Source organism: Nocardia sp. NPDC051463 (assembly GCF_040681975.1).
Lineage (GTDB): Bacteria > Actinomycetota > Actinomycetes > Mycobacteriales > Mycobacteriaceae > Nocardia.
On the sequence record NZ_JBFBAB010000030.1, the window covers coordinates 1 to 57671 of the forward strand.

At 67.4% G+C, this 57671-nt stretch carries 50 protein-coding genes, 1 pseudogene and 1 riboswitch (1 of these 52 running past the window's edge); of the genes and pseudogenes, 28 read left to right on the forward strand and 23 right to left on the reverse strand.

What is annotated here, in order from left to right; genetic code table 11:
* A pseudogene (locus AB0M74_RS29035) lies at positions 1-876 on the forward strand (cytochrome b); the annotation flags it as partial.
* Between the two features lie 66 nt (positions 877-942).
* On the opposite strand, the gene AB0M74_RS29040 reads toward AB0M74_RS29035, so the two are convergent.
* Complete coding sequence (locus AB0M74_RS29040) at positions 943-1443, reverse strand: polyadenylate-specific 3'-exoribonuclease AS (protein WP_366529539.1); 501 nt, start codon at positions 1441-1443, stop codon at positions 943-945.
* 183 nt (positions 1444-1626) lie between these two features.
* On the opposite strand from AB0M74_RS29040, the gene AB0M74_RS29045 reads away from it, so the two are divergent.
* Positions 1627-3012 carry a class II 3-deoxy-7-phosphoheptulonate synthase gene (locus tag AB0M74_RS29045; protein ID WP_366529475.1) on the forward strand — a complete coding sequence of 462 codons (1386 nt, stop codon included), beginning with the start codon at positions 1627-1629 and terminating at the stop codon, positions 3010-3012.
* Positions 3013-3069: 57 nt separating this feature from the next.
* Here the strand turns inward: AB0M74_RS29045 and pknB are convergent, their stop codons facing one another.
* Complete coding sequence (pknB, locus tag AB0M74_RS29050; RefSeq protein WP_366529540.1) at positions 3070-5082, reverse strand: Stk1 family PASTA domain-containing Ser/Thr kinase; 2013 nt, start codon at positions 5080-5082, stop codon at positions 3070-3072.
* An 89-nt stretch (positions 5083-5171) separates the two neighbouring features.
* On the opposite strand from pknB, the gene AB0M74_RS29055 reads away from it, so the two are divergent.
* Positions 5172-5540 carry an Rv2175c family DNA-binding protein gene (locus AB0M74_RS29055; RefSeq protein WP_366529476.1) on the forward strand — a complete coding sequence of 123 codons (369 nt, stop codon included), beginning with the start codon at positions 5172-5174 and terminating at the stop codon, positions 5538-5540.
* Positions 5541-5754: 214 nt separating this feature from the next.
* On the opposite strand, the gene AB0M74_RS29060 is transcribed toward AB0M74_RS29055, so the two are convergent.
* From AB0M74_RS29060 to AB0M74_RS29075, 4 genes are all read right to left on the reverse strand, one after another.
* Positions 5755-6732, reverse strand: a complete 978-nt coding sequence (locus AB0M74_RS29060; protein ID WP_366529477.1) for a phytoene/squalene synthase family protein — start codon at positions 6730-6732, stop codon at positions 5755-5757.
* 29 nt (positions 6733-6761) lie between these two features.
* Positions 6762-8513: an alpha-(1->6)-mannopyranosyltransferase A gene (locus AB0M74_RS29065; protein WP_366529478.1), complete on the reverse strand. Its 1752-nt coding sequence runs from the start codon at positions 8511-8513 to the stop codon at positions 6762-6764.
* A 64-nt stretch (positions 8514-8577) separates the two neighbouring features.
* Positions 8578-10161 carry a phytoene desaturase family protein gene (crtI, locus tag AB0M74_RS29070; protein WP_366529479.1) on the reverse strand — a complete coding sequence of 528 codons (1584 nt, stop codon included), beginning with the start codon at positions 10159-10161 and terminating at the stop codon, positions 8578-8580.
* The gene (locus AB0M74_RS29075; RefSeq protein WP_366529480.1) at positions 10158-11456 is read right to left on the reverse strand and encodes a polyprenyl synthetase family protein; all 1299 of its coding nucleotides are present in this window, start codon (positions 11454-11456) and stop codon (positions 10158-10160) included. The genes crtI and AB0M74_RS29075 overlap by 4 nt, the downstream gene beginning before the upstream one ends.
* Positions 11457-11544: 88 nt before the next feature.
* On the opposite strand from AB0M74_RS29075, the gene AB0M74_RS29080 reads away from it, so the two are divergent.
* On the forward strand, positions 11545-12546 hold the full coding sequence (locus tag AB0M74_RS29080; RefSeq protein ID WP_366529481.1) for a methylenetetrahydrofolate reductase: 1002 nt from the start codon (positions 11545-11547) through the stop codon (positions 12544-12546).
* 197 nt (positions 12547-12743) lie between these two features.
* On the opposite strand, the gene AB0M74_RS29085 is transcribed toward AB0M74_RS29080, so the two are convergent.
* Together AB0M74_RS29085 and AB0M74_RS29090 are read right to left on the reverse strand one after the other, a co-directional pair.
* A complete protein-coding gene (locus tag AB0M74_RS29085) occupies positions 12744-13895 on the reverse strand; it encodes an LLM class flavin-dependent oxidoreductase (RefSeq protein ID WP_366529482.1) in 1152 nt (383 codons plus the stop codon).
* Positions 13892-14698 (reverse strand): DUF1684 domain-containing protein, encoded by an 807-nt coding sequence (locus tag AB0M74_RS29090; RefSeq protein WP_366529483.1) that lies wholly within the window; start codon positions 14696-14698, stop codon positions 13892-13894. The genes AB0M74_RS29085 and AB0M74_RS29090 overlap by 4 nt, the downstream gene beginning before the upstream one ends.
* 104 nt (positions 14699-14802) lie before the next feature.
* Here AB0M74_RS29090 and AB0M74_RS29095 point away from each other — a divergent pair, with 104 nt between their 5' ends.
* Positions 14803-15960 carry a transposase gene (locus AB0M74_RS29095; RefSeq protein ID WP_366529541.1) on the forward strand — a complete coding sequence of 386 codons (1158 nt, stop codon included), beginning with the start codon at positions 14803-14805 and terminating at the stop codon, positions 15958-15960.
* A 34-nt stretch (positions 15961-15994) separates the two neighbouring features.
* On the opposite strand, the gene AB0M74_RS29100 is transcribed toward AB0M74_RS29095, so the two are convergent.
* The 10 genes from AB0M74_RS29100 to AB0M74_RS29145 form a co-directional block, all read right to left on the reverse strand.
* The gene (locus AB0M74_RS29100) at positions 15995-17371 is read right to left on the reverse strand and encodes an NtaA/DmoA family FMN-dependent monooxygenase (protein WP_366529484.1); all 1377 of its coding nucleotides are present in this window, start codon (positions 17369-17371) and stop codon (positions 15995-15997) included.
* Positions 17371-18579: an LLM class flavin-dependent oxidoreductase gene (locus tag AB0M74_RS29105; protein WP_366529485.1), complete on the reverse strand. Its 1209-nt coding sequence runs from the start codon at positions 18577-18579 to the stop codon at positions 17371-17373. Before AB0M74_RS29105 ends, AB0M74_RS29100 begins: the two co-directional genes overlap by 1 nt.
* A gap of 93 nt (positions 18580-18672) precedes the next feature.
* A complete protein-coding gene (locus AB0M74_RS29110) occupies positions 18673-20460 on the reverse strand; it encodes an ABC transporter ATP-binding protein (RefSeq protein ID WP_366529486.1) in 1788 nt (595 codons plus the stop codon).
* On the reverse strand, positions 20457-21329 hold the full coding sequence (locus AB0M74_RS29115; protein ID WP_366529487.1) for an ABC transporter permease: 873 nt from the start codon (positions 21327-21329) through the stop codon (positions 20457-20459). The genes AB0M74_RS29110 and AB0M74_RS29115 overlap by 4 nt, the downstream gene beginning before the upstream one ends.
* Positions 21322-21573, reverse strand: a complete 252-nt coding sequence (locus AB0M74_RS29120) for a hypothetical protein (RefSeq protein WP_366529488.1) — start codon at positions 21571-21573, stop codon at positions 21322-21324. The genes AB0M74_RS29115 and AB0M74_RS29120 overlap by 8 nt, the downstream gene beginning before the upstream one ends.
* Complete coding sequence (locus tag AB0M74_RS29125) at positions 21566-22567, reverse strand: ABC transporter permease (protein ID WP_366529489.1); 1002 nt, start codon at positions 22565-22567, stop codon at positions 21566-21568. Before AB0M74_RS29125 ends, AB0M74_RS29120 begins: the two co-directional genes overlap by 8 nt.
* A gap of 2 nt (positions 22568-22569) precedes the next feature.
* The gene (locus tag AB0M74_RS29130; protein ID WP_366529490.1) at positions 22570-24189 is read right to left on the reverse strand and encodes an ABC transporter substrate-binding protein; all 1620 of its coding nucleotides are present in this window, start codon (positions 24187-24189) and stop codon (positions 22570-22572) included.
* On the reverse strand, positions 24186-25325 hold the full coding sequence (locus AB0M74_RS29135) for an LLM class flavin-dependent oxidoreductase (RefSeq protein WP_366529491.1): 1140 nt from the start codon (positions 25323-25325) through the stop codon (positions 24186-24188). Before AB0M74_RS29135 ends, AB0M74_RS29130 begins: the two co-directional genes overlap by 4 nt.
* On the reverse strand, positions 25322-25885 hold the full coding sequence (locus AB0M74_RS29140) for a GNAT family N-acetyltransferase (protein ID WP_366529492.1): 564 nt from the start codon (positions 25883-25885) through the stop codon (positions 25322-25324). The genes AB0M74_RS29135 and AB0M74_RS29140 overlap by 4 nt, the downstream gene beginning before the upstream one ends.
* A 51-nt stretch (positions 25886-25936) precedes the next feature.
* Entirely contained in the window at positions 25937-26230 is a 294-nt protein-coding gene (locus AB0M74_RS29145) for a hypothetical protein (protein ID WP_366529493.1), read from the reverse strand.
* Positions 26231-26574: 344 nt separating this feature from the next.
* A riboswitch (SAM riboswitch) is annotated at positions 26575-26668 on the reverse strand.
* A gap of 285 nt (positions 26669-26953) precedes the next feature.
* Here AB0M74_RS29145 and AB0M74_RS29150 point away from each other — a divergent pair.
* Positions 26954-27670: a hypothetical protein gene (locus AB0M74_RS29150; protein ID WP_366529494.1), complete on the forward strand. Its 717-nt coding sequence runs from the start codon at positions 26954-26956 to the stop codon at positions 27668-27670.
* A gap of 205 nt (positions 27671-27875) precedes the next feature.
* On the opposite strand, the gene AB0M74_RS29155 is transcribed toward AB0M74_RS29150, so the two are convergent.
* The 5 genes from AB0M74_RS29155 to AB0M74_RS29175 all read right to left on the reverse strand — a co-directional run bounded on the left by AB0M74_RS29155 (position 27876) and on the right by AB0M74_RS29175 (position 33022).
* On the reverse strand, positions 27876-29048 hold the full coding sequence (locus AB0M74_RS29155; RefSeq protein WP_366529495.1) for a glycosyltransferase family A protein: 1173 nt from the start codon (positions 29046-29048) through the stop codon (positions 27876-27878).
* 18 nt (positions 29049-29066) lie between these two features.
* Positions 29067-29741 (reverse strand): DUF3153 domain-containing protein, encoded by a 675-nt coding sequence (locus AB0M74_RS29160; protein WP_366529542.1) that lies wholly within the window; start codon positions 29739-29741, stop codon positions 29067-29069.
* 119 nt (positions 29742-29860) lie between these two features.
* Entirely contained in the window at positions 29861-30634 is a 774-nt protein-coding gene (locus AB0M74_RS29165; protein WP_366529543.1) for a carotenoid biosynthesis protein, read from the reverse strand.
* 170 nt (positions 30635-30804) lie between these two features.
* Positions 30805-32373, reverse strand: coding sequence for an NAD(P)/FAD-dependent oxidoreductase (locus AB0M74_RS29170; protein ID WP_366529496.1), 1569 nt, complete (start codon positions 32371-32373; stop codon positions 30805-30807).
* Between the two features lie 37 nt (positions 32374-32410).
* Positions 32411-33022 (reverse strand): GNAT family N-acetyltransferase, encoded by a 612-nt coding sequence (locus AB0M74_RS29175; protein WP_366529497.1) that lies wholly within the window; start codon positions 33020-33022, stop codon positions 32411-32413.
* A gap of 158 nt (positions 33023-33180) precedes the next feature.
* Here AB0M74_RS29175 and AB0M74_RS29180 point away from each other — a divergent pair, with 158 nt between their 5' ends.
* From AB0M74_RS29180 to ileS, 22 genes are all read left to right on the forward strand, one after another.
* Positions 33181-33621 carry an SAV_6107 family HEPN domain-containing protein gene (locus AB0M74_RS29180; RefSeq protein WP_366529498.1) on the forward strand — a complete coding sequence of 147 codons (441 nt, stop codon included), beginning with the start codon at positions 33181-33183 and terminating at the stop codon, positions 33619-33621.
* Positions 33622-33814: 193 nt separating this feature from the next.
* Positions 33815-34237, forward strand: a complete 423-nt coding sequence (locus AB0M74_RS29185) for a DUF3040 domain-containing protein (RefSeq protein WP_366529499.1) — start codon at positions 33815-33817, stop codon at positions 34235-34237.
* A 437-nt stretch (positions 34238-34674) separates the two neighbouring features.
* A complete protein-coding gene (mraZ, locus tag AB0M74_RS29190; protein ID WP_328411392.1) occupies positions 34675-35106 on the forward strand; it encodes a division/cell wall cluster transcriptional repressor MraZ in 432 nt (143 codons plus the stop codon).
* A gap of 210 nt (positions 35107-35316) precedes the next feature.
* Positions 35317-36294: a 16S rRNA (cytosine(1402)-N(4))-methyltransferase RsmH gene (rsmH, locus tag AB0M74_RS29195; protein WP_366529500.1), complete on the forward strand. Its 978-nt coding sequence runs from the start codon at positions 35317-35319 to the stop codon at positions 36292-36294.
* Positions 36291-37187 (forward strand): hypothetical protein, encoded by an 897-nt coding sequence (locus AB0M74_RS29200; protein WP_366529501.1) that lies wholly within the window; start codon positions 36291-36293, stop codon positions 37185-37187. Before rsmH ends, AB0M74_RS29200 begins: the two co-directional genes overlap by 4 nt.
* A gap of 80 nt (positions 37188-37267) precedes the next feature.
* A complete protein-coding gene (locus AB0M74_RS29205) occupies positions 37268-39076 on the forward strand; it encodes a penicillin-binding protein 2 (RefSeq protein ID WP_366529502.1) in 1809 nt (602 codons plus the stop codon).
* A 1295-nt stretch (positions 39077-40371) separates the two neighbouring features.
* On the forward strand, positions 40372-41928 hold the full coding sequence (locus AB0M74_RS29210; protein WP_366529503.1) for a UDP-N-acetylmuramoyl-L-alanyl-D-glutamate--2,6-diaminopimelate ligase: 1557 nt from the start codon (positions 40372-40374) through the stop codon (positions 41926-41928).
* A gap of 207 nt (positions 41929-42135) precedes the next feature.
* Positions 42136-43737: a UDP-N-acetylmuramoyl-tripeptide--D-alanyl-D-alanine ligase gene (gene murF / locus AB0M74_RS29215; RefSeq protein WP_366529504.1), complete on the forward strand. Its 1602-nt coding sequence runs from the start codon at positions 42136-42138 to the stop codon at positions 43735-43737.
* Positions 43734-44810 (forward strand): phospho-N-acetylmuramoyl-pentapeptide-transferase, encoded by a 1077-nt coding sequence (mraY, locus tag AB0M74_RS29220; protein ID WP_366529505.1) that lies wholly within the window; start codon positions 43734-43736, stop codon positions 44808-44810. Before murF ends, mraY begins: the two co-directional genes overlap by 4 nt.
* Before the next feature lie 49 nt (positions 44811-44859).
* Positions 44860-46305, forward strand: coding sequence for a UDP-N-acetylmuramoyl-L-alanine--D-glutamate ligase (murD, locus tag AB0M74_RS29225; protein ID WP_366529544.1), 1446 nt, complete (start codon positions 44860-44862; stop codon positions 46303-46305).
* 25 nt (positions 46306-46330) lie between these two features.
* Entirely contained in the window at positions 46331-47842 is a 1512-nt protein-coding gene (gene ftsW, locus AB0M74_RS29230; RefSeq protein ID WP_366529506.1) for a putative lipid II flippase FtsW, read from the forward strand.
* Positions 47839-48969 carry an undecaprenyldiphospho-muramoylpentapeptide beta-N-acetylglucosaminyltransferase gene (gene murG / locus AB0M74_RS29235; RefSeq protein WP_366529507.1) on the forward strand — a complete coding sequence of 377 codons (1131 nt, stop codon included), beginning with the start codon at positions 47839-47841 and terminating at the stop codon, positions 48967-48969. The genes ftsW and murG overlap by 4 nt, the downstream gene beginning before the upstream one ends.
* Positions 48966-50489 carry a UDP-N-acetylmuramate--L-alanine ligase gene (gene murC / locus AB0M74_RS29240; RefSeq protein ID WP_366529508.1) on the forward strand — a complete coding sequence of 508 codons (1524 nt, stop codon included), beginning with the start codon at positions 48966-48968 and terminating at the stop codon, positions 50487-50489. Before murG ends, murC begins: the two co-directional genes overlap by 4 nt.
* 6 nt (positions 50490-50495) lie before the next feature.
* Positions 50496-51158: an FtsQ-type POTRA domain-containing protein gene (locus AB0M74_RS29245; protein ID WP_366529509.1), complete on the forward strand. Its 663-nt coding sequence runs from the start codon at positions 50496-50498 to the stop codon at positions 51156-51158.
* Between the two features lie 310 nt (positions 51159-51468).
* Positions 51469-52710: a cell division protein FtsZ gene (gene ftsZ / locus AB0M74_RS29250; protein WP_366529510.1), complete on the forward strand. Its 1242-nt coding sequence runs from the start codon at positions 51469-51471 to the stop codon at positions 52708-52710.
* A 120-nt stretch (positions 52711-52830) separates the two neighbouring features.
* A complete protein-coding gene (gene pgeF / locus AB0M74_RS29255; protein WP_366529511.1) occupies positions 52831-53559 on the forward strand; it encodes a peptidoglycan editing factor PgeF in 729 nt (242 codons plus the stop codon).
* Between the two features lie 67 nt (positions 53560-53626).
* A complete protein-coding gene (locus AB0M74_RS29260) occupies positions 53627-54388 on the forward strand; it encodes a YggS family pyridoxal phosphate-dependent enzyme (protein WP_366529512.1) in 762 nt (253 codons plus the stop codon).
* Positions 54389-54575: 187 nt separating this feature from the next.
* Positions 54576-55361 carry a cell division protein SepF gene (locus AB0M74_RS29265; RefSeq protein WP_366529513.1) on the forward strand — a complete coding sequence of 262 codons (786 nt, stop codon included), beginning with the start codon at positions 54576-54578 and terminating at the stop codon, positions 55359-55361.
* An 89-nt stretch (positions 55362-55450) separates the two neighbouring features.
* Complete coding sequence (locus tag AB0M74_RS29270) at positions 55451-55753, forward strand: YggT family protein (protein WP_228000883.1); 303 nt, start codon at positions 55451-55453, stop codon at positions 55751-55753.
* 69 nt (positions 55754-55822) lie between these two features.
* The gene (locus tag AB0M74_RS29275; protein ID WP_366529514.1) at positions 55823-56680 is read left to right on the forward strand and encodes a DivIVA domain-containing protein; all 858 of its coding nucleotides are present in this window, start codon (positions 55823-55825) and stop codon (positions 56678-56680) included.
* 65 nt (positions 56681-56745) lie between these two features.
* Complete coding sequence (locus AB0M74_RS29280; protein WP_366529515.1) at positions 56746-56946, forward strand: hypothetical protein; 201 nt, start codon at positions 56746-56748, stop codon at positions 56944-56946.
* A gap of 290 nt (positions 56947-57236) precedes the next feature.
* Positions 57237-57671, forward strand: partial view of an isoleucine--tRNA ligase gene (gene ileS, locus AB0M74_RS29285; protein ID WP_366529516.1) — the 5' end (the start) only. The gene runs 2766 nt beyond the window's last position; the window shows 435 of its 3201 coding nt (coding positions 1-435); it begins with the start codon at positions 57237-57239; its stop codon lies off the right edge, out of view.

A 57671-nucleotide genomic window follows, 5' to 3' on the forward strand; every position in this document is an offset into this window, starting at 1 on the left:
CCGGTGTTCGCCGCGGACCAGGGTGCGTTCTTCGCCTTCACCCTCGGCATCGTCGGCATCATGGGCGGCCTGCTCCAGATCAACCCGATCTGGAACCTGGGGCCCTACAACCCGTCTCAGGTCTCCGCGGGTTCGCAGCCGGACTTCTACATGATGTGGACCGACGGCCTCGCCCGTCTCATGCCGCCGTGGGAGCTCTACCTGGGTCGATACACGGTCCCGGCGGTGTTCTGGGTCGCGCTGATCATGGGTCTGGTGTTCACGGTGCTGATCGTCTACCCGTGGATCGAGAAGCGCCTCACCGGCGACACCGTCGGCCACAACCTGCTGCAGCGACCGCGGGACGTGCCCGTCCGCACCGCCATCGGTGCGATGTCGATCGCGTTCTATGTCGTGCTGACGCTGTCGTGCGTCAACGACATCCTGGCGCTGAAGTTCGACATCTCGCTGAACGCGACCACCTGGATGGGTCGCATCGGTCTGCTGGTCGCGCCGCCGGTCGCGTACTTCGTCGCCTACCGGTTCTGCCTCGGCCTGCAGCGCAGCGACCGGGCAGTGCTGGAGCACGGCATCGAGACCGGCGTGATCAAGCGGCTGCCGCACGGTGAGTACATCGAGGTGCACCAGCCGCTCGGCCCGGTGGACGACCACGGCCACCCGATCCCGCTGGAGTACCAGGGCGCCCACGTGCCCAAGAAGATGAACAAGCTGGGTTCGGCGGGCAAGCCGGGCACCGGCAGCTTCCTGCGGGCCGACCCGTGGCACGAGAGCGAGCAGGCCTTCGAGATCGAGCACGCGGAGGAGCACAAGCAGCTCGCCGTGCTGCAGAAGGCACAGGAGAAGGACAACGGTCACGGCGGCAACAACAGCCACTGATCGCTGACGTCAACGAAGGCCCCGAGTCGAATCCGACTCGGGGCCTTCGTGTTTCGTAGACGGGGATTACGAGCGAGCGGCGGCGCGGCGGGCGACTTCGATCGCCTCGAACTTCGCGAGATTGTGGCGGGCGTCGGCCAGCGCGTCGTGGGCGTCCGCGGGCACCGGGGGCAGTTCGGGGCGGCCGTGCGCGTCCCAATGCTGGCGTAGTTCATTGGTGTAGCGGGGCAGGGTACTCGGTAGGTCGACCATCGAGCCCCACAGCTGGCACAGTGCCACGTGATCGTAGGCGCTGACCCAGGCCCACAGTTCGGGCTGCACCGTGGCGCGGGGAATCAGGAACTTGTAGAGGTCGTCGCGGATCTGCTGGCGGCTGCGCCAGCGCGGCGAGGACGGTGCCGGCAACTGTGGTAGCACATATTTGCGCACCCACGGGCCCGCCCGGTCGGGATCGAACTCGGTGGAGACCGCGTAATATTCGCGGCCGTCCTCGCAGACGACGCCGATGGAAACCAGGTCGATCGTCGAGCCGTCCTCGATGAATTCGCAATCGTAGAAATATCGCAGAGAGATCGGTCTTCTCCTCGGTAGTCGGAGCGGTTGTGCAGGTACCGGACCCAGCAACCCTATGCCGGTAGCCCGCCGATCACTCCAGGGGTTCTCGGGTGGGAATTCTCGCCACCTTCGGTATGTAGGCTCCACCCCTACCTCCGGGTACCTGTGCGACCACATGGTCCGTATTCTGAACTGGTGAACTGGACCGTCGACGTACCCATCGATCGCCTGCCGGAACTGCCGCCGTTGCCCGCAGAATTGCGGCGACGGCTGGACGGCGCGCTCGCCAGACCTGCGCTGCAGCAGCCGTCGTGGGACCCGGAGCAGGCCGCCAACATGCGTACGGTGCTGGAGAGCGTGCCGCCGATCTGCGTGCCCGCCGAGGTCGAGGAACTGCGCGCGCAGCTCGCCGAGGTCGCGCGCGGTGAGGCGTTCCTGCTGCAGGGCGGTGACTGCGCGGAAACCTTCGCCGACAACACCGAGCCGCACATTCGCGGCAACATTCGCACCCTGCTGCAGATGGCGGTCGTGCTCACCTACGGCGCGAGCCTGCCGGTGGTCAAGGTCGCGCGCATCGCGGGCCAATACGCGAAACCGCGTTCCTCCGATACGGATTCGCTCGGCCTCAAGTCCTACCGCGGCGACATGGTGAACGCGCTCGCCCCCGAAGCGGCGGTGCGTGAGCACGACCCGTCGCGGCTGGTCCGTGCCTACGCCAATGCGAGCGCGGCGATGAACCTGGTGCGCGCGCTGACCGGCGCGGGCATGGCAGACCTGCACAAGGTGCACGATTGGAACCGCGACTTCGTGGCCCAGTCGCCCGCAGGCGCGCGTTACGAGGCGCTGGCCGAGGAGATCGACCGCGGTCTCGCGTTCATGACCGCATGCCGGGTGAAGGACCCGAGCCTGCAGTCGGCTCGGATCTACGCCAGCCACGAGGCTCTTGTGCTCGACTACGAGCGCGCGATGCTGCGCCTCGGCGAGAATCCGGCGGGCGAGCCGGTGCTCTACGACCTGTCGGCGCATTTCCTGTGGATCGGTGAGCGCACCCGTCAGCTCGACGGCGCACACATCGCCCTCGCGGAACTGATCGCCAACCCGATCGGCCTGAAGATCGGTCCGACCACCACGCCGGACCAGGCCGTGGAGTACGTCGAGCGGCTCGACCCGAACAACGAGCCCGGCCGGCTCACTATCGTCTCGCGCATGGGCAACGGCAAGGTTCGCGATGTGCTGCCGCCGATCATCGAGAAGGTGCAGGCGACCGGCCATCAGGTCATCTGGCAGTGCGATCCCATGCATGGCAACACCCATGAGGCGTCCACCGGCTACAAGACCCGCCACTTCGACCGGATCATCGACGAGGTGCAGGGCTTCTTCGAGGTGCATCACGCACTGGGCACCCATCCGGGTGGCCTGCATATCGAACTCACCGGCGAGGACGTCACCGAATGCCTCGGGGGCGCCCAGGACATTTCCGATCTGGATCTGTCCGGACGCTACGAAACCGCGTGCGATCCGCGCCTGAACACCCAGCAGTCGCTGGAGCTGGCGTTCCTGGTCGCGGAAATGCTGCGCTGATCTTCTCGGCGCTACCGAACGTCACATCGAGCGCGCCCGATGTGACGTTCGGTGCGGTCAGGGCAGCGCGACCAGCGTGACCGTGGTGCCCGGCTCGACCTTCGACAGCCCGCCGGGGTTCTGCGAGATCACCAGCGACGAGTCCGAGGGCGTCAGCTGGCGCACCGTCACCTGCAGGCCCAAGCCCTGGAGCTTGGCGCGCGCGTCGGCGACGCTCTGCCCGACGACCATGGGCATCTTCACGGCATTCGAGACGAGCAGTGTGACACTGTCGCCGGACTGGACTGTGGTGCCCGCGGCGGGGTCGGTGCCGATCACCTTGTCCCCCTCGACGTTCTTGTCGTACTGCATGCGGGTCTCCCGCACCGTGATCCCGGCGTCGGTGAGCATTTTGGTGGCCTCCGCGGTGGCGCGACCGCGCACGTCGGGCACTTTGACCGGCTGCGACCCGTTGCTGCGGTACACCTTCACCTGGGCGTTCATCGGAAGCACGGTGCCGGGCGCCGGATCGATCTTCGCGAGCGAGCCCTTCGGTGCGGAACTTCCGGTCTCGCCGGAGTCCACCGGTTGCAGCCCGGCGTCGCGGATGAGTTGATTGACCTTGGAGACGACATCGCCGGGCTTCACCTCGGGCACCCGGGGTTTGCCGCTGGACACCAGCACCGCGACCGTCGTGCTCTTGGTGATCTTGGACCCGGCCGGCGGGTCGCTGCCGACCACACCGCCGACCGGGATGGTGTCCGAGGCCTTCTGCCGTATCTCGGTGGAGAAGCCCGCGCTCTGCAGCGTGGCGACGGCGCGTTCCTGGTCGAGCCCGGCGATCGGCGGGACCGCGGAGAAGCGCCCGACACCGAGCCACCAGCCGCCGACACCGACGATCAACGTCAGGATCGCCACCACGGCCACCCACAACAGCGTCGTGCGGCGCGAGCGGGAGCGTTCGGCGTCGAATTCCTGATACGGCGAGGGCTGCGGCAGGTGTGCGGGCTGCGGCTCGTAGTCGTCCGGCGGGCCGTAATCGGCGTACCTGGGCCGTGGCGCGGTGACGACCTTGGTGTGCTGCGGCGCATGCGGATCCTGCTGCCCGGCAGCGGGTTGTCCCGCGTGCTGGTCCGGCGCGGCCATGCGGTAGCTGGCGCTGAGGTGCTCGGCAGATTCCTGCGGCGCCGGCACTCGATACGGAGGCAGGTTCAGCGCGACCGCGATCTGATGCAGGGCGGCGACCATCTCGTTCGCATCGGCGAAGCGGTGCGCGGGTTCACGGGCGGTCGCGCGCGCGATCAGGTCGTCGAATTCCGGGGGCACCCCGGCGATGAGCTGGCTCGGGCTCGGCACGTCGTTCTCGATCCGCTGATACGCCACCGACAGCGAGGTGTCACCGGTGAACGGGACCCGGCCGGTCAGCAATTCGAAGATCAGCACGCCGAAGGAGTAGACGTCGCTGCGAGAATCGGCGGTGCCGCTGGTGACTTGTTCTGGCGACAGGTAGGCCGCAGTGCCGAGAATCACGCTCGCCGAGGTCGTGTTGGCCGCGGCCACTGCGCGGACCAGACCGAAATCGGCGATCTTCACTTCGCCCGCATCCGAGATCAGCACGTTCTCCGGCTTGATATCGCGATGTACCAGACCTGCCGTATGCGCGACGCCGATCGCGGCGAGCACCGGCTCGGCGACCGCACGCGCCGCATGCGGCGGCATCGGGCCGCGTTCGCGCAGCAGCTCGCGCAGCGTGCCGCCCTCCACCAATTCCATGATGAGGAACGGATATTCGCCGTCGACGCCCTGGTCGTACACCGCCACGAGCGAAGGATGCTTGAGCTTGGCGACTGCGCGCGCCTCGAATTCGAACCGGGAAAGGAACTGGGGATCGGCGGCGAACTTCGGGTCCATCACCTTGATGGCGACCGGGCGGTCCAGGCGAGTGTCCACACCCCGAAAGACCATCGACATCCCGCCGCGAGCAATCGGCGCGTCGATACGGTAGCGCCCTTCCAGTATTTGCCCGATCAAGTGATGTCCTCCGGCTTTCACAAAGTTCTCACCCCTCGCTGTTAGCGCGACAAGCGACATGCCGCCCGGTGCGGCCTCCACGATGGTATCGGCGAATGCCCCCCGGGTGTCTCACGACGTGCGGCGGCGGACCGTCTACCGTTGTCCGGGTGAGTGCATTTCCCTGCAGCGATGATGTCCTTCCCGAGTCCGTGGCCGTGCTGCCGCTGCCCGAGGTAGCCGACAAGCTCGGGCTCGTGGTGACCCGGGTGCATCAGATGCTGCGCGACCATCAACTTCTCGCGGTGCGCCGCGACGGTGTCGCGGGCGTCCCCGAACGGTTCTTCGACGATACGGGTGCGGTGGTCAAACCACTGCCCGGCCTGATCACCGTGATGAAGGACGCCAAGTACACCGACGAAGAGATCCTGGAGTGGATCTTCACCGAGGACGAGACCCTGCCGGGCAGACCGATCGATGCCCTACACGGCCCATTGGCCCGAGAAGTCATCCGCCGCGCCGCTGCCGATCCTTTCTGAAGCTGATGTGCCGCTCCTGCGGCGCTGTGTCTTCGCGGCCCCCAAGGCCCGCGTCCGAGCGGCCGAGACTCGCGACTTCGTCGCATGCGCTTCGGCCGCTCGGACCCGAGCCGGCCGCGGACGGTCGTTCGTAAGACTCGCTCCGTGGAGGGTGCTTCTGGGGGTGGTACGTGCAACGGTGCCGTGGGCCCCGTGCTGCGGTGGGCGCCGTCGGTCAGGGGCGGGGAGCGCGGCGGAGGGCACCGGCGAATTCTGCCGCTGCGACGCGGATGCGGCGACGGCGGGGAACTACCATGCGGTGGGCGAAGATGGCGTAGTCGAAGTGCTCGATCTCATCGAGAATTCCCGCATACAGTGTGCTCGCGGCGCGGATAGCCGGTCGGACGCGCGGTTCCAGCAGGTCGATGCCTCGATCGGCGACACGATAGATGTCGCGGTTGATCGCGATCAGGTTGGCCAGGGCCCTGCGCATCCGCTGATCGGTGCGCCTGGTGCGGTGACAGTGGACGAGCAGATCGTGGTCGACCCCGAACGCCGCGAGTTCGTCGGCGGGCAGGTACACGCGCCCGCGATCGAGATCCTCGGCGACATCGCGCAGGAAATTGGTGAGCTGGAACGCCTCGCCCAGTGCGGCAGCGGCGGGTTCGGCCTCGGCCACCGGTACGACAGTGCCGAGTACCGGCAGCAGTTGCAGTCCGATCGCTGCCGCCGACCCACACATGTATTCGCGCAACTCGGCCATCGTCGCGTAGCGGTCGCGGTACTGCTTCGTGCCGACGATGTCCATCCGCATCGCGTCCATGAACGTCCAGAAGTGCTGGTGGGCAATGTCGTAGCGTTCGATGGTATCGGTGAGGGCGAGCAGGATCCGGTCCCGCTTTTCGCCGATCTGCTCCGGCAGCGGGTTGCCCTCCAGGCGACTGCGCAGCTGCTTCTCGATCCGATCGAGCAGTCCGGCACAGTCCTCGACGCGATGGTCGATTGCCGCCGGATCGAGAGTTCCTTCGATGACGTCCGCGCGGTCGACGATGTCGTCGACTGTCCGTGCGAAGGCGTAGAGCGCGTGCACTGCCGGTCGTCGCTCGGCCGACAGCAGACGGGTCGCCAGGAAGTAGGTGCGGCCGTGCGCCGCGGCGATCTGCCGGCATTCGCGGTATGCCACGGGGAGCTGGGCGGCGCCGGGATCTCTCACGCAACCCGGTACGGACGCGGCGAAACCGGTCACGGCAGGGAGGGCGCCGACGAATCCACCGACGGGGTAGCCCGCAAGCGCAGCGGGTCCACCTTCCGCAGCGACAGTGCCGCCACCACCGCGACGAAGGTCGCCGCGGCCACGTGCCGGAAGTCGTAGAGCCCGATCGAACCGTCGGGCTGGAACACCAGCATGAGCCAGGTGCAGAGCCCGACCAGCACCATCAGGGTGGTGGTCGACAGCGCGAAGCCCGCGGCGAGGGCGAGTGGCCAGGAGTAGTACCAGGGCAGCGCGGCGGGGGAGAGGATGACGATCCCGACGAACGCGATGAGGATGCCGAGCACGGCCTCGCGTTCGCTGTGGCGGAACCGCCACCATGTCCACACCAACACCGCGACCAAGGCCACCGCACAGATTGTCCTGGTCACGCCGAGCACCGACTCCATCCGCCACGGGGTGACCCAGGTGGTGGCGTGCGCCATGATCGTCGGAAGTGACAGCCAGTTGATGATCTTCTTCGAGCCCGACAGCGCGGTCAGCCAGCCGATGCCGACACCGGCGGCTACCGACGCCACCGCGAAGACCACCGCGAACACGCTGAGCCCGAGTCCGGCGATTTTGGCGAACATCAGTGCGGGGTGTGGCATTTCCTCGCTGGGCTTGGCCGCATCCGGCTCGCCTTCCAGCGGCGCTGTGGCGCCGGGGGAATTCGCGGCTCGTTCCAGCGCCCGGCGTTCCTTCTCGTGCAGCATCCAGATCCACACCAGGAACGGCAGCGCGATCCCGGCGGTCGCCTTGATGGCCACACCGATCGCCACCACCACGATGCCTGCCACATGGTGGCGCTCCAGCACCAGCGCGATGCCCGCGCACATGAGGCCGACCATCAGCATCTCGTTGTGCACACCGCCGATGAGGTGGATGAGCACCAGCGGATTGAGCACGGCCAGCCACAGCGCCACCGTCGGCTTACCGCCGAGATGTTTGGTCAAGTACGGCACCGCCCACATCATCAGCGCCAGGCCGGGCAGCATGACCAGCCGCAGCGCGATTGTTCCCGCCACCACGTTGTCGTTGGTGATGGCGGTGATCGCACGGCCGAGTAGCAGGAAGACCGGACCGTAGGGCGCGGTCGTGGTGGTCCACACCGGGCTGACGTTGTCCAGCAGCACGCCGGGATTGGCGACCGGGCCCACCTGATAGGGGTCGAACCCGTCACGCAGCAGCGCGCCCTGGGCCAAATAGGAGTAGGCGTCGCGACTGAACATCGGTGCGGCGAACAGCAGCGGGAAGATCCAGATGCCGACGATCGCGCGTAGCTCGTTGAGCGTGACGCCTGCCTCCGACCGGTCCCCGAAGCCGATGGTGGTGCGGCCGAGCCGAACCCACGCGGTGATCATCAGCAGCACGCCGACCCAGATGACCATGGTGGACAGCGCGTAGCCGTGGCCGAATCGCAGCCAGGACAGGTGCATTGCCTCGAGTAGCGGATCGCGTTTGCGGACGCTGCCCGCGCCCAACCCACCGAAGGTGATCATCACCGCGCCGAAGAAACCGAGCAGCGCCGAGTGCCCTTCGGGGCTGCGGAGGAAATCGGCCGAGGTCCGCACCCACCACCGGAGTCCGTGCACGGACGTCACGGTGGGCGCGGCGGTCCTGGACGCGCCACGTCGACTCGGCCGGGCGTCCGGTGTGCTCGAGGTGCGGTCCGCGAGGCTCGTATTGGTGTTGATGATCGAGTCCTCGGTGTCGGCTGCGGCGCTGGTTTCGGGGGGTGGCATACGGTGTCGGTTCCCCCGGAGTGGTCGGCGGTCGCAACCGCGAGCGAATAGGTCGGCGTTGAGTTTAGAGGTTCGCCGGGAACACTATCCCGGTGGTGCGTGGGGTTTCATCCCGAGCGGGGCTCGGAGCGCCGGTAATACGGGTTGCTGCCAGTTTTCCAGATAGTAGTGTTGTGGGCACGCCCACACCCGGCGTGGTGCCGCATCCAGCGATAACTACATTGTCGCTGGTGCGTGGAAAATTGCGTGGCCGAAATGGTCCGGTCTGTCGGAACAGGTGTGCCGCGGAGAACGGGGTGCCTGCCAGCATGCCTTGTGCGCGCCAAGTGCTCGGGGTGTCGAGATGATCGACGGTGAAATGTTCGGCAATGCCGCGGTAGCCGCGTGATTCCAGGGTGTTCAGCAGCTCGCGCAGATAGAACGGGCCGAGCCGGTCCCAGTCCAGCGGCGCCGATTCGAGATTCGGGCACGGCGCCAGCAGTGAGAACGGCTCATGGCGGCCGTCGGTCCTGTCGATGTAGAGGGCGGGGTCGGTGAGCGCGGGCCGCGTCAGCAGCAGCGACGGATCGCTCATCACCCTGCCCTTCCCCCGTCCCGCCGCGATCTCGGTGAATGTCTGATCCCACGCCGCGCCGAAGTCGATTGTGTGGTGTGCCTGCACCGGCCAGCCTGCGGCGACCTGCGCGGGCACGGTGCCGTGCGCGACGACGGCCGACGGCGCGGCGCGCAGCGGTCGGCGGCGGCGCACCCCGAATTGTTCGATGGCGCCGAGATCGGTGGTGAGCACCACGGCGTCGCAGTCGAAGGTTCGGCCGTCGGCGGTGCGGACCCGCCGTGCGCGCCTGCCTGCGTAGTCGATCGTGGTGACCTCGGTGCCCAGTGCCAGGGTGCCGCCCGCGGCGGTGAAGGCGTCCGCCATCGCGGCGGCGATGGCGCGCATGCCGCCCTCGGGGAAGTAGACGCCCAATGACGTGTCCATGTGGGGGATCGCGCCGTACACGGCCAGCGCCTCGGCAGGCGGCATACCCGCGTAGAGCGCCTGGAAGGTGAACAGGCGGGCCAGCCGCTGATCACGCACGAACCGGCCGACACGCGGTCCGAGCCTGCCGAACCCGCCGAGCCGCACCAGCGCGGCGAGCGCCCGTCGCTTCTCGGGTTCGCGGACCATATCCAACGGCGAATCGAAGTTTGTGTCCATGAATTCGCCGAACTCGGCCTCATAGATCTTCGCCAGCCAGGCCCGCAGTCGCCGATAGCCGCGCGCCTCTTCCGGCCCGCAGACCCGGGTCACTTCCTCGGCCATCGCCTCCGGGTCGGCGAACACTCGAATGGTGGCGCCGTCAGCGAACCGGGCGTGATAACTCGGCGCGAGCCGGTGGATGCGCAGTGGCGGCGTGCAGGATTGCGGGGTTCGACCCACGGCGGCGAGGGCATCGGTAATCAGCTCGGGCAGCGTCAGCACGGTCGCGCCGGAGTCGATCTCGTAGTCCGGTCCGTGATACCGCCCGACGCGACCGCCCGGATGGTCGGCGCGCTCCAGCAGCGTCACGGTCCGGCCCGCGCCGGTCAGATACAGCGCCGCGGCGAGCCCGGAAAGGCCCGCGCCCACAATGACGACCCGATCTGTCGGCCCTGCAACGACTTTCACGCCGCGCGCCTCGTCGCCGCCAGCGCCATCGTGCGCAGCTGCTGCTTGGTCGCCTGGGTGGCGGAGCTGGATTCGATGGCGGCCAGGCCCTGTTCGGTGAGGTCGGTGATGCGGCGTTCCACCGCGTCGACGGCGCCGAGCCCGGTGAGTACGGCCCGCAGGTGTTCCACCTCGTCGGCGGTGAGATCGGTGCCGATGCTCGCGCGCAGCAGGGCAGCGGCATCCGGGTCGGTGCTGTCGGCGCGCTGTAGCGCCTCGGCGATCAGAACGGTGCGTTTGCCTTCGCGCAGGTCGTCACCGGAGGGCTTGCCGGTGACGGCGGGGTCGCCGAAGACGCCGAGCAGATCGTCGCGCAGCTGGAAGGCGATGCCGATGTCGGTGCCGAAGGTGCGATAGTCCTCGACCAGCCGCGGCTCGGCGTCGGCGATGGCCGCGCCGAGATGCAGCGGGCGTTCGACGGTGTAGGCGGCCGTCTTGTACCGGTTGATTCGCAGGGCGGCGGCCACGGACTCGTCGCCGCCCGCCTCGCCGTTGATATCGAGTAGTTGCCCGCCGAGCACCTCGGTGCGCATCAGGGCCCAGACCGGCGCGAACCTGGCGATGGCGGCCGGCTCCAAGCCGGAGGCGTGCACCATATCGTCGGCCCAGGCCAGCGCCAGGTCACCGATCAGAATGGCGACGCTGGCGCCGAAGTGTTCGGAATCACCCGCCCAGCCGCGGTCGCGGTGGCGCTGCTCGAAGTCGACGTGCACGGTGGGGAAGCGGCGGCGGGTGCGCGAGGAATCGATGATGTCGTCGTGGATCAGCGCGCATGCTTGCACCAATTCCAGTGCGGCACAAGCGTTCAGCACGGCGGCCGCGTCGGGTCCGGCGGGGTCGCCGCCCGCGCCGAGCCACCCTGTCCACGCGAAGGCCGGTCTGGTTCGCTTACCGCCGCGCAGTACGAACAGCACGAGTGCCTCGGCGGCCTGCACGAATACCGGTCCCAGTGGTTCGACCACGGCTCGGCGGGTGCGGAAGAAGTCGGTGAGCGCTGCTTCGACGGTATGGACGAAAGCGGGTGTACCGGCCTTCAGTGCGGCGTAGTCGGTCGTCGATGCGGTGTCGCTGGACGCCGTCGATGTGCCTGCATCGGTCGACGGCGTGCCCCGAGGCGTCTGGATACCGGTTCCGGCGGACAGGGGAGCCTCCAAGGTCGGGCGGGTCGTGGACTGCGTCGGCGCGCTGCCCCGGACGCGGTAAGTTTTCGTGAGCCGGGCGGGCAGTCGCGCGTAGTGCTCGGCGGTGGCGGCCATGCCGCCTGGTCGCAGAATACGCGGCCGCGGGGAACAGCACTCGTGGCGACCCGGCGGGCTCGAGAAGCATCACCACTACACTGGACCGGTGACTTTCGACAACGTACGGGGACGCTCGACCCCTGGCCGGCCGTACCCGACGCCACCGAACGTCTCTGGAACACCTTCGGTTGTGCAGAGCTTGCGGACGCACTCGAGTAGCGCGGTGCCGTTCTCCGTGGAATTCAACCCACCGCGAGATGCCACGGCCGAAGCCAGGCTGTGGCGTGCGGTGCGGCAGTTCGAACGGATGCACCCGGCCTTCGTCTCGATGACTTACGGGGCGGGCGGGTCCACCCGCGATCGCACCGTGCGGGTGACCGGTGCGCTGGCCCAGGAGACGACGCTGCTGCCGGTGGCGCACCTCACTGCCGTCGAACACAGCCTCGCCGAACTGCGCTCACTCGTCGGCGCGTACGCCGACTCCGGCATTCGCAACATTCTCGTGCTGCGCGGCGATCCGCCCGGCGATCCGCTCGGCGAATGGATCAAACATCCCCAAGGTGTCGCTTACGCCGAGGAATTGGTGCGCATCGTGCGTGACCTCGGCGACTTCCACGTGGGCGTCGCTTCGTTCCCGCAGGGCCATCACCGATCGCCCGACCTGGACACCGACACCCGGTATCTGGCCGCGAAACTGCGTGCAGGCGCGGAGTATTCGATCACCCAGATGTTCTTCGACGTCGAGCACTATCTGCGCCTGCGCGATCGGATGGCCGCTTGCGACCCGATCGAAGCCGCCAAGCCGATCATCCCCGAGCTGATGCCGATCACCTCTTTGCGCACTGTCGCGCGCGCCGAGGAGCTCTGTGGCCGTCCGCTGCCCACTGCGGTCGTGGAGCGGCTGCACCGGGCCGCGGGCGACAACCCGGAAGCAAATCAGGCCGCGGTGCGCGCGGTCGGCATCGAGATCGCCACCGAAATGGGCCAACGCCTCATCAACGAAGGCGCCCCCTGCCTGCACTTCATCACGCTCAATTTCGCGAAGGCGACCAGTGAGGTCCTCACCAACCTCGGCTATGGCGTGTCGGCCGCGCCGATCAGCGCCTGATCGGTCGAGCCGGGATCAGCCGGTCAGGCCCGGTAGCGGCCGCGGCCGTCGCATCGAGGCGTCCGGTGCGGTGCGGCCGCGGCGCGACAGCTCCAAAGACAGCCGGCGACGGTCACCGGGAGCTTCGCGCCCGACGTAGTAGAGGCAGGTGATCCGGCGGCCTCCTCGGTGGAGCCCGCCGGATCGGGCACTGCGGTTCAGGCGGCGCGGGCTGCGCGCAGCCCCCATGCCTCGGCGAGCAGGCGATGGGATTCGAGCCGGTCCTCGTGGTCGTAGGTGATGCTGGTGACCAGGAGTTCGTCGGCGCCGGTGACGCGTTGCAGTGCGGCGAGCCGCTCGGTGACAGTGGCAGGTGCGCCGACGAACTGGGTGGCCAGGCGGTCCTCGACCAGGCGCTGCTGCTGCGGTGTCAGTGGGGTGGCCCGGTCCGGGTCGAGGTAGTCGGCGGCGCCTGCTCCGCTGCGGATGCTGTGCACCCAGTGACCGTAGGTGGAGGCCCTGCGTCGTGCGGTGGCATCATCCGGCGCGACGACCACATCCGCCGAAATCACCACATAGGGTTCGGTCAGCTGGGCCGACGGCCGGAAGGCCGCTCGATAGGCATCGACCGCGTCCAGCGCGGTGCCCGGTGCGACGTGGTAGGCCGCGGCGAACGGCACACCGAGTTGCCCCGCGAGTTCGGCGCTTTCGCCCGCCGAGCTGCCGAACAGCCACAGCTGCACCTGTGCTCCCTCGCCGGGAACCGCGTGCAACGCATCACCATCGGCACTGGTGTAGGTGCCGTCGAGCAGTGCGCGGATCTCGTCGATCTGATCGGCGAACTCCAGTGGCTGTGCGCCTTCCTGTTGCAGCGCGGCGATCGAAGCGATGAACTTCGACCGGTCGGTGATCCTGCCGGGATCGAACGGCGGCGGAACCACCACACCGTCCCTGATTTCGGTGCGCCCGGTCACGGTGTCGAGCACCGGATGACTCTTCTTCGGATGCTCTGGCTGCGCACCGAACTGGGCGCGGCGGTGCCCGGACCGGCCGAGGCCGAGATCGAGGCGACCCGGATGCAGGGCATCGATGGTGCCGAACGCCTCCACGATCGACGCGGAGGTGTGGTGGCCCACCTGTACTGCGCCCGAGCCGACCCGGATACGCGAGGTGGCCGCCGCGACCAGGCCGATCAGTGTGATCGGTGCGGAACTGGCCACCGAAACGAAATGGTGCTCGGCCAGCCAATACCGGTGGTAGCCCCAGTCTTCGGCGTGCTGCGCGAGATCGATGGTGTTGCGGATGGCCTGCCGCGCGGTCGATCCGGTGCTGATCGGCGCGAGGTCGAGGATGGACAGCGGGACACTCATGCCGACCGACCGAGCCGCGGATGCTGTTCTCCCGCTTCGATGGCCACCCGCAGCCGGTTCTGCGCGGGTGCCAGCGGGCACGTTGCGAAATCGGTGAAGGCGCAGGGCAGGTTCGCCGCCCGGTTGAAGTCGAGCCGGACGGTGCCGTCGGAGTCGGGTGTGTCCACGGCCAGCGAGCGCGCCGCGGGGTAGGTGGTGACACCGCTGGTGGCGTCGGTGAACAGCACCCGCAGGTTCGCGGGCTCACCGAAGGCGATGACCCGTTCGGCCACCTCGCCGATGCGGAATTCGATAGTGCCCACGGCAGTGTGGTGATGTTCGAGACCGTCGACGACCGCACCGGTGGTCACCGTCCGCGGTGCGTCGAACGGCACGAACCGGCCCTCGACCACCCAGCGCGGATCGGGTGCGTAGGCCGGGATGCGGTCGAACGTCAGCAGCGTCGGTGCGGCCGGATCGTGGACTCGTACCGCGTACTGTCCGGTGCGGCGAATCACTTCCAGCACTCGATCCTCGTGCAGCACAGTGAGTCCAGGTGCGCCTTCGGCGGGGGTGAGGATCTGCACGCCCGCGATGCCGGTGCCATCGAACTCCAGTCGATCAGCGGGCTGCGCGGTGATGAACACCTTGTTGTCGGTCACCCACCAGGTTCCGGGCACCCCGGGCAGGCGCTCGGGTCGGTCGGTGAGCCAATGCAATGCAGTCAGGCTCAGGAAGCCGAGCGGGTCGCGCAGCTGATCCTCTCTGGCGTGCTGCCAGGACGCCCACTCGGTCTCGAAAAGTGTTGTGGTGCTTGTGGTCATCGGGTGTTTGGCGCGGATACTCCCTCGTTCACGAGGGAGAGGAAGCGCCATCCTCCTTATCGTGGTCGGGTCACCAGGAGTTGTCGGTGCTGTCGGTTACATTGCTGGGCATGACCGAGGTGGTGCGCTTCAACTACCGACTGCGCCCTGGCGTGCAGGCGGAGCGGGCGCTGCTCTCGGAGTGGCATCGGTGCCGGTTTCTGTGGAACGAGGCTGTGCACCAAAAGAAGTCGGGTGGACGTCTGAGCTTCGGTAAGCTCGGAAAGTTGCTCACCGAAGCGCGGGGCCGCAACGGTTGGTTGCGCGACGGGTCGCAGGTCGCCCAGCAGCAGACGCTGCGTACCTACGCGCAAGCCCTCGACCATTCGTTCAAGGTCAAAGGACTCGGCCGCCCGAGGTTCAAACCACGCAAGAAGACGTTGCCGTCGCTGGAATACACCGTGCGCGGGTTCAGCATCCGCGCGGGCAGGTTGCTTCTCCCGAAGGGGGTGAGTATCCCGGTCGTGTGGTCGCGGGAACTGCCATCGGAGCCGACGTCTGTCCGTATCACCCAAGACTGCCTGGGGCATTGGTATGCCTCGTTCGTGGTGCGGCGTGAGGTGGAAACCGTCCCGGCAGTAGAGGGTGGTGTCGGTATCGACTGGGGTGTGAGCGTCACAGCCACGACCACCGACACCCGGTTCGATCTGCCCGTTCTGAGGCACCGGAAACGGTGCGCGGCGGAACTCGCCAAAGCGCAACGCCGTATGGCTCGCCGCCGTCGCGGTACGCGCGGCCCACAGTCCGGTGGTTACCAGCGGGCCGCCCGCGAGGTCGCGAAGCTCCACAAGAAAGCAGCGCGGCAAACCCAACATGATTCGCGGGTGTGGGCGAAAAGTGTTGTCGCCAACCATGCGTTGATCGCGGTGGAGGACTTCCGGCCGAAATTCCTGGCGAAGTCCACGATGGCTCGGAAAGCGGCAGATGCGGCGATCGGCGGGGCGAAGCGGGCGTTGATCGAGCGGGGTGTGCGGGCTGGCCGGAGGGTGGTGTTGGTTCAGCCCGCCTATACGACGATGACGTGCAGTGACTGTTTCGCGAGAGCCAAGCGACTCGACCTGTGCGAGAGAACTTTCCGATGCCTGGACTGCGGTTACACCGCAGGGCGGGACCGGAACGCGGCCAGGGTGATTCTGGTTGTGGCAGAACGCGGCCACAGCAGTGTTGAGGATGTGAGACAAGCGGGTCACCTCCCTCAGGTGGATGGTTCGGTTGCGGTCTGAGCTGTGAATCTCCTGCCTTCAGGCAGGAGAAGCGTTAAGACGCTCGGGCTCCTTCGTGTGCGGTGCTGCGGTGGTTCCGGTGCGGGTGGGGCAGGCCCAGATGGTCGCGCAGGGTGGCGCCGGCGTACTCGGTGCGGAAGCTGCCGCGTTCCTGTAATTCCGGTACAACGCGCTCGACGAATTCGTCGAGTCCCGCGGGAGTGAGATGCGGGACGAGGATGAAGCCGTCCGCGGCGTCGGCCTGCACATAGGCGTCGATCTGTTCGGCGACCGCGGCAGGCGTGCCGACGAACTGCTGACGCGCGGTGACCTCGATGATCAGCTCACGGATGCTGAGCTGCTCCGCTTCGGCCTTCGCCCGCCAGCTCTCGGCCACAGCCCGCGGGTCCTTCGCGTGGCGCACCCGGCCGCGGGTGATGGTGGCGTCGCCGGACGGTTCGACATCGGGCAGCGGCCCGTCCGGGTCGTAGCCGGAAAGCTCACGGCCCCAGACCTGTTCGAGGAAAGCGATGGCGGTCTGTGGGCCGACCTGCTGGAGTCGGATGTGCCTGGCCCGCTCCTGCGCGTCCGCGGCGGTATCGCCGAGCACGAATGTCGCGGCGGGCAGAATCTTCAGCTCGTCGGGCGTACGACCGTATTTCGCCAAGCGGCCCTTCACGTCCGCATAGAACTTCTGCCCGGCTTCCACTGAGCCGTGTCCGGTGAAGATGGCGTCGGCACTGGCCGCGCCGAACTCCCGGCCCTCGTCGGAATCACCTGCCTGCAGCAACACCGGGTGTCCCTGCGGACTCGGTGGCAGCACGAAACGGCCGGAGATATCGAATTGTGTATTGCGATAGCTGATTTCGGGAGTATCGCGAGCGAAAACGCCCGCCTCGCGATCCACCACCAAGGCGTCGCTGGGCCAACTGTCCCACAATGCTCGGCTGACTTCGACGACCTCCGCGGCCCGCTGGTAGCGCTGACTGTGCTCGAGATAGCCGCCGCGCCGAAAGTTTTCGCCGGTGAACGCATCCGACGAGGTAACGACATTCCATGCCGCCCGACCACCCGAGAGATGATCCAACGACGCGAACTGCTTGGCCAACTCGAAGGGCTCGTTGTAGGTGCTGTTGATAGTCCCCGCCAGCCCGAGCTTGTCGGTGACCGCGGCCAGTGCGTTCAGCACGGTGAATGTATCCGGTCTGCCCACGACATCGAGATCATGGATCAGTCCGAGATGTTCGCGCAGCCGCAGCCCCTCGGCAAGAAAGAAGAAGTCGAACAGCCCGCGTTCGGCGGTCTGGGCCAGATGCACGAACGACTCGACATCGATCTGACTCTTCGATGCCGGATCACTCCACACGGTGGTGTTGTTCACCCCCGGAAAGTGCGCGGCAAGATGAACCGGCTTGCGAGGTTTCCCACTCATCACAGCGTCCCTTCCGAAGTAGCGGTGGAGGTTTGCGCGTAGCGGCTGGCAGGCCGTGGCAACCCGAGGCGTGACCGCAGCGTTCCCCGGTTTCTGCTGTCCGCACCCGTTGTCGGGATTCGCACGCCTGCTGGGTGCCCCGAACGGGTGTGGACCCCGAGCAGCGGTGCTGCGGCGAGGAGACGGAGGGCGGCGGGTGCGGCGAGGGGGCGCAGCACGACGCCGTCGGGCGCCCCAGCGCGGAGGGTGGTGATGAGTTCGCGCAGTGTGTCCGGAGTGCCGAGGTGGCGCAGCGTGTTCGGTGCGTTGGTGTCCGCTGTGGCGATCGGGTCGACCCAGCGGTCCAGCTGAGCCACCTCGTCGTGCGCCGCGGCCTCCGTGTCGGCCAGGTGGATGTCGATATCCAGCAGTACTCGGACCGTGTCCGGATCGCGGCCTGCCGCCGCGAGCGCGGCCCGCAGCGCCGTGCGTCGTGCGGCTGCCGCGTCGAGATCGGTGGCGGCGACGCGGATCAGGTCGGCACGGTGGACCGCCACCGACGTGCTCGGTGCGTCGGCGGCGCGGACCGCGATGATCGGCAGACCCTGCGGAGAACGCGGGGTGATCGACGGGCCCTTGACCGAGAAGTTCGCGCCGACGAAGTCGATGTAGTGCAGCTTCTCCCGGTCGATGAAGCGGCCGGTCGACTTGTCACGGATCTCCGCGTCGTCCTCCCAGCTGTCCCACAGCCGCGTGACCACATCGATCGCCTCGTCCGCCTCGTGCCACAGCGCCGCATCCGTCTGGGCGTCCTTGCGGCCGAATGCCCGTGCCTGCTCGGTGCCCTCGGAAACGGTGACCTCCCAGCCCGCGCGGCCGAGCGAGGCGAAATCGAGGCTCGCGATCGCCTTGGACAGATGGAACGGTTCGGTGTGGGTTACCGCAGCCTGCGCGATCAGTCCGATGCGGTGGGTGCGTGCGGCGACCCTGGCGGTGATCGCGACCGCATCGAGCACGCCTCTGGTGACCCCGGCCCCGCCCTGCTGTAGGCCGAAGGAGTCGGGTACGAAAACCGCGTCCACTCCGGCGCTTTCGGCGGCGGCGACCGTATCCACCCAGTAGCCGCCGGTGAACAGATCCTCGGCACGCGAATCGTCGCGCCGCCACGACGCCGGATGCACACCGGTCCCGGTGAGTTCCACGCCGAGGAAGAAATCCGAATCAGACATCAGCACGATCCTTTCCAGTCGATTCGAGGGGTGGGTGGTTCGCCACGGCGGCGATTTGTGCGCCGTGGCGGCATGGGCCGGTGCGGATGCGCATCAGTACTGTCCTTTCGTGACGGCGGAGTGCGCGGGGATGGCCGACAACAGTTCCCGCGTGTACTCGTGCTGGGGGTTGTCGAAAATGTCTGCGGTGTAGCCGGTTTCGACGATGCGTCCGTTGCGCATCACCGCGACCCGGTCGCTGATCCGGCGGACGACTGCGAGGTCGTGGGAGATGAACAGGTAGCTCAATCGCAGTTCGGCCTGGAGGCGGTCGAGCAGTTCCAGGATCTGGGCCTGCACCGAGGCGTCGAGCGCAGAGACCGGTTCGTCGAGTACGAGCAGGTCGGGGTGTAGCGCGAGCGCTCGCGCGATGGCGACCCGTTGCCGCTGCCCGCCGGACAGTTCGGCGGGTCGCCGCCGGCTGAATTGCTCCGGCAACGCGACCTGTCCGAGCAGTTCCCGCACCCGCGCCTGCCGGGCCTTGCGGTCGCCGACTCCATACGCGCGCAACGGTTCTTCGATGATCGACCCGACGCGCCAGCGTGGGTCGAGGGAGGCGTAGGGGTTCTGGTACACCACCTGGAACCGCCTGCGCAGCGCCCGCAGCTCGGGTCCTCTGACCTTGGTCAGCTCGTGTCCATCGAAGGTGACCACACCGCTGTCGGGTTCGGACAGCTGCAGGGCGATCCGCGCGGTGGTGGACTTGCCGGATCCGGATTCGCCGACGAGCGACAGCGTTTCGCCCCGTCCGAGGTCGAAGGCGACACCGGCGGCCGCGGTCACCCACCCGCCGGACTGCGCACGGAAGCGCTTGTGCACCTCGCGAACCGAGAGCAGCGGCTCGACTCGGGTGTTGCGGCGCGGCCGGAACCCGCCGAACGGCGCCAAGCTCGGCGATGCCGCCAGCAGGCGCTTGGTGTAGGGGTGCCGAGGTTCGGCGAGCACCGCTGCGGTGCGGCCGGTTTCGACGACCTCGCCGCCGTTGAGCACCACCAGACGATCGGCCCGCTCGGCGGCCACCGCGAGATCGTGCGTGATCAACAGGACGGCCGTGCCGCGGGCGGCGATCTGCCCGGCAAGCCCATCGAGCACTCGGCGTGCCACCGTCGCATCCAGTGCACTGGTCGGCTCGTCGGCGATCACCAGCTCCGGCCCGCAGATCAGCGCTGCCGCGATCAGCACCCGCTGCCGCTGTCCGCCGGATAATTCGTGCGGATACTGCGTGGCCCGCAGTTCCGGCCGATCGAGCCCCGCCTCGGTGAGCAACTCCACGGCCCGCCGCTCGGCGCCGCGCCGGTCGGCGAGACCGTGCACGATCAACGCCTCGGCGACCTGATCGCCCACCCGCTGCACCGGATTCAACGACAGCCCGGGATCCTGCGGAACGAATCCGATCCGAGCGCCGCGCAGTCGCCGCAAACCCCGCTCGGAACCGGTGTTCACGATCTCCCCATCGAAAGTGATCGTTCCGCCGGTGATCTCGCCATTCGGCCCGAGCAACCCGATCACTGCCTGCGCGAGCGTCGACTTGCCGGAACCGGATTCACCGACCAAGGCGACAACCTCACCACGTGCCACAGTGAGCGAGACACCTGCCAACGCCGAGACGGGACCGGAGCCGGACCGATAGCCGACATGGAGACCGTCGATGTGAAGGAGTGCGGCATCGGGTGCCGATGCTTCGAGCCCGATCGCGCCGGGTGCGACCGGGTCGGCGCTGGTCGGAACCGGCGCTTCGGCGACCGCCACCAGCGGCCTGTCGATGGCGGGCAGGCCACCTTCGCTCGAAGGTACAGCGCCGGTATCGGTCGGGTGGACGCCGCAAAGATCGGTGTCGCTCATGCGTGCTCACTTCCGCTGACGGCGCGTCCGAGGCGCTGAGCGGCCAGGACGACCGCGATGATCACCAGGCCGGGCAGTGTGGTCATCCACCAGGCGGTGGCAAGGTAGTTGCGGCCCTCGGAGATCAGTGAGCCCCATTCGGGAGTGGGCGGTTTCGCACCGTAGCCCAGGAAGCTCAACGCCGAGACCGAGAGCACCGCCATGCCGAACTCGACTGCGGCAAGGGCGAGCACCGGTTGGTAGGCGTTGGGCAGCACGTGCCGAGCGAGCACGCCGTACCAGCGAACGCCACAGGCGTGCGCCGCCTCCACGAACGGTGACTGGCGAATCCGCAGCACTTCCGAGCGCATCACGCGTGCGAAGTTGGCGACCAGCGAAACACCCACGGCGATAGCCACATTGCGGGTGCCGAAGCCGAGAGCGGTGACCAGTGCCAGCGAAAGCAGCAGCGCGGGAATCGACAGCAGCACGTCGACGAATCGCATGATGAGGGTATCGACGACACCGCCGACCGACCCGGACAGCAAGCCGAGCACCGACCCGGCGACCAGTGCGATCGCCACCGCCGAGAGCGTCGCGGTCAGTGAAAGTCCCGCACCGTGCACCATCCGGGTGTAGAGGTCGCGGCCGAGGTTGTCGGTGCCGAACCAGTGCGCAGCGCTCGGCCCACGGAACTTCTCGGCGGGCACACCGGTCAGCGGATCGCCACTGGCGAACACCGAGGGCAATAATGCCCACCCCAGCGCGATCAGCACGACCAGGATGGCGATGATCTGCGCCGTATTGCCGCGCAAGGCTTTCCCTCGCAGTACCGGCCGCCGCAACCACGGCACTGCCACACCACGCCGCTCGTCGAGCACGTCAACCATGGACGTTCACCTCCGCGATGTCGTCGATGAGCTGCCACGGCGCGAAGGCGAAGCCGAGGGAAGGCCAGTGCGGCAGCAGGGTCAGCACGGTGCTGTCATGCACAACGAGGCCATCGCGCCGCTGCGCCGATGCACGGTCGGCCACGAATGTGCCTGCGGCAGGTGTCGGTGGGGTGGTGCGGCACAACGACCGCCACGAGAGCCCCGGTCGTTTCGGCAACGGTGCCGCGGGTAGATCAGACACGGGCAGCTACCTCCTCACCAGTGGTGATGTCGTCGGTGGTCTTGTTCGGCGCGCGACGGGCGCGCCCCGCGATACGCGGATCCAGCAGCGGATAGAGCAGGTCCACCGCGAGATTGACCGCGACGAAGACCGCCGAGGTCAGCAGCACGATGCCTTGCACGACCGGAATGTCCTGGGCGAGTACGGACGTCTGTGTGAGACGTCCGACGCCGGTGCGGGCGAATACGGTCTCCACCACCACCGATCCGGCCAGCATGTTGCCCACCAGCACGCCTGCGATGGTGAAGGTGGGCAGCGCCGCCGAGCGCAACACATGTTTGCGCTGCACCCACCAGCGCGAACCGCCCTTGGCTACGGCCACCTCGACGAACGGCTGGCGCCACGTCGATTCCAGTCCGGTCGCGAGCACCTGGGCGAGTACCGCGCCGATCGGGATGGCGAGGGTGATGGCGGGCAGGAGAGTTCCTGCGAAGCCGTGGCCGCCGAATGCGGGGACAAGCCGGAGCTGGAACGAGAACAGTTGCAGCAGTAGCAGTCCGGTCCAGAACGTCGGCACCGAAACGCCGAGCGAGGGCAGCGAACGCAGCGCGTTGCGCAGCCACGGGCGGCGCGAGTACGTCGCGGCGACGGCCACCGAAACACCACCGGCGGTCGCGAAAAGCACTGCCAGCGAAGCCAATCCGAGCGTGGAGGGCAGTGCGTCACCGATCGCGTCGGTGACCGGTTGGCCGGTCGAGATGGAACGGCCGAGGTCGCCTCGCACCGCGTGCGTCAGTGCCGTCCAATACTGCTCCCACAGTGGACGGTCCAGCCCATACCTGGCCTGTAGCTCGGCGACCGCGGCCTTGTCCACTGCGGTACCCGAACCGCCCGCGTCGGCGGCGATGGACACCGGGTCGGCGGGCAGCAGGTAGAGCACCACGAACGAGATGGTGAAGGCCGCCCACAGCACTCCCACCGCCTGCAGTGCTCGTAGCGTCACGTAGCGCGCCATCGCTACCGCCCGCTCAGCCAGGTGTCGAAGAATTGCAATCGCGCGGAGGCCTCGAACTTCAGGTCCTGCACGCCGGCGCCCACACCGATGGCCTGCGACAGTTCGACCGTCGGAATCCACAGGCCCGAATCCAGCACCGCCTGCTGCGCGGTGCGGATGAGGGCTGTGCGTGCGGCGGCGTCGCCGGTGCTCAACTGTCCGTCCAGCGCGTCATCGAGCGTTGGGATGCGTTCGCGCACATTGAGATTGCGACTGTCCACGCTGAATGCGGTGCGCAGGATGTCGCCGTCGGCGCGGGTGCTGTTGTAGTAGACACTGTCGTAGTCCTTGGCGTTCTGCCGCGCGGTGTACTCCGCGACCGCAACCAGATCCAGCCGCAGCTCGACGCCGATCTGGCGCAGCTGCTGCTGCACCAGTTCGAGGATCGCCTGGTTGCCCGCGAAAACCTGGCTGAACAAGACCGAGAAGGCCAGCCGCTCACCGTTCTTCACGCGGATGCCGTCGCCGCCTGGTGTCCAGCCCGCCTGATCGAGAATGTTGCGTGCCTTGGCTTGATCGAAGGGCAGTGTGGTCGACAGATCCTGATAACCCGGAGTGGTGCTGGCCAGCGAGCTCGTCGCGATCTTGAATTGCGGGCCGAGCACGGTGTCGATGAGCTGCTTGCGGTCGATCGCGGGCAGCAGCGCCTGGCGGACCGCGGGATCGCGCAGGGGCCCGCGGGTGACATTGGGCTGGAAGCCGAACGGCACGCCCGGGTTCGCGGTGCTCAGCACCCGCCCGCCGGTCGCCTCGATCTGGGGCGCGTCTTGCGGCAGCGCGTCGCTGATGGCATCGAGCTGTCGGGAGCCGAGACTGCCGGTGCGGACTCCGGACTCGGGGACGACGGTGAACTCGATCTTGTCGAGGTAGGCCTCGCCGTGGTGCGCGAACACCGCCGAACCCCAGTGGTATCCGGCGCGTTTGGCCAGCGTCGCCGAGGCATCCTGCCGGTAGTTCGCATAGGTGAACGGGCCGCTGCCGATGTTGTCGCCCGCGCAGCGTTGTTCGGCGGGTTTCGCGGTGGTGACCTCGGCGAGGATGCCGAGCTGCGCGGTCGAGGTGGCCTGCAGGAATTGGGCATTCGGCTTGCTGAACTCCACACGGGCGGTGAGCTTGTCCACCGCAGTGGTCGTGACGTAGTTGGTGAGGTAGCTCGCGCCGAGCGGCGCCTTCGCCGCGCCCAGCTCGACGACCGAATCGAAGGTTCGCTGTACCGATTCCGCGGTCAGCGGCGTGCCATCGCTGAAGGTGACGCCGTCGACGAGATGGAAGGTGAAGACCTTCGCGTCGGGGGTGACCTCCCAGCTCTGCGCGAGCCAGGGCTTCAGTTCACCGGTCTCGGGATCCTGATCGGTCAGCGAATCCACGATCTGACGGCTGACATACAGCGTCTGGTTGGTGCCCGACTGCGCGGGGTCCGAGCAGGTCGGTGCCACCGACAGGCCGTAGCGCAGCGTGCCGCCCGGCTTGGGCGGGCCCGCGTCGGTGCCGGTCCCTGCCGAATCACTGCCGCAGGCGGCGAGGCTCGCGGCCGCGGTGACGGCTGCGGCCACGGCCGCGATTCGATGGCGGAGTCGGATCACTGTGGTACTCCAGATGTTTCGGTGCGGACGAGGTCGCCCTGGGAATCGAGGTCGTAGTCGGTGGTGGATCGGACCTGATGGTCGATGTCGGTGTGCACGGCCAGTGGCCTGCTCCGAATCCGTCTGCGCAGTTCCGGGGCAACCGCGGACTGGAAAAGCTCGAGGCTGTCGCGGTGCTGGGTCGCGGTGCGCCCGTCGCGATCCGCGGCCAGGTGGGTCACCTCGTGGCCGAAGTGTTCGTGCTGACGGCCGACCTTGTCGATGACCTGCTCCGGGCTGCCGACCAATGCCGAGCTGCGGGTGAGGAAGTCCTCGAGGGTCTCGAACACCACCGGCAACCCGAGCTTGCGGGCCAGCGCGAGTCGTGCCTCGAAGATCGGCCGGAACACCGCCGCGGCCTCCTGCGAGGTCCTGGCCACGTGGAATCCGGCGGTACCCGCGCCGACCATGGCATCGGCAGGGTCGTGCCCGTAGAACTCCCACCGCTCCCGGTAGTGGCGCACGAGCTCGGCATACGGCTCGATGGGATTGGTGACATTCGCCGAGAACAGCGGATCACCGTGGCGCGCGGCCAGTTCCACCGAGTCGCGACTCGTCGCGCTGCCGTGCCAGATGCGGATGCGTGGCTGCCACGGCCGCGGCAGCGCCTTGGCCGCGCGGAGTTCGGGCCGGAACCGACCGGACCAGGTCACGCTGTCGCTGGCCCAGAGTTCCCGGAACAGCTCGTAGCCTTCCCGATTGCGGTCCCACTGATCGTCGGTGGTGACGTGGAACAACTCGGCTTGTGCGCTGCCGTTGCCCTTGCCGATGATCAGTTCCAGCCTGCCGCCGGAGAGATTGTCCAGCGTCGAGTAGTCCTCGAAGGCGCGCACCGGATCCAGCAGGCTCAGAGTGGTGACCGCGGTGAACAACGAGATGCGCGAGGTGACCGCGGCGATGTGGCTGAGGATCACCGGCGGTGCGGCCGACAGGAACGGATCCTCGTGCCGCTCGCCGACGGCGAACCCGTCGTAGCCGAGCTCTTCGGCGCTGCTCGCCTGCTCGATGACAGTGCGCAGCCGCTCTCTGGTGCCGGGCAGTCGCCCGGTTGTCGGATCCGGAACCCGGGTGACCAGGGTGAACAGCAGGAACTTCATGCGTGGGCTCCTACCGGGTCGGAGGCGGGAAGTGGGGCGTGCAGGTACTTCTCGAAGGGATGCGGGGCGATCTCTTCCGACGGGGTGTCCAAGTCGTAGAGCGCGGTGTAACCGTGAGCCAGATACAGGGCGACGGCCTCGGGCTGGCGTGGACCCGTGATCAGGTAGATGCGGCGGTATCCACGCCGTGCGATTTCGGTCTCCAGCTGTTCGAGCACGAAGCGGCCCAGTCCCTGCCTGCGGTGCTCACGTGCGGTCCAGATGCGTTTCAGCTCGGCGGTGTCGTCGTCGTAGCGCCGGAAAGCGCCGCCCGCCACGGGTTCGCCGTCGCGGGTCACGACCAGCAGCGCACCGTCCGGCGCCGCGAACTCCGCGGCTGGATAGGCGCGCAGCGAGTCGTGCACGGCACCGACGGTCCGGCCGTAGCGCATGCTGTATTCGACGGCGAGCTCCGCGAGCAGGGGTGTGGCCAGCGGATCGTCCTGGGCGACCGCGTACACGCGCAGCTCGGGTCGAGTCGTCGGCGAGCGTCGCCGGCTCGAGGAAAGTCGCTGTGTCATCGGGCTGTCACGACTTCTTCGGCAGGCCGGGCGGGTTGGTCCGCGAGTCGGTCACTGTTTCGGGCTTGCGCCCCACCGGTCGATGGCCTGCTGGTAGGTGCCCGACTGGATGGCGTGGTCGATGGCCTTGTGCACCGCGCCGATCAGCCTGTTGTTCTTCTTGGTGAGCACGCCGATCTCGCCATGGAGCGCCTCGCCCGCGCCGGAGGCGGTGGCCACGATCTCGGTGTTGCCGTGTGATAGATCGCGGTGGGGTTGGATCCGATGGGCCGGCGCACCGATGGTGGGCCGCAGATCGAACAGTGGCGGTCGTCGTACCCGCTCCGGACGGATGGACGATGCCAACCGAGTCGACGGTGCCGGACGTGGCGGATTCGTCGGGTGCCGGGGTGGCGGGTTCGCCGGGTGCTGCACTCGTGCCGGGCCGGCCCGGGGAGGCGGGCGCACCGCCGACGGCCGCGGCTGCGCCGGAAACGGCTGCGCCAGATGCGATGGACGCACTCATATCGAGGTCCTTCGAAGAAACGAACGAGACCGGCCCCTCATCAGGCGGTCACATCACCCGGCCAGTGACGGGTGCACAAGCTGGCGGCGTGGTCAGTCGCGACAGCTCGCGGCGGTGATGTGGCACTGGTCGACAGGGCGAGGGGCCCAACGGTTGCCGGGTTGTTCGGTGATCATGTCGGTTTCCTCCATCGTTCCCGGCGGAAGCACCCGCACCCGGCTCGCGGGGGGTTGCTGCGACGTCGACGAGCCAGGTCTCTCGGTCGCTCTGGATGGTGCGGCCCGCGGCGAGCTCGGGGCCGTCGAGGGGCTAGCCGAAATAGCATGCGAAGCAAGGGCACTCCAGAACAAGGTTAGGAATCAGCGTGAGCGCAGCCCTTGTCCGACAGGTCGTCTCCCGCGATCATTTAGCCCGTCGCCCTGAGCAGCGCCCACCTCATGGATCCGACTCACAGATCGTGTCGCGTGCGACGCGCCGGAAATTAGCTGTGCCGAAGATTCCCAGCTTCGAGAGTTTGCCGGAGTACCGTGTCCTCGATCGTGCCGACGATGAGGAGGTCCGAAGTGACCGTTGTGCGCCGTCTGACCACGCTGACCGCCATCGCGACGAGTGCCGCCGCGCTAGCCCTTGCCGCCCCTGCCACCGCTTTCGGCGCTCCGGCGGCTCCCACCCCGGCTGCGGCCGCCGAGCGCCCCGGTCTCGCCCCGGCAGCCGCGCCTACCGATCTGTTCGGCGCGTATCAATCGGCGGTGCAAGCGCTGCGTGCCGCCGGCATGGACCCCTTCCTGTATCCGACCGCCGCGGCATTCTGCTCCGACGCAGGCACCCTTGGCCTGGTCCCCGCCATCGCGGGCGCTTTTCCCGGCCCGTGGCCCAAGACCACGGTGAACATCCCCGGCCTCGATCTCACCGCCGTGAAAGCGGGCCAGACCATGTTCACCTTCGTGCCCTATGGCGTTGCCCCCGACACCTCGACCGAGTCGGGCATGCGTGTCGCCTGGATGAACCTGAGCAACGGGCGCAGCGGCGCCACCTCGATGGGCCTGCTCTCCGACGTCTTCCGAGCTATGGTCCCCGCCGAGGTCCCCGCAGAAATCCGCCCCCTTGCCGAACGCGCGATCCAGGACTTCTTCTTCGCCGCCCTCCCGGTCGGCGGGGTCCGCGCCGTCCCGGTCGATACCGGCTCGGGAACCGTGCTCGCCGCCGTCTTCGGCGCCGTCGAAAACAACGGCCACTCGTGCTTCTTCCTCCCGACCATCGGTATCACCGCGGTTCCATAGCTCGGTCTGTCCGACCCTCCGGTCCGGAATCAAAAGGCCCAGGAGCCGAAGGCGTCACCCCTGTGCGCCAGACGGCAGCCGCCCCCGGTGTCGATCCGTACACCCCGTGTCGCACCGAACAACCGGTGTAGTGGTGTCCGGTCGCGGCACCGGAAGCGGGGACAGGGCAGGAGCAATGGCACTGTGGAGGACATGGGCAGACCGGTCAGGGCGGGAGGGGGCGGTCTTTCCAGCGGAGCTCGCCGCGTCGATGCGCGCTGCGGGATCGCGCCCACAGGCCGAGGTATGCGCCGATGGACAGTGGATGTGCAAGTGCCGCGAAGACATCCGTGGCCTTGATGGGGCCGCCCGCCTCGAGGCAACAAGACAGTAGCCGGCCTGCCACCGCGGCCGAGTAGCCGAGCAGGCCGGCGCGACGGGTCATCCCGCTACCGGCGACAGCGGCCAGCGGTGGAACCCAATAGGCCAGCGCGGCAATGGCTCCGACGGACGCACCGGCACCTGCGGAGCCACCGTAGGCCGACCACAGCCAACGGGTATAGCCCGCTTCGAGTTCGGTGGCACCGCAGTACATTCTGGTCTGGGCCAGCTGTCCCGCCGCGACGAGTGCGGTGCGGAAACCGTTGCGGCGTAGGACTCGAGCGATGTCCAGGTCCTCAGTGGGACTGGCCGCCACTGCGCCGTGGCCACCGATTGCTCGGTAGGCGGCGGTGTCGAAGACCAGGAATTGCCCGCAGGCCACCGCTGTCGAGGGTCTGCTGCTGCGGTTGGCCATCGAGATCGGCAGCGTGGACGCCCATGACCAGCACAGCAGCGGTTGCACCACAGCTTCCGCCGCCGATCCGGTTCGCTGCCACGGCCACGGTGACAGCAGTGCGACACCCCGGCGGTGCAGTTCGGCCGCCGCCGCGGCGATCGCCTGTGGTGCCAGCCGGACATCGGCATCGAGAAATATCAGCGTCGGTGCGTCGACATGCTCGGCCAGCCGCGCGCAGGTCGCAGCCTTGCCCGTCCAGCCGGGGCAGGGTTCGATCTCGTTGCGCAGTACCGTGAATCGCTCGTCGCCTGCTATTGCACCGACGGCCGCAGCACCGGTGTCATCGGTGGAGGCGTCATCGAGGATCAGCACCCGCATTCGGGGGACTCCGGTCTGTGCCCGTAGATCGCCGATCAGCGCGGGGAGTCGCGTGGCCTCGTTACGAGCGGGAATGCAGACGGTGACCGCCGCGCCTGCGGGCGCGGCGACATCGGGCAGTCGACCTACCGTTGCTCGGTTGGCGAGCGCGATCGCGCTGCTGAGCAGTGCGATCCCGGTGCCGATACTGGTCAGCACCAGTGCCGCAGGATGGTGTTCGGTACCGGCGGGTCGATGGCTCACGAGCTCGGCGTCACTGGCTCAGCGGCGCTGTCGCGGCTGCCACAAGCTGCCGAACGAGAAGCCCTCGGGCGCGCCGGGCGCCGCGGGGTTGCGGTTCATGAAGGCCAGCGCGGCGACGATCGCGGCGACGGCAAGGGTGATGCCGCCGACGATGCCCGCCCATCCTGCGAAGGAGCGAGTGTTCGGGTCGGCGTAGCTGACCTCGGCGCGCAGTACGGACACGTCACCGGCCGGCAATTTCCACGACACGGTGGAATCGTCTTCGCGGCTGCCGTTGGTCTTGGCGACGCGGGACGGGAACGCCACCGTGAACTGCACGTCCGAGCCGTGCGGTGGAACGGATTTCAGATCGACCCTGCCGGTGAGGCTGACCAGGTCGCCGGTGCGCTGGAACTGCAGGTTGAACATGCCCTGTGTCTGTTCGGACAAACCGCCGAGTTGGGAGACCTCGCCGAAGGACAGATCCTCGAAGAACACCTTGCTGCCTACATACCCGTCCTGGTTGTAGGGCTCCACCCGTACCTTCGCCGCCAGTGAGTCCGGCGCCTTCAGCTGCGGGCCCTTGTCGTTGGGGTCGACCGGGACGACCGCGGCGACGATCCGTCCCGACACCCGGTCATTGGACGACACGCCCATCGACACCTGCACACGCAGGCAGCTGGCGAGCACGGGCACCAGCAAGGCCGCGAGCAGGACTGCCGCCGCGACCCGAGCCCCTGAGCGGGGCGAGCGCGGCGACGGTAGAAGCGGAGCATCTGGCGGCGTGGTGAGAGGACTCGGCTGCACGGGTCACATCGTGCCAGGCCATCGGTTCAGATGGCCACGCGACGGGCGGAACCGTCCCGGTTGTGTCGCCCTCGGGACCGACGCAGCCGCACTACCAGCGGTACTCCGAGAATCCCGAGCCCGAGCCCGCCGTAACAGGCCGAGGCGGGCAGACCCAAGAACACCGCGTGCGCGAGTGCGGATCCGAGCCAGGTCCACAGGAAAACAACGACCGGAACCGCGATGGTCGACCACGACGGCCGCACGTCGCGCGCGGTGCGTTCCCACCCGGTCAGCGCCAGGGCCATCAGCAGTGCCACCGCGAACCAGCCCGAATAGTTGGTGTACGGAATCCCGGCGAGCCCCGGCAGCCCTGAATCGACATCGCACCAGCTCCACTGCCCATCGGCCACCATCTGCGGATCCAGAAACAGGTCCCACCCCACCGCACCCACCGCCGTCAACCCGATCCGGCCGATGACCCGGCGGGCCAAGAGACCGGTCACCACCCAGACCGGATACAGCCCGCCGGTCCACGCCAGTGCCACCACCAGCGGCACCCCGGCCACGGCAGGGCCGAGCCTGCCGTCGGTGTACTCATAACAGCCGAACGGGAAACCCGTTGCAGTGCCGACGATCTCGGCAACCAACCCTGACCCGGACACGATGACCAGAAATCCGGCGGCATATCTCGGTCCCCGAGTCGTCCCGGCGTGGACCAGTGCGGTGGCCGCCGACAGCAACACCACCACGACGGTCACCTGATCGCGGGCGACCCCCGAGGTCAGCGGATAGGCGATCTGCGCGAGGACCAACAGCATCGCCGAGAGTGCGGGAATCAGGTCTCGCGGCCGCGGTGGAACAGCGCTCGCGGCAGCAGATCCCGTCGTCGCGAGTCGCTGAAGCAGCGTCGCGGCATAACGCCCCACTCGGCTCGGGCCATCCGGACCGGCCACTGGTCGACGCGCCGCATTCGGCCGGGTGGGGTCGGTCATCGTCTACGTAGTAGCCGGAATCGCTTCCGGCGCTGGTCGCGCAGGACGAGCTGCGCGGCGCTGCGCCCGCTCGCGCCGGAAACACCGCCGCCGGGATGGGTCGATGCGCCGGTCAGGTACAGCCCCGGAGCGTCCGGCACCCGTTGCCCCGAGAGTTCGGGCAGTGGTCGCCACAGCATCATGTGATCCAGCGACATTTCGACGTGCATCACATTGCCGCCGCGCAGGCCCATCTCGCGCTCGAGGTCGACCGGTGTCTGCACATGGCGTCGCAGCACCGAGTCGGCGAAACCCGGTGCGTAGGAATCGACTTCGGCGACGATACGGTCGGCCTCGTGATCGGCGTGCTGGGCCCAGTCGGTGCCGTCGGCAAGGTGGTAAGGGTGCCATTGGGCCCACAGCGAAAGCTGGTGTTCCCCGGGGGCGGCAATGGTCGGGTCGAGGGCGCTGAAGCTCATCGCGAGCACGACGGGGCGAGGTGGCAGGTCGCCGGCCAGCGCGGCGCCGTGCGCCCGCCGCAGCTGTCGCCGATCGGACACGAGCAATTGCAGGCCGTGCGCGGACTCTTCGGTCGAGCTGCCGGGATAGGCCGGCAGCGATCGGGTCGCCAGCCGCACCACCATCCCGATGCCGGGCCCGACCCGGATGCGGCGCTGCCAGTCGTCGAGCACGGCGGGGTCGTAGCCGCCCTCGCGCAGCAGGTCCAGGGTGGTCAGCACATGGGTGCCCGCGATCACGGTGTCCGCGTGCAGGTTTCGACCGGATGCGGTGCGCACGCGCCAGCCGCCGCCGGTGCGTTCCAGTGCGGTGACCGCATCGCCCGCAGACACCGCGCCGCCGTCGGCCCGCAAGCGCGCGACGAGCGCGGCGGACAGCGCACCACTACCGCCGACGGCGCGTCCGGGCGGCACGGTGTGCATCAGCGCGGCGAAGCCGACCATGGGCGCGGTGCCAGGCTCCGACATGGGCGGACCCGACTGCGCGCCGAACCAGGCCAGCGATGCTTTCAGCCGTTCGTCGTCGAAGTAACTGTCCAGCAGGGCATCCCCGGTCTGGAGAAACTCCCGCGATAGCGCACTGCCGCCCGCGCGTGCGTCGAGCCCCCAGAACGAGCGCAGTAACCGGCCCGGTGTGGGGGAGCCACCGAACGCGCGCATGACCCGTGCGCTGCGGGGCCCCCAGACCTCCACGAAATGTCGATAGGCGGCCGCGTCGCGCGCACCGCAGGCCGTCGCGATCGAGGCGCAGGTTCGATCGAGATCGCGATGGAACACAATCGGTGCGCCGCCGTCCGGACCTGACGGTGTGAACCCCCACGGGTCGCAATCGATGTACCGCAGCCCGAATCCGGCAAGTTCGAGTTCCTCGATGATCCCGGTGTGGCGCACCATGATGTGCGCGGAGGACCCGCGGTCGACCAGATGGCCAGGAAAGCGCTCGACGGTCGACACCGCGCCACCGAGCACCTCGTCGCGCTCGAGTACCTCGACCCGGTGGCCGGCGCGGGCCAGGTAACAGGCCGCGACGAGCGCGTTGTGTCCCGACCCGACCACCACAACCGTCACGTGACCCTCACCGATACTCCCCGCTCGCCGCGCATTCTCACAGCGGCAGCCGTCGTCCGAGGATGGCGAAGGGCCTGGTGTCGCCCGCGAAGACGAAGTTCCTGACCACGTCGGTGAACCCCTGCCTGCGATACAGCCGCCACGCCCGGTTGCTCTCCTGCTCGACCTCTGGGGTGGACAGCAGGACCGCCCGTTCGGGCCGATCCTGCAATAGCCGGGCGAGCAGGGTCGCGCCGATGCCGCGGCCCTGCGCGGTCGGGTGCACGTGTAGCTCGGTGAGCTCGAAATAGTCCGAGAGTAGTTCGCGCGCAGAGTGTTCCGGCCAGCCCGAGCGTCGCATGCCGCTGTGCACCTGCTGGTGCCACCACTGGTGTGCGGCGCCACGGTAGCCGTAGGCGATCGCGACGATCGGCGACGAGCGTAGGTCGATGTGCCCGGAGTCGTCGGGTACGACGGCGGCGACCGCCTGCCAGCCGGAACGGGTGGTGTGCTCGGTCCACATCGGCGCGCGGTGCTGCTCGGTGCCGCGCGGGTAATCCATCGCTGCGACATACACGGCCAGCGCATCGTGGAGCCGGGAACGCAGTGCCGTGACCGAGAGGTCGACGACGACGGGTGCGGGGGTGTGGTTGGGCTTGACGGCAGTCATGGCTCTCGTCGGCCGCGTTGGCGCGGAAGTTTGTCGGTGGGTGTCTCTATATTCAATCCTAATTCAAACGTTCGAATACCTGTTCGATCTGCGCGGTGCTGGGAAGTCGGCTCCCGTGCTCACGATGGGCCAGGTGGGCGATGGTGGAGGGACGGCTGATGTCTGGTCGGATCGAACATGCGGGACAACCCGGTCGGGCGGGAAAACTGCTGAAGAAGGCCGACGGCCTACTGATGCAGGCGGCGGGCGAGGAGGATCCGCGGGAGCGATTCCGGACCGCGTACCTCGCGGCATTGCGTGGCGCGGGCGCGGTGCTCGCGTTCACGGGTGCTGACGCGGCGCCGCGGGCGCGGTCACGCAGCGCCTGGGTACTGCTGCCACGCGCGGCCCCCGAATTCGTGATGTGGGCGGACTACTTCAGTGCCCGCTCGGAGACGCGCGCCGCGCTGGAGGCGGGACTCGATCGTGATGTCGACGACCAGCAGGCCGACGAGTTCTATTCGCGGGTAGGCGCATTCCTGCACGACGTGGAAGATCTCATCGGCGCGAGGGCTCGTTTGCGTCCGGCGCCGGGCTGGAACAACGGCATGACCGCATAGTCGTCGGCGCGTCGCCGGCTGCCGTGTGTGGCCCTGCGCGCGCCGCAATTTGGCGACAGACTCGGCTGGCTGGGCCCATTAGGTGGTACGGCATTGATCGAACTCGTATCATTGGTGACAGATAGCCGCCAAGGTCGGCTGTCTGTCGCCTACCCGGAGGCGACAGCCAAGTCCTAGTGCCGGGGGAGGTACCGTGCCACTCTCCGAGCACGAGCAGCGCATGCTCGAACAGATCGAGAGCGCTCTCTATGCTGAGGATCCGAAGTTCGCCTCGTCCGTCCGCGGCGGACGTCTTCGCTCGACCTCGAGTCGTCGCAGACTCCAGGCCGCAGCTTTGTTCGTCCTTGGTCTGTTTCTACTCGTCGCGGGCATTGCCGCTCCGGTAAAGCTCGGCGACTTCCCGATCATCAGCCTGATCGGATTCATTGTCATGTTCGCCGCAGGCGTGCTGCTACTGCTCGGCAGTTCGAAGGGCATTGCCAAGGGCGACCGGTCGGGCGAAGCCCAATCCGGTGGCGCGAGCGGCGGATCGAGCGGACGTGGGCGCCAGCGCAAGTCCGGCGGTTTCTCCGAGCGCATGGAGGATCGATTCCGGCGACGGTTCGAGCAGGAGTAGCTCGGGCTTAGCCGACATCTCACAACACAGACGGCGACGCCGCACCGACTCGGTGCGGCGTCGCCGTCTTGTGTGCGAAACGCCGAACGGTCAGATGATCTTCGGTCCGGTTTTGTCCGATCCCCCACATCACCCCACGAAGATCCCCCACCACGCCCCGATCATCCTCTGAATAGCCTGATACCAGGGCGTTTGCTGGTTGTTGTCGGGCGGCCATTCAGCTGGGCGGCACGTGTCGGCGAGCACCCGAAAAGTTCTCCGCCGCGGTGATAGCTGGGGTGACCTGCGCAATCGCTGAGGCGGGGAGCCAGATCACCCCGCGTTTCGATTGAAAGTGGGGGAAAGTGGGGTAATGTGGAGCGCGCACTACAGGAAAGTCGTACATCCGAGGTGATCGTGCTCCCCACCCAGGTGGGGTTGATCCGGGAGGTATCGAGTTGTTTCTCGGTACGTACACACCTCGGCTGGACGACAAGGGGCGACTCACGTTGCCTGCAAAGTTTCGAGACGATCTGGCGGGAGGGTTGATGGTCACGAAGGGTCAGGACCACAGCCTTGCCGTGTATCCCAAGGAAGAGTTCACCGCGCTCGCACGTCGAGCCGCGGCGGCGTCTCGGAGCAACCCGCAGGCTCGCGCATTCGTCCGCGCGCTGGCAGCCGGAACCGACGAGCAACGGCCGGATGCCCAAGGCCGGATTGTGTTGTCGGCCGACCATCGTCGTTACGCAAACCTGGACAAGGAATGTGTCGTGATCGGATCGGTCGACTTCCTGGAGATATGGGATAAGCAGGCGTGGGATTCCTACCTCGCCGAGCACGAGGAGGACTACGCGGAAGCGAGAGACGAGTCGCTGGGCGGAATCTTCTAACCGAGCGAACGAGTGCCACGCGGCCTCTGCCCGGACGTGGACCCTGACGTACTTCCCCGACGCCAGGTGCCGTGTTTCGGACAGAGACCACGCGGCATTCGTATTTCGTAAGCAGCTGTCTATCAAGGCGACCCGTGCGATGGTCGGACTTTTCCGCCCATGCGCTCCAAGTAGTGCAGGACGACGCGAGGCAAATCCCGGGAGGTCGAGGTGAACCGTGAACAGCACGGTCCCCGTCATGTTCCGGTTCTGTTGAGGCGAGCTGACGAACTGCTCGGACCTGCGCTGGGCGAGCCCGGCGCTGTCTATGTAGACGCCACTCTCGGACTCGGCGGACATGCCGAGCACTTCCTGCGCACCTATCCGCAGATCCGGCTGGTCGGACTCGATCGTGACACCTCGGCGCTGGCGCTGGCCGCTGCGCGACTACGTCCGTTCGAGGACCGAATCACCTTGGTGCACACGCGATATGACGGTATCGCCGACGCGCTGCAAGAGGCCGGGCTCGCGAGCACCGGCTCGGTGAGCGCGATCCTGATGGACCTCGGCGTTTCCTCGATGCAGCTGGACGAGGCCGATCGTGGCTTCGCCTATTCCGTCGACGCTCCGCTGGACATGCGAATGGATCCGACCACCGGCATCACCGCCGCCGATGTGCTCAACACCTACAGCCACGGCGACCTGGCTCGGGTGCTGAAAACCTATGGGGAGGAACGTTTCGCGGGCCGGATAGCGTCGGAGGTGGTGCGGCGGCGTCAGCAGAAACCGTTCACCACGAGCGCCGAACTCGTCGAGGTGCTCTACGCCTCGATCCCGGCCGCGACCAGGCGGACCGGCGGGCATCCCGCCAAACGGACCTTCCAGGCGTTGCGGGTGGAGGTCAACCACGAGCTCGATTCGCTGCGGGCCGCGCTGCCCGCGGCACTGGATTCGCTGCGGGTCGGCGGACGGATCGTGGTGATGTCCTATCAGTCGCTCGAGGACAAGGTCGTCAAGCAGGAGCTCACGCCGCGCACGACATCGCGCAGCCCGATCGACCTACCGGTCGAATTGCCCGGTATGGGGCCAGAATTCAGGCTGTTGACCCGGGGTGCCGAGAAGGCGACCGAGCAGGAGATCGAGGAGAACCCGCGCGCGGCGCCGGTACGGATGCGTGCGGCGGAGAGAATCCAGGAGGGGAATTCATGAGTGTTCGGGCGCGGGCCGTCGAGGCGCCGGGTCGGGTCGCCCGCCGGGTTCAGGCTGCCGAGCGGGTCAAATCCGGTGCGGCGCAACGTGCTTACACTCGCCGTCGACTGCGTGCCGAACATCTCAACGACACGTCTGACCTGCCGACTCGGCGGGTTTCCGAGATGGCGGCCCGAATTCCGTTCGTGGCGGCCATTATTGCGCTGCTGGGCTGTGGTCTCGCCGGTACGTTGTTGTTGACCACGAGGGCGGCCGAGGGCAGCTATCAGCTCGGTGACGCCAGGCAGATCAACAGGAAGCTCTCCGAAGAGCGGGCCGCACTGCAGCGTGAGGTGGAGGCCGCCGACTCGGCGCCCGCCCTGGCGGCACGGGCTCGTGAGTTCGGCATGATCCCCGCCAAGGATCCGGCCCGTATCGTCGTCGGCCCGGACGGTGCGGTGACGGTGATCGGCAAACCGACTCCGGCGCAGGGGCCCCCGGTGCCACCGTTGAATACCCCGCCGGCGCCGCTGGCCTCGCAGCCGGGACATGTGCTGGCACAGGGTGAACGGGTGGTGCCGGTCTCGACCCCCCGGCAGCCGACTGTGCCGGGGCAGCCGAATACCGAGCAGGCCAATGGCGCCCAGGCACGTACCTCCAGCCCGAGCCCGACATCAACCAGCCTGCCGCCCAGCCCTGCCGGCGCGGGCCCGGCGCGCGTCGCGACACCGCCGACGACACAGCAGGCCACGCCGCCCGTGTCCGTGGCGCCCGCCGATGTGTCCCAACCGGAGTCACCCCTGCCGCAGCCCGAATCTGCGCAGCCACAGCCGGAAGCGCCGCAGGCCGGCGGAGCCCAGCCACCAGCCACTGCGCCGCAGGATCAGACCGCCTCCGACGGCGGCTCCCGTTGACGCAGGCCAGGCCCGCGGCACAGCGACGCGGGCCTAAACCGTCCGGCGCTCCGAGACCGCGGACCGCCACAGCGGCCACCATGGAGCGGCCATTGCGGCTGCGCCTCGGTGTCGGCCGGATCGTGATGCTGATTGCGCTGGCGGTCGTCGCTATCCAATTACTCTGGGTGCAGAGCATTTCCGCGCCCGGCCTGTCCGCGCAAGCAGCCAGTCAGCGCATCACCCACGAGCCCGAATACGCCACCCGCGGCCCGATCACTGATCGCAACGGTAAGTTGCTCGCCTTTACCACCCCTGCCAAAGCGCTGACTTTCCAACCGGTTCAGGTTCGTAAAGACCTCGAGGCGGCCCGCTCGAAGAGCGACAAGGCTCCTGATCCGGAGGAACGGCTCAAAGCCATCGCCAAGACCATTCACGAAAAGCTCGGCAAGCAGGCACCATCGGAGACGGTACTGCTGAACAAGTTGAAGAGCGACGAGGAGTTCGTGTACCTGGCTCGTGACGTCGACGCGCGGATCGCCTCCGAGATCAGGTTGCAGTACCGGGAGGTGGGTGCCGATGCTCAGCCGCTGCGGAAGTATCCGGGTGGTTCGCTGGCGGCCAACGTGATCGGCTCCACCGGCTGGGACGGGCATGGTCTCATCGGGCTCGAGTCCTCGATGGACTCGGTGCTGGCCGGTACCGACGGCTCGCAAACCTACGATCGCGGCTCCGACGGCGCTGTCATTCCTGGTAGCTGGCGGGATAAGCAGCCCGTGGTGAACGGCAACGGTGTCGAACTGACCCTGGATTCGGATCTGCAGTACTACGTGCAGCAACAGGTCCAGCAGGCCCGTGAAGTGTCCGGCGCACAGAGCGCGTCCGCGGTGGTGCTGGATGCCAGGAGCGGTCAAGTCATGGCCATGGCCAACGACAGCACCTTCAATCCGGAACTCGGCCCACAGAGCTGGGATTCGGCCACCACCAAGAACCCGTCGGTGTCCGACGTGTTCGAGCCGGGATCGGTCAACAAGATCGTCACCGCAGCCGCGTCGATCGAATACGGGCTGACGAACCCGGATGAGGTGCACCAGGTTCCTGGCTCGATCTCCATGGGTGGAGTCGTCGTCAACGATGCATGGGTACACGGCGTGGCGCCCTACACCACCACTGGAATCTTCGGGCGATCCTCGAATGTGGGGACGCTGATGCTGGCGCAGCGGGTCGGTGAGGAACGGTATGCCGACATGTTGAAACGTTTCGGGCTCGCGCAGCGCACCGGTGTCGGGCTCCCCGGCGAGAGCCCCGGTGTCGTGCCCGCGCGCGACCAGTGGTCCGGTTCCACCTTCGCCAACCTGCCCATCGGACAGGGCCTTTCGATGACGACGCTGCAGATGACCGGCATGTATCAGGCCATCGCCAACGACGGTGTCCGCATCCCGCCGCGCATCGTGAAGGCCGAGATCGCGCCGGACGGCACCCGCACCGAGGAACCCCAGCCGGATGGCGTGCGCGTGGTGAGCCCGCAGACCGCCGCGACCCTGCGAACCATGTTCCAGTCGGTCGTCCAGCGCGACCGTGTGGACGGCAACCAGACCGGGACGGGCGCGCCGGCAGCCATCGAGGGCTACCAGATCGCCGGTAAGACGGGCACCGCCCAGAGGATCGACCCCGGCTGCAAGTGCTACTCCACCTCTAGTTACTGGATCACCTTCGCGGGCATCGCGCCGGCCGACAACCCCCGCTACGTAGTCGGTCTCATGCTCGACGCGCCCGTTCGTAGTTCGGACGGCAGTGGCGGGGGCTCTGTTGCCCCGCTGTTTCACAACATCGCCTCCTGGGCACTGCAGCGCGACCGCATTCCGCCGTCCCCGGATCCGCAGAAGCGATTCGTGCTGCAGGCTGGGTGACCCGGCTGTCCACTACGGCTCGACGACCGAGGGAGAGCGTCGGCCGACAGTTCATGGAGGCGTTCGCGCCCCTTCGAATCCTCGGAGAATGGATGAAAGGGTGGCGCAATCGCGCGGACACAGGTGCTCTGTTCCCGCTGTTCATCGCCTGTGCGTTGGTTACAGACCTATCGACCACTGCGGCCGCGTTGTTGAATTCCGATCGGAATCCCAATACTGACGTGGTTTCCTTATCAGGTTGTGGACATGGGGAGCAGTCAGGCGGGGTACCGTGAAAAGAATTGTCGCCGCTATGTCGATCGTCGCTGTATCGGTGATCGGATCGGGCGGAATGGGCGCTGTAAATGCGAACCTCTGAATTTATTGTGGGGTAGGAGCGCACCCGCTGGCGCAGGGGGGTTACCAAACGAGTCGCGGTTTGCTGTGGTGTACCGAGCCTCGCGGATGACGGGCTGTTGCAACCCTGGGGAATGCACCCTGTATTCGGTGCGATCCTCGTCGTTCCTGCCACCGGATCGCTCGGCCGCGTGTTACTTCGGAAGCCATTCGGCAGGCTGTAGTTTTCTTTTCCTGTTTGTAGCATTATCCGTACTGGAATGTTTTCTCGGTGAGAGTAAGTCGGAGATTTGAGCTGGAACGATGAGTGCTACCCGTGTTCGACGGGCCTGTTCCTCTTTCGTTCGGTGTTGTGTTGGTCGCGGGAAGTTATTACGGAATCAGCACAGCGGCAACTTCTGTCGACATCTTGTGTGGCTCGGGTGGTCACATGCCGACATGCCATCGGACGGATCTGCCGAAGTGTGCTGCGTTGAATAATCCTCCGCAGAATCCGCAGGGACCCCTGTAGATGGGTCGAACCTGCGCACGGACTACCGGCTGAGGCGGTGTGGCGTAGTCGGAATGAAGGAATCGCCCCGTTGATCGTCGGTGTCCGTCCGCATTGCCTGCGGACGGACACAGCTGTGTTCCGCTCATATGGCGCCGCGTCGATTGCCGCCCCTGTCGTGCGCCCCACCAGGAGGGTCGCACTGCGACGAAGTGCCGGCAGCCAAGCGAAATCGGCCGCGTCGGTTACCGGTTGTGTGCCGTGGGCAGCGTGGCGGAGCCCGCGGATGGGGTGCCGGGGTCGTAGGGTTCGAGGGCGGTGTCTCGATGCTGCGGTGGGGCTGCCTGGCCGTGCCGGGAGCCGTCACCGGTAACCTGACACGTCGATCACCGCCCCCGAGAGGAGCCTGGTTTCTGTGCAGTCTGGTCAACCGCGCGCGTTGCGGCCCGAGTGCCCACCGGCGTCATTGTTGACGACTCTGGCTAACTCGGTCGCCGCGGAGTTACGCGGTGCACCGACTGCGCGTGAGGTGTCGATCACCGGCATCGAGCAGCGCTCGAACGCTGTGCTGCCGGGAGACCTGTTCGCTGCGCTGCCTGGTGCGCAAGCGCACGGAGCGCGATTCGCCCGCGATGCCGTCGAGCGCGGTGCGGTCGCGGTGTTCACCGACGCAGCGGGCGCGGAACTCGCGGGTGAGATCGGCGTACCGGTACTGGTGCGCGAACAGCCGCGCGCGGTGCTCGGCGAGTTGTCGGCCGCTATCTACGGCAACCCCTCGCAGCGGCTGCGCATCATCGGCATTACCGGTACCTCCGGCAAGACCACGACGTCCTATCTCGTGGAGGCCGGGCTCGCCGCCGCGGGCTGGTCCACCGCGCTGATCGGCACGATCGAGACCAGGATCGGTGGCCGCCGGGTGCCGAGCGCGCTGACCACCCCCGAAGCGCCGCAGCTGCATGCGATGTTCGCGCTGATGGTCGAGCAGGGCGTGGATGCGGTCGTGATGGAGGTCTCCAGCCACGCACTCGCGCTGGGTCGGGTCGACGGCGTGCGCTTCGCGGTGGGGGCCTTCACCAACCTGTCGCAGGACCACCTGGACTTCCACGCCGACTTCGAGGATTACTTCGCCGCCAAGCGGCGACTGTTCGAACCGGATTCGCCGGTCGCCGCGCGCACCGCGGTCGTTTGCGTCGATAGTGAGTGGGGCAGGCGGCTCGCCGCCGACATCGACGCCCCGATCACCGTGGCCACGGTCGAGGGGATCGTGGCGACGAACAGCACCTGGCATCTGACCGGTCCGGTGGTGGCACATGGCGGCGAGCAAGAATTCACCGCTGCCGGTCCCGGTGCGAATGTCGATGTGCGCCTGCGTCTTCCAGGGAGCTACAACGTCGCGAACGGACTGCTTGCGGTCGCGGTGTGCGCGGCCGCCGGTGTCGATCCCGCGATCGCTGGCCCCGCGCTGGCCACCGTCGACGTGCCGGGCCGGATGCAGCGGGTCGACCGGGGTCAGGATTTCCTCGCCATCGTCGACTACGCGCATAAGCCCGCCGCGTTGGAGTCGGTGATCGCGACCCTGCGCGGGCACCTCGCGGCCGACAATCCCGAAGCTCCCGGCAGGCTGGCCGTTGTCGTCGGCGCCGGTGGTGACCGAGATGCGGGCAAGCGGTCACTGATGGGCGCGGCGGGAGCACACGGCGCCGACCTGCTGATTATTACCGATGACAATCCGCGCTCGGAGGACCCGGCGGCCATTCGGGCGGCGCTGAGGGTGGGTGCACTGGCGATTGCGGCCGGCGAACGTGGGGAGGTGCGTGAGATCGGCGACCGTGCCGAGGCGATCGCCGCAGCCGTAGACTGGGCCCGCGCCGGTGACGTGGTGCTGATCGCGGGTAAGGGGCACGAGACAGGCCAGGAGATCCTGGGCGTCAAGCATCGCTTCGATGACCGTGACGTGCTCGCGGAGGCATTGGAGGACCGCGCCGGGCACCTGCGGGAGTCGAGTGTCAGCGAGGCGAAGGGATGACCGAGCCGATCGAGTGCCCGGTTGCTCGACGCGCGTCGGGGCCGGGCGTCAGCGAGGCGCAGGTATGAGTCGAACAGCCCACGCAGACAACGACTTCGGGCCTGGTGGAGCTGGACGAGAACGAGACGCCCGCAACGGCGCAACACAACATTTCCAGTCGGCACAGCGAAGTCCGCACGGTACGGACGCGGAGGACTTGACGGTTTCATGATCGAGATGACACTGCGGGAGATCGCGGACGTCGTCGGCGGCACGCTGCACGACGTCCCCGACCCGGAGGTGACGGTGACGGGTTCGGTCGAATTCGATTCGCGCCGAATCGGTTCCGGAGATCTGTTCCTGGCCCTGCCCGGCGAGCGCGCCGACGGTCACGATTTCGCCGCAGCGGCGGTCGCCGCGGGCGCGGTCGCGGTCCTGGCCGCTCGGCCGGTCGGGGCGCCCGCCATCGTGGTGACGCCCACCGCGGGCGCGGTGCCTGCGACTTCGGTTGCGCTGGAGCATGATTCGGACGGCTCGGGCGCCGCGGTGTTGGCCGCGTTGGCCACGCTGGCGCGGGTCAGCGTCGAACGACTCTCCGCGACAGGCCCGCAGGAAGTAGCGGAGCGTGACCACGCCGGGCCCCGCGAGGGCCGTCGATCCAATACTGCGACAGGTGGACTCACGGTCGTCGGGGTGACCGGTTCCTCGGGCAAGACCTCGACCAAGGACCTGCTCGCCGCCGTGCTCGCTCCGCTCGGCTCGGTGGTGGCTCCGCCGGGATCGTTCAACAATGAGCTCGGTCATCCGTGGACCGCGCTACGGGCCGACGCCGACACCCGATTCCTGGTGTTGGAGCTGTCCGCCCGCGGCCCCGGCCATATCGCCGCTCTCGCGAAGGTCGCGCCACCACGGATCGGCGTCGTACTCAATGTCGGCACCGCCCACCTCGGCGAATTCGGCAGTCGCGAGGCGATCGCCGCGACGAAGGGCGAATTGGTGGAGGCGCTGCCGACCACTGGACTCGCCGTGCTCAATGCCGATGATCAGCAAGTCGCCGCAATGGCACACCGCACGACCGCACGCGTGGTCACCGTCGGGCAGGCCGAGCGTGCTGACATCCGAGCCACCGATATCCGGCTCGACGACCAAGCGCGGGCAGCCTTCACGCTGCACACCCCGTCCGGCAGCGTCCCGATACAACTGGCCGTGCACGGCGAACATCAGGTCGGCAATGCCCTTTCCGCTGCGGCGGTAGCCCTGGAATGCGGCGCCGATCTCGACACCATCGCGCGAGCACTCTCCGGCGCTCATGCCGCATCGGCCCGTCGAATGGATGTGCGGACCACCGCCGACGGCGTCACCGTGGTCAACGATTCCTACAACGCCAACCCCGATTCGGTGCGGGCCGCGCTCAAGGCGCTTGTCACCATGTCGCGCGCGGGTGGTACCGCACGGCGCAGTTGGGCAGTGCTCGGCGAAATGGGTGAACTCGGCGAGGAGTCGGTGATCGAGCACGACCGGATCGGACGTTTGGCGGTACGTCTCGATGTCGACCGGCTGATCGTGGTCGGGACCGGAAGGCCGTCCCGGGCGATGCACCAGGGAGCGGTGATGGAAGGCTCATGGGGCGAGGAGTCGATCATCGTTCCCGATATCGGCTCGGCCATCGCACTGCTCGACGAGGAAGTCGAGGCGGGCGATGTGGTGCTGGTCAAGGCATCGAAGTCGGTCGGCCTGTGGGAGGTCGCCGAGTACCTGACCGGTACGGAGCGTGCGCGGGGTCACGCGGGTGGGACCAGGGCGGGATCTGACACGGAGGCAGCAGGATGAGGCAGATTCTATTCGCGGCGGGCATCGCGCTAGCGGTGTCGATCCTGCTGACGCCGCTGCTGATTCGGACCTTCGCCAAACAGGGGTTCGGCCAGGAGATCCGGGTCGACGGTCCGGCCAGCCACCAGGCCAAGCGCGGCACCCCGACCATGGGCGGTGTCGCCATCCTGATCGGCCTGTGGGCCGGCTACCTCGGCTCGCATCTGATCGGCATCGGCTACGACGCGGAGGGCCCGACCGCATCGGGTCTGCTGGTACTCGGCCTGACCACCGCACTCGGCCTCGTCGGCTTCCTCGACGACTTCATCAAGCTGCGCAAGCAGCGCAATCTCGGTCTGACCGCCGCGGGTAAGTACCTCGGTCAGCTGGCCGCCGCGGTGATCTTCGGTGTCCTCGCCCTGCAGTTCCGCGGCGCGAACGGGCTCACCCCGGCGAGCAGGCACCTGTCCTATGTCCGTGACATCACCACGGTGTCGATGGGCGCGATCATTTTCTTGGCGTTCGTCTGCATCATCGTGGTCGCGTGGTCCAACGCGGTGAACCTCACCGACGGGCTGGACGGTCTCGCCGCAGGCTCGATGAGCCTGGTACTCGGCGGTTACGTGGTCATCTCGTTCTGGCAGTACTACCACGCCTGCGCGATCAAACCGGAAGCCGGCTGCTACAACGTGCGCGACCCGCTGGACCTGGCTTTGGTCTGCGCCGCGGGTGCTGCCGCATGTGTCGGGTTCCTCTGGTGGAACGCGGCGCCCGCCAAGATCTTCATGGGTGACACCGGTTCGCTCGCTCTCGGCGGCATGTTGGCGGGCTTGTCCATCACCACCAGGACCGAGCTGCTCATGGTCGTCATCGGTGCGCTGTTCGTGGCGGAGGCGGCCTCGGTGGTGCTGCAGGTGGCGGTGTACCGCACTACGCGCAACCGGTTGTTCAAGATGGCGCCCTTCCATCATCACTTCGAGCTGAGCAAATGGGCCGAAACTACGGTGATCATCCGATTCTGGTTGCTGGCGGCGATCGCTTCCGCGGTCGGACTCGGATTGTTCTATAGCGAATATCTCTCCGCGGTCGGGTGAACTAGCGATGGTCGAACATTCTCCGAGGGCCCTGCGAACGCCGGGGCCCATGCTCGAATTCCTGCGTGGCCGTGATGTTCTCGTGGCAGGCTGGGGTGTCTCCGGACGCTCGCTGATCGAGCCGCTACGCGATATCGGCGCCCGGCCGGTGGTGACCGACGGCGGCGCATCGGCGCTCGCCGAGGCGGCCGGTCTCGGCCTCGACATCGCGACCTGCACCGAACTGGAGTCCGCGGACTGGAGCCGCTTCGCGCTGGTCATTACCAGCCCGGGTTGGCGGCCGGACTCGCCGGTACTGGCCGCGGCCGTGACCGAGGGCACCCCGGTGTGGGGCGACGTCGAATTCGCCTGGTGGGTCGATCAGGCCAGGATCTACGGCCCGGTCCGTAAGTGGCTGGTGGTGACCGGAACCAACGGCAAGACCACTACCACCTCGATGGTGCATTCGATCCTGCGCGCGGCGGGCATCGCCAGTGTGGCGTGCGGCAATATCGGGCTGCCGATCCTGGATGCGCTGCGGCGCAACCCTGGTCCGCAGGTGCTCGCGGTCGAACTGTCCTCCTTCCAGTTGCACTGGGCGCCTTCGGTACGGCCGGAGGCAGGCGTGGTTCTGAATGTGGCGGAGGATCACCTGGATTGGCACGGTGGCCTCGACGCATACGCTGCCGCGAAGGCACGCGCGCTGGTGGGGCGGATCGGTGTGGTCGGACTCGACGATCCGGTCGCCGCCTCGCTCGCGCGCCGCGCGAAGGCCCGTCGTGTCATCGGTTTCCGGATCGGCGTCCCCGCCGACGGTGAGCTCGGCGTGGTCGACGGCAAGTTGCTCGATCGAGCCTTCACCAAGGCCGCGATCCTGGCCGAAGTCGGCGACATCAGCCCGCCGGGACCCGCGGGCATCGCCGATGCACTGGCCGCGTCGGCGCTGACACGGGCCATCGATGTCGCACCGCAGTTCGTACGCGAGGGGCTGATCGAGCACAAGGTCGGTCCGCATCGCGCGGCCTTCGTGCGCGAATTGGATGGCGTCGAGTTCATCGACGATTCCAAGGCCACCAACCCGCATGCCGCGCGGTCCTCGGTCCTCGCTCACGCACAGGTGATCTGGCTCGCCGGTGGGCAATTGAAGGGCGCAGCAGTCGATGATCTCGTCGAAGAGGTCGCCGACCGATTGGTTGCCGCTGTGCTGTTCGGGGTCGACGCGCCGATAATCGCGACCGCGTTGGCGCGACACGCGCCCGAGGTCCCGGTCGTCGAGGTGCGCGCGGGAGACGATGCAGGAATGGGTAGAACCGAGCAGGCCGACGCCGTCATGGCCGAGGCCGTGCGCGCGGCGGCCGGGTTCGCCCGTCACGGCGATACCGTGCTGTTGGCTCCGGCCGCGGCCTCGCTGGACATGTTCGCCGACTACTCCCACCGCGGGCGCAGCTTCGCTGCGGCAGTGCACGCGCTGGAAGACGGTGATCTGGGAACCGCTCGAGCCGGAGACTTCCGGTGATCTCCGATGAAGTCGGCGTGACCCTATGAGTAGGCCCGGGAAGTCTGCTCCGGCAGGTAGTGCGGGGAAGGTGAGCGGGCCGTCGGCATCGGCGCGATGGCTGGGCACGCGCGCCGGTTCATGGCTGGCGCGGCCGCTGGCGTCGTTCCATCTGGTTGTCACAATCGCGATGCTGCTGACGACCCTCGGCCTGGTGATGGTCCTCTCGGCGTCTGGGGTCGTGGAGTATGCGGTAGGCGGCTCGGCGTATTCCTTGTTCAACCAGCAGGCGCTGTTCGCAGTGTTCGGCGCCGTGCTGTTCTACATCGCGTTGCGAATCCCGTTGCGTCTGATGAGGCAAGCGTCGTTCCCGATATTTGCGCTGTCGGTGCTCGCGCTGGCGCTGGTGTTGATTCCCGGCATCGGTACCAGCGTGCAGGGCGCGCGACGCTGGTTGATGGTCGGTCCGATATCGGTACAGCCGTCGGAGATCGTGAAGGTCACGTTGATCGTGTGGGGCGCGCATCTGCTTGCTTCCCGACGGTCCGATCAGGCGAGCCTCAAAGACATTTTGGTGCCCCTTGTCCCGGCGGGCTTGCTGGTCTGCCTGTTGATTGTCGTGCAGCCGAATCTGAGCACTACGGTCGCGGTAGGACTCGTCCTCGGCTCGCTGTTGTGGTACGGAGGATTGCCGGTTCGGCTCTTTGTGACCATCGCGATCTCGGGGGTGATCGCGGCGGGCGTTCTCGCGATGTCCGCCGGCTATCGATCGAATCGGGTTCGGTCCTTCTTCAACCCCGGCTCCGACACACAGGGCGATAACTATCAAGCACGGCAGGCGCTGTACTCGCTTGCCGATGGCGGCATCTGGGGTCGGGGACTGGGACAGAGCCGAGCCAAGTGGAGTTACCTGCCGAATGCCCACAATGACTTCATCTTCGCAATCATCGGCGAGGAACTCGGCTTTCTCGGCTGCGGCCTGGTGCTCGCCCTACTTGCCCTCTTCGTCTATACCGGCATCCGAATCGCCAGCCGGTCCGCGGATCCGTTCTTGCGGTTGCTGACTGCGTCCGCGACAACGTGGATCGCCGGACAGGCCCTGATCAACATCGGTTATGTGGTCGGCTTGCTTCCGGTTACCGGACTACAGCTGCCCCTCGTTTCGGCCGGCGGCTCGTCGCTGGCGATCACTCTGTTGATGTTCGGCCTGATCGCCAACGCCGCGCGGCATGAACCCGAGGCGATCGCCGCACTGCACGCTGGACAGGACGGCCGGTTCAGCAGGTTGCTGCGGCTGCCGAAGCCGGAGGTGTATTCGCCCGCGAGGGCGGACGCGGCCCGAGCGCGCTCGGCCGCGGCCAAGGCCAGGTCCGCAGAGAAGGCCCGTGCCGATCGGGCACGTCAGGCGCTGCCGCCCGCCCGGCGTCCGCAGCCCGGCTCCGATTCCGGTAGACGTCGTGCTCCGGAGCGCCGGGGTACGAGTTCGCTGCGGGCGACACGGGCTTGGGAACCGAATTATCCGGTGAATCATGCGAGAGATCGGGGAAGATCCAGGTGAGTGACGTGCGGCCCGCGAGCCGACCGCTGTCGGTTGTCGTAGCTGGTGGTGGCACCGCGGGACATATCGAGCCGGCACTCGCCGTCGCCGATGCGCTCAAACGCCTCGACGATTCGATCCGGGTGACCGCCCTGGGCACCGAACGCGGACTGGAAACTCGCCTCGTACCCGAGCGCGGCTATCCGCTCGAGCTGATCCCCCCGGTGCCGTTGCCGCGCAAGCCGACCGCCGATCTGCTGCGGCTGCCCGGCCGTGTCCGTGCCTCGGTGGCCAGGACGAGGGCGATCATCGATGCGGTCGACGCCGATGTGATCGTCGGTTTCGGCGGCTACGTCGCGTTGCCCGCCTACCTGGCCGCGGGCAAGGGGGTGCTGCGGCGTCGGCGTGCCGTGCCGGTGGTGGTGCACGAGGCGAATGCGAAAGCAGGCATTGCCAATAAGGTCGGCGCCCGCCGCGCGGACCGCGTGCTCGCCGCGGTGCCCGATTCGGGGCTCGCGCATGCCGAGGTCGTCGGTATCCCGGTGCGCGGCTCCATTACGTCGCTGGACCGCGCGGCTTTGCAGGCCGAGGCGCGCGCGCACTTCGGCCTGCCCGTCGCGGGCCCGGTGCTGCTGGTGTTCGGCGGCTCGCAGGGCGCGCGAACACTGAACGAAGCGGTCTCCGCCGCCGCGCCGCAACTGGCCGCGGCAGGTATCTCGGTGCTGCACGCGCACGGCCCGAAGAACACGCTCGATGTCGCCGACTCGGGTGAGGACCGATCGCGGTATGTCGCCGTGCCGTATCTTTCCCGCATGGACCTGGCCTATGCCGCCGCGGACGCGGTCGTCTGCCGGTCCGGCGCGATGACCGTCGCCGAGGTGTCGGCGGTCGGTCTGCCCGCGTTCTATGTGCCGCTGCCACACGGCAACGGCGAGCAGGAGCTCAACGCCAGGCCGGTCGTCGGCCAAGGCGGTGGCAGAATTGTGGCCGATTCCGAACTGACCCCGAAATATGTGATCGAAGAGGTGATCCCACTGCTGACCGACCCCGCACGTCTGATCGAGATGAGCCTGTCCGCCGCAGGCGCCGGACACCGTGATGCCGCGGATGAAGTCGCGCGGATCGTCGTGCAGGTGTCGGGCCGATGAGTGAAGCGAGCGTCAATCAGGTGCAAGCCGCCGCGGTGGACGCGCGGTCGGCGCTGCCGCCGGAACTCGAGCGGGTGCACATGGTCGGCATCGGCGGTGCGGGCATGTCCGGCATAGCGCGCATTCTGCTTGCGCGCGGCGGTGCGGTGTCCGGCTCGGACGCCAAGGAGAGTCGCGGCGTGCTCGCGCTGCGTGCTCGTGGTGCGCAAGTGCGCATCGGCCACGACGGTAGCGCGCTCGACCTGCTGCCCGGTGGCCCGACCGCGGTGGTCACCACATATGCCGCCATCCCGAAGACCAATCCCGAACTGGTCGAGGCGAATCGTCGCGGCATCCCCGTGCTGCTGCGTCCCACCGTGCTGGCCTCGCTCATGCAGGGGCATCGCACGCTGCTGGTTTCCGGCACACACGGTAAAACGTCCACCACGTCGATGCTGATCGTGGCCCTGCAGCACTGCGGGTTCGATCCGTCCTTCGCCGTCGGTGGTGAACTCAACGAGGCGGGCACCAACGCCCACCACGGCACCGGTGAGATCTTCGTCGCCGAGGCCGACGAGAGCGACGGCTCGCTGCTGCAATACGACCCGCACGTCGCAGTGGTCACCAATATCGAATCCGATCACCTGGATTTCTTCGGCTCGGACGAGGCCTATGTGCAGGTCTTCGACGATTTCGCCGATCGGCTCTCCGCGGGCGGCCTGCTGGTGGTGTGCTTGGACGATCCCGGCTCGCTGGCGCTGGCCGAACGCGTCGGCCCCCGGCTCGCGGAGAAGAACATTCGGGTGCTCGGCTACGGTTCGGGCGAGCTGTCCGACGCGCCGGTGCCGGTCGGGGTACGTCTGCACAGCTGGGAGCCGCGCGATGTCGGCGGTGTCGTCCAGTTCCAGCTCGCCGATGAGCCCGCGCCGCGCACCCTGCGACTCTCGGTGCCCGGCAGGCATATGGCCCTCAACGCGCTCGCCGCGCTGCTCGCGGCCCGCGCCGCCGGCGCAGACGTGGCCGAAATCGTCCAGGGACTCGAGGGTTTCGGCGGGGTACACCGCCGGTTCCAGTTTTCGGGACGGGAAAACGGCGTCCGCGTCTTCGACGACTACGCCCACCATCCGACCGAGGTGCGCGCGGTACTCGGCGCCGCCGCGGAGTTGGTCCAGCAGGAAGCCCGCGATGGCGCCCGTTCCAGGCAGGGCCGGGTCATCGTGGTGTTCCAGCCGCACCTTTACAGCCGCACCGCCACTTTCGCCGATGACTTCGGCGCCGCGCTGAGCCTGGCCGACGAGGTGGTCGTGCTCGATGTCTATGGTGCGCGAGAGAAGCCGCTGCCCGGGGTGAACGGTGCGCTTGTCGCGCAGTCGGTCACCAAACCCGTGCACTACCAACCGGATATGTCGCGGGTCGGCCGTCAGGTCGCGGCGCTCGCGTTGCCGGGCGATGTGGTGATCACCATGGGTGCGGGTGATGTGACGATGCTCGGCAGCCAAATTCTCGACGGGCTGCGAGCTCGTCCACAGTACGGGCGGTGAGCCGCGATGCCGTGGCGACGAATCCGGCTGTGGGGATCGCTCGGTGTGTGCGTACTCGTCGCTCTCGGTGTCCTGGCCTGGTTCACACCGGCGCTCTCGGTGCGCACCGTCCGGATCGACGGATTGGTTGCGGTGCCCGAATTGCAGGTGCGCGAGCAGTTGGAGATCCCGTCGGGTCGTTCGATGCTGCGTATCGATACGACATCGGTGGCGGCGCGGGTAGCCGGCATCCCGAAGGTGCACACGGTTCGGGTGCAGCGGGTATTTCCGTCGACGGTCAAGGTCACGGTGGAGGAACGCACCCCGGTGTTGTTCTTCGACAGCCCGCAGGGCGCGCATCTGATGGACGCCGAAAGCGTCGAATTCGCAATCGAGCCCGCCCCGATCGGTGTGCCGAAACTGCTCACCAGGCATCCCGGCAGCGACGATCCCGTCACCCGGGCCGCGGTGTCGGTGATGGTCGCGCTGCCGCCCGCGCTGAATGTTCAGGTGGACGAGGTTGTCGCGCGGTCGATTTCGGATATTTCGTTGAATCTTCAGGATGGCCGCACGGTACTGTGGGGCGGGACGAACGACGCCCAACGCAAAGCGGCCGTGGTTTTGCCGCTGCTCACCAGGGACGGCACGGTCTACGACGTTTCGAGTCCGAATCTCGTCACGGTAAGGTGATCGACACCCATTGCGCCCGGGGAATTTTCGGTGGACCGCTCCGCTTTCGGAGGTGGTCACCGAGACGGGGCGCCGGGGCAACCGTCCACGATACTGTGTGTTGTGCGGCGAGACGAGAGGGATCACACAAGATTCTCCTCACTCGTTTCGGCGCGCCTGCGCACGGATCGCGGCGGCGGCGAATAGCGTTCCGCACCAGTCGGATACTTGACATAACGCTAACCCTATGGTTGAGGTTTAGGGTTTGCGCCCTGCGGAGTGTCGAGAATCCGAAAACGACAGGCTTTAGATCGAAGGAAGGCGAGAGCCAATGACGCCCCCGCACAACTACCTTGCAGTGATCAAGGTCGTCGGTATCGGCGGCGGCGGTGTGAATGCCGTCAACCGGATGATCGAACAGGGTCTCAAGGGAGTCGAGTTCATCGCGGTCAACACTGACGCGCAGGCCCTGCTGATGAGTGATGCCGACGTCAAGCTCGACGTCGGTCGTGAACTCACTCGCGGCCTCGGCGCCGGTGCCGACCCCGAGGTCGGCCGCAAGGCCGCCGAGGATCACAAGGACGAGATCGAAGAGGTGCTCAAGGGTGCCGACATGGTCTTCGTCACCGCGGGCGAGGGCGGTGGCACCGGCACCGGTGGAGCGCCGGTCGTCGCGCAGATCGCGCGCAAGCTCGGAGCCCTCACGATCGGTGTGGTGACCAGGCCGTTCTCCTTCGAGGGCAAGCGGCGCGGCAACCAGGCCGAGGTGGGCATCAACCTACTGCGCGAGTCCTGCGACACATTGATCGTCATTCCGAACGATCGGCTGCTGCAGCTCGGCGACGCCGCGGTGAGTCTGATGGACGCCTTCCGCTCCGCCGACGAGGTACTGCTCAACGGTGTGCAGGGCATCACCGACCTGATCACCACCCCTGGCCTGATCAACGTCGACTTCGCCGACGTCAAGAGCGTGATGTCCGGCGCGGGCAGCGCGCTGATGGGTATCGGTTCGGCGCGTGGCGAGGGCCGGTCGGTGAAAGCCGCTGAGTCGGCGATCAATTCACCGCTGCTCGAGGCATCAATGGACGGCGCGCACGGTGTGCTGCTTTCGATCGCGGGCGGCTCCGACCTGGGCCTGTTCGAGATCAACGAGGCGGCATCGTTGGTGCAGGAGGCCGCGCACATCGAGGCCAACATCATCTTCGGCACAGTGATCGACGATTCGCTCGGCGACGAGGTGCGTGTCACTGTGATCGCGGCGGGCTTCGACAGCGGCGCGCCCGCGCGGCGTACTTTCGAACCCGCGAACCGCGGCACGATCGGTTCCGCGCGCGCAGGCGAAATCGCGCAGAGCCGCGCCAGTGAGGTGGCGGCATCCTCGCGTGCCGAAACCTCTTCTGCCACAAGCCAGTCCGTTTCTTCTCGGGGATCGGTGCCCAGCTATCGGGACAGTGAACGCGCACGCACCCTCGCCGAGCCGACGATCGCCAACAACTCGCGCACGCACATCGAACCCCCGGATTCGGGCGACGATGACGACGACGTCGATGTGCCCTCGTTCATGCGCAGGTAAGAAGCAGGATCCGGCGGGGGCCGGGTCCCGGTGGCCGCCGGGATGATGGGGGCCGAAAACGGCTGTGACGTGGGATACGCGCATTCGGGGCGGAGTGGTGTCGGCCGTTAGGCTGAGGGCATGACAATTGCGCCGACGCTGACCGTTCGACGGGTGACCACCACGCGAGCGGGTGGCTTCTCGGCACCGCCGTATGATTCGTTCAATCTCGGCGATCATGTGGGGGACAGTCCGGCGACGGTGCAGCGCAATCGGGATCGGCTGGCCGACGGAATCGGGTTGGCACCCGAGCAGCTGGTATGGATGGAACAGATCCACGGCCGCCATGTCGAAATCGTCGATGGTCCCAGGTCGGAGCCGGTGCCCGCGACCGATGCGCTGGTGACCACCGTGCCTGGGCTCGCGCTGGTGGTCCTGACCGCGGACTGTGTGCCGATTCTGCTCTCCGACGACGAAGCGGGCGTGGTCGCCGCCGTGCACGCGGGACGCATCGGCGCTCGGATCGGCATCGTGCCACGGGTACTCGACGCGATGGTCTCCGTCGGCGCGCGGCTCGATCGGATCGGCGCCTTCCTCGGCCCGGCCGCCTCCGGCCGCCAGTACGAAGTGCCCGCCGCGATGCGTTCCGATGTCGAGGCGCACCTGCCCGGCAGCGCGACCACCACCGTGCGCGGCACTCCCGCACTGGACCTGCGCGCCGGAATCCGCAGGCAGCTCACCGAAGCCGGTGTCGCCGCCGTCGCGGTCGACCCACGCTGCACCATCGAGGATCGCACCCTGTTCAGTCACCGCCGCGGCGCGCCTACCGGCAGGATGGGCAGTGTGATCTGGGCACAGGCGGGCGCATGAGCGAGCGCATCATCCGAGCAGTTGCCTCGGCGATCTCGACCGAGCCGAGCGCCGGGGCGGTGGGGTCATGAGCGCCGCGGCGGAGTCGGAGACCATTGCGGCCGATGCAGTAGACGGCCGAACCGCCGAGTTGGCGGAGAACTTGGCCGGACTGAACAAGCGGATCGGCGCGGCCTGTCGAGCGGCGGGCCGTGATCCTGCGTCGGTGCGGCTGCTGCCGGTGACCAAATTCTTCCCGGCCGCCGATGTCGCTATCCTGCACCGATTGGGCTGCCGCGAGTTCGGCGAGTCGAGAGAGCAGGAAGCCACCGCGAAGGCGGTCGAGCTGGGTGGGCTGGTGGATGTCCGCTGGCACATGATCGGCCGATTGCAGCGCAACAAGGCGCGCACCGTCGCGCGCTGGGCCTATGCGGTCCACTCGGTGGACAGCGAACGACTGGCAATGGCTCTTGACACCGCCGCGCGCGCCGCGGTGGAGGCGGGGGAGCGGACCGACCCGGTGCAGGTGCTCGTTCAGGTCAGCCTGGACGAGGATCCCGGCCGCGGCGGCGTCGCACCGGAAGAGCTTGCGGCGCTGGCGGACCGGGTTGCCGACTCCGCGGGGCTGCGGCTGGCTGGGCTGATGGCGATTCCGCCGCTCGATGTCGACCCCACCGCCGCGTTCGCCCGCCTTGCCGCGGTGCATGCCCGGCTACTGCGCGACCATCCCGGCGCACGAGAACTTTCCGCCGGAATGTCCGGTGATCTGGAATCCGCGATTGAACACGGTTCCACATGTGTGCGTGTCGGAACCGCCTTGATGGGCGCTCGACCGATAACCTCGGCGTAGCAAAGAAACCTCATCAGTCACATTCGACACATATGCTTGGGGCAGAAGAGGGCTGAGCAAGACTTCAACACCCGGCCGCCACCGGGGCCGAAGGAAGGTCGACCAGAATGAGCGAGCGCAGCGAGCGAGTAACCGACGCAGCCACAATCGTGGTCATGACGGAGCCGAGCGACAGCGAGGCGCAGTCATGAGCACGCTGCACAAGTTCAAGGCGTACTTCGGCATGGTTCCGCTCGAGGATTACGAAGACGACTATGTCGCCGAGCATGCCCCTCGTGGCGTGGACGAGCGTGCCACCCGTAGGCCCCGTGACTACTCCGACCGGGCGGGCTATGGCGCCCCCCGTTACTCGGACGATCGGTACGGTGCCGATCGCTTCGATGACGAATCCGACTACCCGGAGCCGGCTTACAAGTCTCCGTACAAGGCCGGGTACCCGGTGTCCCGTCGGGACGACTATGCCGACGAGCCCTACGGTGACGACCGCTACGAGGCGCCGCGTCGCCCGACCAGGATCGAGTCCGCGCCAACTGCGGGCCGATTCCGTGCCGGTGGCAACGCGCCGATGATGCGGGGAGCCACCAGGGGTGCGCTCGCTGTCGATCCCGATGCCGAGGAGCGGCGGTTGGAGGAGCGCGTGCGCCCCGAGCCCGCCCCTGCGCGTCGTCCTGGGATCTTCGAGGACGGAGGTCCCTTGTCCAAGATCACGACGCTGCGCCCGCGTGACTACAGTGAGGCCCGCATCATCGGTGAGCGGTTCCGTGAGGGCAACCCGGTGATCATGGACCTGGTCGACCTCAGCAACGCCGATGCCAAGCGGCTCGTCGATTTCGCCGCAGGCCTGGCCTTTGCGCTGCGTGGCTCATTCGACAAGGTCGCCACCAAAGTGTTCCTGCTCTCACCGGCCGACGTGGACGTATCGGCCGAGGAGCGGCGCAGGATCGCGGAAACCGGCTTCTACAACCAGAAATAGCGGTGTGATCCGGGGGTGGTTTCAGACCTGTCACGCATGGGGCGGTGTGGTCATTTTGCGCGGCGGGGATTTTCGGGCAGAGTGAAGTCGTGGCCTTGTTCGCGGTGCTGTACTTCGTACTGTTCATCTTCTGGCTGTTGCTGATCAGCCGGGTGATCGTCGAGTTCATCCGTAGCTTTGCTCGCGACTGGCGCCCGAGCGGCTTCGTCGTCGTCATCCTCGAGGTGATCTTCACGATCACAGACCCTCCGGTGAAACTCCTGAGACGGTTGATACCACCGGTGTCACTGGGAGGAATTCGACTCGACCTGTCGATTATGGTCTTGCTTTTCATCGTCTTCATCCTGATGTCGATCGTGGGCAGGCTCGGGCAACCGGTAGCCCCGGTGTGACAGAATGAACCGAGAAGATAGCTTGCTAGATCTGCTAGATCTCCAAAAGACGCGTGAAGGGATCCTTCCATGCCGCTGACCCCAGCCGATGTGCACAACGTCGCGTTCAGCAAACCGCCGATCGGGAAGCGCGGCTACAACGAGGATGAAGTAGATGCCTTCCTGGATCTCGTGGAGCAGGAGCTCTCGCGGCTGATCGAGGAGAACGCTGACCTGCGTCAACGGGTCGCCGAGCTGGACGCGGAACTGGCCGACGCCAAGAAGAATCGTGGCCCTGCCAGGCCTGATGCGGTGAAGGCTCCGGTGCAGCAGGCCCCGCCGCCGGAGCCCATCAAGCCTCCGGTGCAGCAGGCCCCGCCGCCCGCCCCGATGCCGGTGGCCCCGCCCGTCGCCAAGGAAGCCCCGAGCGCCGATGCGAACCTGCAGGCAGCCAAGGTGCTCAGCCTCGCCCAGGAGATGGCGGACCGGCTGACCAGCGATGCCAAGTCCGAAGCGGAGAACTTGCTGTCGAACGCTCGGGCAAATTCCGAGCGACTCGTCGGAGATGCTCGCACTCGCTCTGAGGCCATGATTGCCGACGCTCGTCAGAAGTCGGATGCGATGCTGTCGGACGCGCAGACCCGCTCGGACAACCAGCTGCGTCAGGCCAAGGAAAAGGCCGACGCGCTGCAGGCGGATGCCGAGCGCAAGCACACCGAGATCATGGCGACCATCACCCAGCAGCGCAGCGTGCTGGAGAGTCGGATCGAGCAGCTCAAGACCTTCGAACGCGAATACCGCGTGCGGCTGAAGTCGTACCTGGAATCGCAGCTCGAGGAGCTCGAGAACCGTGGTTCCGCGGTCCCGGTCGATGGCGACGGCGCCTTCGCCGATGTCAATACGGCCAATAATCTCGCGCCGGCCTCGTTTGCCAAGGGTGGCAAGTAGTCTCGTTATCAGGCCGACATGGCCGCCTTTGTAGTCCTGCCGCCTGGCATGCCTAGGGGGTCAACATGCTCGTCTTGACGCTCGTCCTCGCCGCTATCGGCTTTGCCCTGCTAGTGGCCGCGCTGACCACCGGATCGGTGGTGTGGGCGTGGGGATGCATCGTTGTCTGTGTGCTGGGTGCGGTGCTGCTGTTGGTGAGCGCGCTGTCCATGCGGAGTCCGGACAGCGAATCCGCACCGCCGACGGGACGGCACGCTAAACGTTGAGGTCGGGCCACCATAAGTGGTTTGACCACAGTGGCTAGAATCAAACATATGCGGCGTTGATCCGGCCATCACCGGGGAGTCTTCGGAAGAACGGCGGCACGAGCGAACACTCGGCACGCTCAGTAGAACCGAACGGGTGAGCCCGTCACAGCTCGCAACGAGAGGTCCAGCGCAGTTGCCGCTGGACAAGCGGGGTGGTACCGCGGTATCGGCGCAACCGGCGCCGGAATCGTCCCCGTGCTGACACATACGCGCCTACGGCGCGGCGGCACGAGGAGACGGCATCCGCGATGGCGGACGACACTTCCAGTAGCGCATACCCACGCGTCGACCTCGGCGCAGGCAGTGGGGCGTCTTTCCCTGACCTGGAGCGACGTGTCCTCGACGCTTGGTCGGCCGATGACACCTTCCACGCCAGCATTGAAAACCGTTCGGGTGCAGAGGCATTGGCGCCCCCGGAGGGTTCCGTGGTGACGCAGGCGGTCTCCTCCGGACCTGTCGCTCCCGCCGGGGAGTTCGTCTTCTATGACGGTCCGCCGTTTGCCAACGGTCTGCCGCATTACGGACATTTGCTCACCGGCTATGTGAAGGACCTCGTTCCGCGTTTCCAGACGATGCGCGGTAAGCGCGTCGATCGGCGATTCGGTTGGGACTGCCACGGATTGCCCGCGGAAATCGAGGCGGAAAAGCAGCTCGGTATCACGGACAAATCACAGATCGATGCG

Bases quoted from the DNA above. Each gene is read 5' to 3' on its own strand.
- pknB (WP_366529540.1), bottom strand. From the start codon at position 5,082: ATGTCGCTTGTCGCGCTAACAGCGAGGGGTGAGAACTTTGTGAAAGCC.
- AB0M74_RS29065 (WP_366529478.1), bottom strand. From the start codon at position 8,513: ATGCCACCCCCCGAAACCAGCGCCGCAGCCGACACCGAGGACTCGATC.
- AB0M74_RS29075 (WP_366529480.1), bottom strand. From the start codon at position 11,456: ATGGCCGCCACCGCCGAGCACTACGCGCGACTGCCCGCCCGGCTCACG.
- AB0M74_RS29085 (WP_366529482.1), bottom strand. From the start codon at position 13,895: ATGAGTGTCCCGCTGTCCATCCTCGACCTCGCGCCGATCAGCACCGGA.
- AB0M74_RS29090 (WP_366529483.1), bottom strand. From the start codon at position 14,698: ATGACCACAAGCACCACAACACTTTTCGAGACCGAGTGGGCGTCCTGG.
- AB0M74_RS29100 (WP_366529484.1), bottom strand. From the start codon at position 17,371: ATGAGTGGGAAACCTCGCAAGCCGGTTCATCTTGCCGCGCACTTTCCG.
- AB0M74_RS29105 (WP_366529485.1), bottom strand. From the start codon at position 18,579: ATGTCTGATTCGGATTTCTTCCTCGGCGTGGAACTCACCGGGACCGGT.
- AB0M74_RS29110 (WP_366529486.1), bottom strand. From the start codon at position 20,460: ATGAGCGACACCGATCTTTGCGGCGTCCACCCGACCGATACCGGCGCT.
- AB0M74_RS29115 (WP_366529487.1), bottom strand. From the start codon at position 21,329: ATGGTTGACGTGCTCGACGAGCGGCGTGGTGTGGCAGTGCCGTGGTTG.
- AB0M74_RS29125 (WP_366529489.1), bottom strand. From the start codon at position 22,567: ATGGCGCGCTACGTGACGCTACGAGCACTGCAGGCGGTGGGAGTGCTG.
- AB0M74_RS29135 (WP_366529491.1), bottom strand. From the start codon at position 25,325: ATGAAGTTCCTGCTGTTCACCCTGGTCACCCGGGTTCCGGATCCGACA.
- AB0M74_RS29140 (WP_366529492.1), bottom strand. From the start codon at position 25,885: ATGACACAGCGACTTTCCTCGAGCCGGCGACGCTCGCCGACGACTCGA.
- AB0M74_RS29165 (WP_366529543.1), bottom strand. From the start codon at position 30,634: ATGCTGTTGGTCCTCGCGCAGATCGCCTATCCGCTGACCTCGGGGGTC.
- AB0M74_RS29175 (WP_366529497.1), bottom strand. From the start codon at position 33,022: ATGACTGCCGTCAAGCCCAACCACACCCCCGCACCCGTCGTCGTCGAC.
- AB0M74_RS29180 (WP_366529498.1), top strand. From the start codon at position 33,181: ATGTCTGGTCGGATCGAACATGCGGGACAACCCGGTCGGGCGGGAAAA.
- AB0M74_RS29200 (WP_366529501.1), top strand. From the start codon at position 36,291: ATGAGTGTTCGGGCGCGGGCCGTCGAGGCGCCGGGTCGGGTCGCCCGC.
- AB0M74_RS29205 (WP_366529502.1), top strand. From the start codon at position 37,268: ATGGAGCGGCCATTGCGGCTGCGCCTCGGTGTCGGCCGGATCGTGATG.
- murF (WP_366529504.1), top strand. From the start codon at position 42,136: ATGATCGAGATGACACTGCGGGAGATCGCGGACGTCGTCGGCGGCACG.
- mraY (WP_366529505.1), top strand. From the start codon at position 43,734: ATGAGGCAGATTCTATTCGCGGCGGGCATCGCGCTAGCGGTGTCGATC.
- murD (WP_366529544.1), top strand. From the start codon at position 44,860: ATGCTCGAATTCCTGCGTGGCCGTGATGTTCTCGTGGCAGGCTGGGGT.
- ftsW (WP_366529506.1), top strand. From the start codon at position 46,331: ATGAGTAGGCCCGGGAAGTCTGCTCCGGCAGGTAGTGCGGGGAAGGTG.
- murC (WP_366529508.1), top strand. From the start codon at position 48,966: ATGAGTGAAGCGAGCGTCAATCAGGTGCAAGCCGCCGCGGTGGACGCG.
- AB0M74_RS29245 (WP_366529509.1), top strand. From the start codon at position 50,496: ATGCCGTGGCGACGAATCCGGCTGTGGGGATCGCTCGGTGTGTGCGTA.
- ftsZ (WP_366529510.1), top strand. From the start codon at position 51,469: ATGACGCCCCCGCACAACTACCTTGCAGTGATCAAGGTCGTCGGTATC.
- pgeF (WP_366529511.1), top strand. From the start codon at position 52,831: ATGACAATTGCGCCGACGCTGACCGTTCGACGGGTGACCACCACGCGA.
- AB0M74_RS29260 (WP_366529512.1), top strand. From the start codon at position 53,627: ATGAGCGCCGCGGCGGAGTCGGAGACCATTGCGGCCGATGCAGTAGAC.
- AB0M74_RS29265 (WP_366529513.1), top strand. From the start codon at position 54,576: ATGAGCACGCTGCACAAGTTCAAGGCGTACTTCGGCATGGTTCCGCTC.
- AB0M74_RS29275 (WP_366529514.1), top strand. From the start codon at position 55,823: ATGCCGCTGACCCCAGCCGATGTGCACAACGTCGCGTTCAGCAAACCG.
- AB0M74_RS29280 (WP_366529515.1), top strand. From the start codon at position 56,746: ATGCTCGTCTTGACGCTCGTCCTCGCCGCTATCGGCTTTGCCCTGCTA.